We start from the raw sequence: 48,417 nt of genomic DNA, 5'->3' as shown, positions 1-48,417 counted from the left end.
CACGGATCGCGGATGCCAATACGCAAGTGAGACCTATCGACGGGCGCTCGATGCCGCTGGTCTACAGGGTTCCATGAGCGCCGTCGGCAACCCTTATCATAATGCGCAGGCAGAGAGCTTCATGAAGACCTTGAAAGTGGAAGATATCTACCCCGCTGGCTACGAGACCTTCGCGGACGTGGCTGACCGCTTGCCCAGGTTCATCGAGGAGATCTACAATGCCAGGCGGTTGCACTCAGCCCTTGGCTATCGATCGCCAGCAGAATTTGAAACCCAACTCGCCCAGCAGGCGGCTTAGTTTGACGCGCATCGCTGGTCCAGCCCCAGGGGTTCACTCCACTTCTAGGTTACACCTTGAGGAAAGACAACAATACCTTAAGAAGTTTCGGCTAGTTATTGCAGCGGACGCAATCGGTAAAGAAGCTCTTCCATGCATTCATTCCAACCGGCGCAAGCGATGCGGTCAAATCAATTCGCAGGTAATGCCCTTCGCGGCGATCAGAGGACCTTTCAGCGGGTCCCGATCAACATGCAGGGCCGTCTGATGCTGGCAAATTATGAAGAGTTCGAGTGCCTGGTAACGGAAATGTCGCCTGGCGACATGTATGTCATCTGCGTGGGACGTCCCCGTGCCGATGAACGCGTCATCGCCTATATAGACCATCTTGGCCGCGTCGAGGGCCATGTCGTTGCCGTTGACGGACGCGGCTTCAGCATGTCGATCAACGCGACCGAACGGAAGCGCGAAAAGCTTGCAGCGCAGCTCACCTGGCTTGCCAACAAGCATGAACTCGGCCTGCCGGAAGATCGTCGCCACGATCGCCTGACGCCGCGCAGCACCCGTAGTGACCTCACCCTTGACGACGGCACGGTATATAGCTGCCGCATCATGGATCTTTCGCTTTCAGGAGCTGCCGTCGACGTTGAAGTACGTCCGCCTCTCGGCACTTCCGTGCGCCTCGGCAATATGCGCGGTCGCGTCGTGCGCCATTTCATGGAAGGCGTGGCGATCGAGTTCCTTTCCCTGCAGTCGCGCGAGACCTTGCGCGAATTTCTCTGACCCGTCATTCGCCTGTCACGCAACGTCTGGAAATAGCGACGTTTGTCCTTGTCTTCGATGCGTGGCCGCGAGATGCTTTATCCCGACATAACTCCTTTCGACGAGGGCCTGCTGGATGTCGGCGACAGCCAGCGGATATTCTGGATGCAATCCGGCAATCCCGCAGGCATACCGGTCCTCATCCTGCATGGCGGTCCCGGATCTGGGAGTTCCGCGGGAACGCGACGCTGATCGTCGTTCCCAACGCAGCCCATTCGCCCGCGCTATCGGAAATGGCCGCTTCCATCGTCCGCGCCGCGGACGCATTGCGCACGCTCGACCTGCAATAAAAATCAAAAAAATATTTTTCGGCCGTTTTTCCCAGAATGGCACAGGATGGAGCGGATCTGCCGATTTCGCCGGCTCCGCCATGCGCCGGCGCAGCTTCTCTGTTTCACTATGGGACGATTTTTGGCCGCAAGCGCTGCTTCGCCGTTAAGAATCCGATTGGCGGGAAGCCATTTAAAAGCAGTAGTTCTCTCTGTTTTCGCGCCCAGGAACTCATACCGGAAACATTCAAATTTTAATCGAATTCGCCGAAAAATTGAGTCAAGTTTTCTGCGTGTTTGATGAAAGTTTGATCCAGATTTGATTCAACTAAGCCATTAATTTGACTGTGCAATTTTGCGCCAGATAAAAGCATGCGTGTCATTCTGATCCCAACAAAATAAGCAGGGACAGGGACATGAACTTTCAATTCGTACTTCGCGGCTGCGCCGCGCTGGCACTCTTCACTCTCGGCTTCTTCGGCCCCGCTCAGGCCGCACCTGCCAACATGACGATCACCGGCGACGCCGCTCCTCCCATCGGTCACTACGAGTTCTGCAAGGAAAATCCGCGCGAGTGCGCTTTTGCCGGTGGCGATGCCGGTCCGATCATCCTGACTCAGGATAGCTGGAAGACGATCCTGAAGATCAACTACACGGTCAACACGACGATCAAGCCGATGACCGACATGGAGCTTTACGGCGTCGAGGAGAAGTGGGCGATCCCGACCACTGCCGGCGACTGCGAAGATTTCGCGCTGCTGAAGCGCAAGGAATTGATCGATGCGGGCTTTTCGCCCTCCGACCTCCTTATGACCGTCGTCCTGCAGCCGAACGGTGATGGCCACGCGGTTCTCACGGTTCGCACCGACCGCGGCGATTTCGTCCTCGACAACATGCGCGACAAGGTGAAGCTCTGGTCCGAGACCGAATATACCTTCCTCAAGCGTCAGTCCGTCGAGCACCCGGCCCGCTGGGTCAAGATACAGGACGGCCGTGCCGTCGCAGTCGGAAGCTTGAAGTAGACACGCAATAAAGGATCGTCGGTGGCCTAGCGCCGGCGATCAAGATCAGAGGCCGGTCTAGTCCCCTGATTTCTGTCCAGGCCGGTGCTTCTGAGCCGTTCCCACTGTCCCGGGAACGGCTCTTTTCGTTGTTACCGGATCCATTCCGAAGCGAGCAGGCGGAAGTTTCGGGAACGAAACGGCAATAGAATGGCTGCCGACGCATTTTTAAAGCTTCATTAACCATCATGGCGCCAATCATTTTTTTGACAAGACTCATCGAAAGTCTGACGCCTCTGCCGATCCACCGTCGATCCTCCTCACGATGGCGTCCAGGGCGGAAGGAAATGAAGGCAAGGGCATGGTTTCTCCTCCGTTATCCGCCTCAATGATCGACGAACGGCCGCTGATATCGAGTGGTCTAGTCTATCGGATCACATCAGGCATAGCCGTTCTGGCCGCCCTCACCGTCGCTATCTCCCTCGGCGGCCATTGGCTCGGCGAACGGATTTCACTGGGCGGCCATACGACGGATACCAAGCCCGTTTCCGTGACGATCGGCGAAGACACGCTGCGCCTGGCAGCAAATACCATCCGCTTTCCGAGCGAACGCGTCGATAGTGCGGCCGAGCGTGTCGATCTCTATCTCACATGGCCGCAGATGCAGGGGTTCAGCGAAGCCGATCGCCTGCGCTTTGACGATGTCTCGCAGTCTTCCTCGCTGATTTTCCTGCAGCTCAGCCAAAGCACGATGTCGCGCGACATGTCGGGCAGGCTGGAGCCCATCTATTCTCATATCATGGATGGCGCCCCCTATGCCGGCCCTTATGGCCTGACGGCACATCGCTTGCGCGCCGATGCCGGATACAACAACGAGATTCTTCTGACCGCGCCGCGCTCGGGTGAGCCTGACTACGTTGTGCGCTGCATCCTGCCTGCTTCATCGGCTTCGGCCACCAGCGGCGACTGTCAGAGGGATGTCAAAGTCGGCAAGGATTTGAGCGTCCTCTACCGCTTTTCCAGCAATCAGCTTAGGGACTGGCAAACCATGGATGCCGCCGTCCAAGGTTTTGTCGGCGCGCACCTCGTGAATGTCTCAGGCGCTTCTACACCGATAGCCGAAGGTCGCTAAAATGGCACGGAAACCTGAAACCAACCGTTCATCATAAACCGATTGGTAACGCTAAGCCTTTAGTCTCGAGCGCAACGGGCGTTCGTGGAAGGCGGCGACCGGATCATCGAGAATGTAAATGCAAGCAGAGAGTGATTTAGTGTCCAGATCAACCCTTCCCGTATCGTCGTCTCAATCCGGTAAGATTCTGGCGAAAATGTTTTTTGGTTTCTCGGTCGCGACGGCTTCGATCACGGTGGTTGCCGTGGATGCTTCTGCCGCCGGCCCGAAATATGCCGGCATCGTCATCGATGCCAATACGGGCAACGTTCTCTATAGCGAAAACGCCGACACGCTTCACTATCCCGCCTCGCTGACCAAGATGATGACGGTTTACCTGACCTTCGAAGCGCTTGAGGCTGGACGCATCACTCTCGACACGCCAGTCGTCTTCTCCAGGAATGCCGCCATGCAGGCGCCGACGAAGCTCGGCATCGGTACCGGCCACTCCGTCACGGTTCGCGAGGCGATCCTTGGTATTGTCACCAAATCGGCCAACGATGCCGCCATGGCGCTTGGCGAAACGCTCGGCGGCTCCGAGGAAGGCTTCGCGCGCCTGATGAACGACAAGGCGCGCGCGCTCGGCATGACGCGGACCACCTATCGCAATCCGAACGGCCTGCCGAATACGGCACAGATGACGACGGCGCGCGATCAGGCGCGCCTCGGCATCGCCCTTCGCGAGCATTTCCCGCAATATTACGGCTTCTTTTCCGAGACGAGCTTCCGGCTCGGCAGCAGGGTTATCTTCGGTCACAACCGTCTCATTGGCGCCGTGCGCGGTGTGGACGGCATCAAGACCGGCTATACGCGCGCTGCGGGATACAATCTCGCGACATCGGTGAAGGTCGAAGGGCGCTCTATCGTCGGCGTCGTTCTCGGGGGCGCTTCGACCCCTGCCCGCGATAACCAGATGCGCAAGCTGATCGCGGCCTATCTGCCGCAAGCGTCGACACGCCATATTGCTTCCGATGTCATCGCCCACGCGCCGGCCGCAACGCCAGACGTTCAGGCAGCCAGCGCCCGCTTTGCCGATGTCAGCCACGGAAAGATCAAGAACGATGAGACGGCAGAAGCGGCCGAGGTCCGGCAACCGTCCAGCGCTGCAGCTTTTGCAGCCGTAGCGCCGAAATCCGCCAATCCTTTGCTCGCGGTCAAGCCCACTCAGCAGCGCTCTGCTTCAGAAGATGTCGCGGCCGCTGTTCCTTCCGATGACCGTGACGAGGACGAAATCGATACCGTCACCACGGCCTCGACCTCCAAAGCCGATACGAAGATCGTCAAGCTGCAACGGGCAGAGAAGGCTGAAAAGACGGAGAAGGTCGCAAAGGCAAGCAAGACCGAACGTGATCCTGCCGGTTGGGTCGTTCAGATCGGAGTGTCTTCCAGCAAGGACGGCGCTAGCGACCTCCTCGACGCGGCTAGGAGCAAGGGCGGCAAGGCATTGCGCTCGGCCAAGTCTTATACCGTCGCCTTCGACGGCGGCTATCGCGCCCGTTTCGGCGGATTCGAAGATCAAGGCGAAGCACTCAATGCCTGCAAGGCTCTCAAGCGTGCCGGCGTGAAGTGCTGGGCGAGCATGGAATAGAATGGCGGCACAATGTGTTTCGTGCCGCTTAGTTTGAAGATCGGTCGGGCTTCTCTTGCTGATGCCTGGCCCTCCGGTTCCGGATGTCTGTCGGACCGGCCCTGAGTTTGTAACGTGTACGGGGATTTGAAATGGCAATGAACGAGAACTTTCCCGGATTCTCGCTCGATGGCGGGGGCAAGGTGAAACAGAAGAGCTTTGCTCTTCATCCGCTACATGAGGCAGCGATGCGGCTCGCGGATCTGGGTCTCAGCCGTTCGCGCTCGCGCAGCAAGACGAAAGATCTGATCGGCGTTCTGCTTTGCCATGGCGCCCGCGCCTGGCGCTATTCGCAGCCGGACGCGCATATCCACCTGCATATCACAGCCCCGAGCGGCCGAGCGCCGGTCATGATGCGGCTGCGCTAAAACCATGAAATGGAGCGGCTCGGAGATTCCGTGAAAATCTGAACCGCTCTCGGAGGCTGCTCTAAAGCAGTCCGAGTTCGGAAAGTTCCCGCCGTAGATCGGCGGGCAATTCGGCCGCATCGCCGAGACTGTCGAGATCGCGTGGCACGTCATCCTGCGGCAGATAGCGCCAGCCTTGAAAAGGCCGCCGCGGCTGCCCGGTCGTTTCAACGACGCTAGGATCGAGGATAAGCCGGCAACGCTGAATACCTTCCGCATCGGTGAAGGTCTCGATGCCAAGCAGCTTCTGCCTTGCCTGCACCTGCCCCTTGATCACCCAGTAAAGCGAGCCGCCATCCAGCAGCTCTTCGATCCGTTTCGGCACCATCCGTGTCGTATGGGTCGTATGCGGCTCCAGCCCGGCTGCGATGGCATTCATCGCCCGCTCGGAAACCCACTCGCGCAGATCATCGAGCGAATCCGCGCCCACGCACAATTTGATGAGATGCAAAGCCATAGATGCCGTTGAAGTCCTTTTGGCGAAAGGCGTCAAGCTTTTAGATCAGGCATCCACACTCAGCACTCAACCACATTCACAGCAAGGCCACCTGTCGAGGTTTCCTTGTACTTCTCGCTCATGTCGTAGCCGGTCTGACGCATGGTTTCGATGCAGGCGTCGAGCGGCACGAAATGCTGGCCGTCGCCCTTGATGGCGAGCGAGGCGGCGGTAACTGCCTTGACGGCACCAAGTGCGTTTCGCTCGATGCACGGCACCTGAACGAGGCCGGCGATCGGATCGCAGGTCATGCCGAGATGATGTTCCAGCGCGATTTCCGCGGCATTCTCGATCTGCTCCGGCGTCGCACCCATGACGGCGGCAAGTCCTGCGGCTGCCATCGCGGCTGCCGAACCCACCTCGCCCTGACAGCCGACTTCGGCGCCGGAAATCGAAGCGTTATGCTTGATGATGCCGCCGACTGCGGCCGCGGTCAGCAGGTAATTGTGAATACCTTCCCGATCCCAATCCTCGTGGAAGTGCTGGTAGTAACGGATTGTCGCCGGAATGACGCCGGCTGCGCCATTGGTCGGTGCGGTCACCACGCGTCCGCCGGCCGCATTCTCTTCATTGACGGCCATGGCGTAGACGCTGAGCCAATCATTGGCGAGCAGCGGATTGATACGGTTGCTGCGCCATTCCTCCTGCAGTTTATCGTGAATGGCGCGGGCACGCCGGCGCACCTTCAGCCCGCCGGGCATGATGCCGTCGACCTTGAGGCCGCGATCGATACAGCTGCTCATGGCAGCCCAGATGCGGTCGAGGCCGGCATCCAGCTCTTCGGCGCTCATCCGCGTCTCTTCATTGGCGCGCTTCATCTGCGCGATCGTAAGACCGGAGCGCTCGGACATTTCGAGCATCTGCTTGGCGCTGGCAAAGGGGAACGGAACACGTTCGCCAGCCGCAGCCGGCTTCTTCTTGTCGGCCCGCATCTGCTCCAGCTCGGTATCGGTAACGACGAAGCCGCCACCGATCGAATAATAGATGCGCTTCACCAGCAGGCGATCGTCCTTGTCGAAGGCGGAGAAGCTCATGCCATTGGCATGGCCTGGCAGAGGAACCTTCTTGTCGAAGATGAGATCGGTCTTGGGCTGGAACTGATAGCCCGGATGGCCGGGCGGCGTGACGCGCGCGCTGCGCTCGACCTCGTCGATGATGGCGTCCATCCGGTCCGGATCGACCGTATCAGGCCGCTCGCCCATCAGGCCGAGAATGACGGCCCTGCCCGTGCCATGGCCGATGCCGGTATGGGCGAGAGAGCCATGCAGGCTGACCTTGATCGAGGCTACATGCACGTTCGAAGACGGGCGAGGCCATTCGTTTGAAAGCAGCAAGTCCAGGAAGCGATTCGCAGCGGACATTGGCCCCATGGTGTGCGAGCTGGACGGTCCCACACCGATCTTGAAAACATCGAAAACTGAAAGAAACATGGACCTTTATTGCCTCCTCGGCAAATCGACTGTGGGCAAGGCTACGCTATCGGGGCAAGCTTGCACGGCGATCGACCGACATCGGATTTCATGGCAGCGACATTACATGTAGGCATTCGGCGAGGCAAACAGAAGGGCATTGCGCCCGGCCGGAGCTGAGCTACAGTCTACATCGGAATGTTCCTGGGGAATCTGCTTTTATGACGACTGCCGACTATGTCGCCCTCGCCCTGTTCATCTTTCTCTGGGTTGCGCTGAACTGGATCACCAGCAGCGCCCGATTCTTCAATCGCACCAGCCTGACGCTGGCGATGAACGAGCGCCGGCGCGAATGGATCTATAATTCGTTGCGCCGCGATCTGAAGATGATCGACACGCAAATCCTCTCCGGCCTGCAGAACGGCACGGGCTTTTTTGCCTCCACCTCGATTTTCGCCATCGGCAGCTGCTTTGCGCTGCTCGGCGCCACCGACAAGGTCAATGCGTTTTTCTCCGACCTGCCGTTCATACTCAATGGCGGCCGCGCCGCTTTCGAGATCAAGGTGGCGGGGCTGGCTTGCCTGTTCGGCTATGCCTTCTTCAAATTCGGCTGGGCCTACCGCCTGTTCAACTATTGCACCATTCTCTTCGGTTCCCTGCCGATGCTCGAAGATGCCATCCGCGATCCGGTGCGCGCCGAACGCGCCGCCGAGCGGGTTATTCGCATGAACATCATCGCCGCCCGCAATTTCAACGCCGGCCTCCGCGCCATCTTCCTGTCCATCGGCTATCTCGGTTGGTTCCTCAGCCCCTATGTCTTCATGGGCACGACGATGTTCATCATCATCGTGCTGATCCGCAGACAGTTTTTTTCCGATGCCCGTCTGGCCATTATGGATAGCGATGTGCCATGAGAGGCTCGCGTTCGCTCGAACCGAGCGCATATGTTTAAGTCCATGCCTGGAAGGACCCTGTAATGGCCGCTATCGCCGAGAGCGCCGATGCACCGCAAAAGACGCCCCGCATCGGCTTTCTTGATACGGCGCGCGGCGTCGCGCTTCTGGCGATGGCAAGCTACCACTGCACCTGGGATTTCGAGTTTTTCGGTTATCTCGATGCGGGTACGGCGGAAACCGGCTGGCTGAAAGTCTATGCCCGCCTCATCGCCAGCACCTTCCTGTTTCTGGCCGGCTTCAGTCTCGTGCTTGCCAACACGCCGGAGATTCGCTGGCGCTCCTATGGGCGCCGTCTCGGAATGATCGTGGTCGCCGCGCTGGCGATCTCCATCGTGACGAAATTGTTTATCGGCCCTGGATGGATCTATTTCGGAATCCTCCATGCAATCGCGGCCTCCAGCATCATAGGCCTGCTTTTCCTGCGATTGCCGGCTTTCGCCACCTTGCTCATTGCTGCCTTGCTGGCGGCCGGCATTGTCGTCGACAACGTTATTGCGCCCTTCTCCCTGCATTCTGCTGCTTTCGACACGCCGTGGCTTTGGTGGGTCGGCCTGTCGGAGACGCCGCAGCAATCGAACGACTATGTGCCGCTCTTTCCCTGGCTGACACCTTTTCTGTTCGGCCTCGGCACGGCGCGACTGGCAATGTCCTTCGGCTGGCTGGAGCGGCTGGCGAAATTCGGTCCGGGCCGCAATCTGATCGCTCGTGCCGGCCGTCACAGCCTCGCCTTCTACCTCGTTCATCAGCCGGTGCTGTTCAGCCTCGTCTATCTTCTGTCGCTGGTCGCTCCGGCGCCACAGCAGGATCCGGCGGTCGGCTACATCAAGCAATGCGTAGCGTCCTGCACGCGCTCCGGCAGCGAAGCCATGTGTCGCAGCTTCTGCCAGTGCACGCTCGACAAGTTGCAGGCACAAAATCTCTTTAAAGCCCTGGAATCAGGCGCGATCAAAGCAGATAGCGATGAACGTGTGAGCCGAATCGCGATACAATGCACGGATGAAGCGCAATGACAGGGTTATTCCATGAATGCCTATCGTTCGAAGTCGCTGAGTTTTCCGTGGCCGCCGCTACTCTATAGCATCGCCGTCGTTATCGCGCTCTCTCTGCAGCGGTACTATCCATTGCCACTACCGCTTCTCTGGTCGATCGTCGCATGGGCGGTCGGGTCCGTTCTGACCGCATTTGCGGTGACGCTGAACGTCTGGGCCGTCAAGACATTGATAGAGAGCCGAACGACGGTGCTGACGCAGCGCTGCACCGCCTATCTGGTGACCACAGGCCCGTTTCGTTTCACTCGCAATCCCACCTATCTCGGCTATACGCTGCTAACGGCCGGGCTCGGCCTGCTAATCGGCAATCTCTGGTTCGTGGCGATGGCGGCTATGGCAGCCGCGCTGACCACGCTGCTCGTCATCCGTTGCGAGGAGATGCATCTCCTCTCACGCTTCGGCTGTGAATTCGAATTCTACTGCAAACATACGCGTCGCTGGATTTGAGACCGAAGGAGCGTGAAAGATCGCTCAACGAAATGATGCAGTCATTTCCTACTGGTTTCCGAAGAGAAAAAGAATCTGACCGATCCCCATCCTCGTGCGATAGACCAGATCCTTCGTGATTGCAGCATCTTTGCCAGCACAGAGCTTGAATTGACGAGATCTTTCTCGGCCTGCTGCTCCCTCCAGCTTGGCAGATGCGCTCCCACTTGAGAAGGAGCAATCGAGTTCGCCGCACCGAATGCTGACTTCGCCCGATAGACGTTGCGTGGACTCGATCGTCACGCTCAGCTGAACGTGAGTATCCTGATTGTCGATAAGCTGACAAGGAGCATGAATGTGGCAAACAAGCTGGCCATAGACCGCATCCTTGCCGTCAAGCAAGAGGCCATAAGCGACCGGAATATCCGACCGTACGACTTCGGCCGCATGGCTGCGGTCTGAGTTCGCGACAATAACGGCGGCGAGCATAGCAAGGGCGAACGAGATTTTTGATACCACGCCACCAACTCCCCAAGAACGCTTCGCTTTTAGAAAGCGTTCTTGCCGGAACTATGGCGGCAAAATTGTCCGCTCAAACCGCAACGGGAGCGATCAGGTCCCGACGCCGATATCGGCGAGGCGTCCGAGGCAGGCTTCCTCGACATTGTCGAGTTCGCTCAATGTGTCGTCGATGTCCTTGCGCTTCTGGCGCAGTTCATCTCGCTTTTCGTCGACACGCTTCATCAGCAGTTTCAGCTGGCCAATTTCGCCCGGGGGCTCCTTGTAGACCTGAATGATCTCGCGGATTTCGGCGATGGTGAAGCCAATGCGGCGGCCGCGGAGGATTTCTGAAATGAGGCGCCGGTCGGCCGGCCGGAACAGGCGCGTACGCCCCCTGCGCTCGGGTTGAATGAGGCCCTCGTCCTCATAGAACCTCAAGGTCCGGGTCGAAACGCCGAATTCCCGCGTGAGCTCCGTTATGCTATAGTATCCGTCTACCAAGAATCCGCCCCTATCTGTCGCGGACTATAATATTGACTTTTACGTAATAGTCAATTTCCGCACGGTACACGATCGCTCTTGCCGCGCGCAGATCATCGCGTCGCGAAACCTCGAAACGCGATATGGTCCATTTCAAGCAATGCTTCGAAGCGGATACAGCTCTCTTCAACATCAATTGAAAAATATTTATTAACAAATAGATAGGCGGAATTCCTCATATCTCCTATCTTTTCATCGGGCGATGGCGTCACAATCCGTCCGGCCCTATTCTCGCGCCTTCAACTCATACCGCTTTATCAACGGAGAATCCCGTGCCGGTCCGCACCATTATCCGCTTCCCCAATCCATTGCTGCAAACGGCCTGCACCCAAGTCACCAGCTTCGACGACGACTTGCATGGATTAGTGGCTGATCTGCTGGATACGATGCGCGCGGCGCCCGGTGTCGGCATCACTGGTCCGCACATCGGCGTGCTCAAGCGCGTCGTCGTGATCGAGCTCAGCCGGGAAGACGACGTACGCACCTACATTAATCCGCAGATCCTGTGGTCGTCTGGAGAAACCATGCGGCATATGGAAGGCAGCGTTTCCATGCCAGGCATCACCGAAGAGATCGTCAGGCCGAAAGCCATTCGCTTTTCCTATCAGGATATTCATGGCGCAATGCACGAGGAACAAGCCGAAGACTTTCTCGCGATCTGCATTCAGCATGAGATCGACCAGCTCGACGGCATATTCTGGCTACAGCGCATTTCGAAGCTCAAGCGCGATCGCCTGACGAAGAAATGGGAAAAGATCCGGCGCTGATCCATTCAAAACGAAACGGGCGCCATGAAGGCGCCCGTTCGTTCATCCAATCAGACTGAAATCAGCCCTTGAGCCTAGAGTTGCAGAGGCTGTAGTAGCCGCCGCCCTTCTGGATCCACTTCAGCCCGCCGAGCGAATTCTTGGCCTTGTTGGCATTGTAGGCATCGACGCAGGTGTGGAAACGGCTCTTGCCCGGGGTCTCGCTGGCATACTTGGCATCGACCTTGGCCGGGAAGGTCACGCCGGCCGGAGCGACCGTCGTCGGCTTTGCCGGTTCGGCTGCCGGCGGCTTGGTGGCGTCGGGCTCGCTGGCATCAACCTTGGCAGCTGCAGTTGTCTTCGCCGTTTTGGAAGGCGTTGTGGCAGCCGGTGCGGTCGCTGCCGGTGCAGTCGCTGCAGGGGCAGCTGCTGCTGGTGCAGTTGTCGCAGCGCCTGCATCGGCAGCGCACTGCGTGGCGCGGAAGTCATTCCACTTCTGGCCGTTCAGAGTGCCAGCGGTTTTCGCTGCCTGATATTTGGCGCTGCACTCTTTCATGGTTAGCGCAGAAGCCGAAGAAGCGAGGCCCATCGAGCCTACAACTGTGAGAGACGCAAGGGACATCAACAGAATGGCACGACTAGTCATTGGCATTTCCTCCGCTCTATGACGAATGTCGAAACTATTAATCGTGTCGTCCCTAGTCCTTGTCAATCGAGACGCGATTTCGGGGCGACGGATGACACCATATGCGGACGAATATGAACGTAGACTGTACGAAAACAGCTATCATAGAGCGTAGTTCAACCTTGATGGCAATCACTGATGGCAGTTCATTGCAGCCACTGATTCAGCCGAAAATGAAGAGGATTGTCGTGCCGATACGGCACAATGGCCGCCTTCATCTTGCTGCCCGCAGATCGCCGTTTCGCGAGACAAAGGAGCAACTGTAAGCGCAATGCAACCTATCGTGAGAACCGGCCCTTGAAGTGTAGGGGCATCGCCCTATTCTTTTGAGGCAGTTCCCCTCTCTATGCCCTGGATGCTCTCCCTTCCAGGGCATTTTTCTTGGAGGAAAAGCAATCACAGCGTGCGATTCCTTGCCATCGACTGCCGGCTGTCCGAAATGATTCGCCACAGTCCCTCGATGGGCGTAGGCAGAAGCTATCGTCGGCTACCCGAACCCGTAGGCGCCAACGGCTGAGAGAGGCAACGCACTCTCGCCTGCAGAGGTCAAGGAGCTACCTGCATGACTTCGCACGACAATCGAGACAATATTCTCAGCGACCAGAAGCTGCACGATCTTCTCAAGTCGGAAGACGAGTTCGAGCGCTTGCTAAGAAGGAAGCGCGACAAGCCGGCCGAGACCGGTTTACTTCCCGAAGAAAACGCAGACGAATCGCTCCTGTGAACGCACGGTGTGTCGGGGCAATCGGTCGCGATTGCGAGATAGCATCCGCGGCCGTTCGGTCGTTGCCACGCAAGCCGAAGTACTAGAGCAATTCCAGCAAAAGTGCGAAGCGGTTTTGCGTCCGGAATTACGTGAAAACAAAGAGATGGAGCATTTCCGTGACTCCGTTTAAAACGGAAATACTCTAACCGTCGTTGACGGTTTGTCCGAAGACCTGCTCGAAAGCGTCGCGGAGGCGGATATCGACATCCGCCATCATGACCGGCAGGCCGAGATCCACAAGGCTGGTGACACCATAGGCCGAGATTCCGCAGGGAACGATGCCGGTGAAATGGCCGAGATCGGGATCGACGTTCAGCGACAGACCGTGAAACGTCACCCATTTGCGCACGCGGATACCGAGGGCCGCAATTTTGTCTTCGGCGACGGTTCCGTCCGGCGGTACCGGCTTTTCGGGACGCCTCACCCAAACGCCCACCCGATCCTCGCGCCGTTCGCCGCGCACATTCATCGAATCGAGTGTGCGGATGATGACTTCTTCAAGCGCGCCGACAAAGGCGCGGATATCCTGCCGACGACACTTCAGGTCCAGCATAACATAGGCCACGCGCTGGCCAGGTCCGTGATAGGTATATTCGCCGCCGCGTCCGGTCGCGAACACCGGAAATCGCTCCGGCTCGATGAGATCGGCTGCATCGGCGCTGGTGCCTGCCGTATAGAGCGGCGGATGCTCGACCAGCCAGACCAGCTCCGGCGCCCGGCCTTCGGCGATCGCCGCAGCCTCCGCCTCCATCGTGGCAACGGCCTCTTCATAGGGCACAAGACCATCGCTGATCCGCCAGCGAACAGGCGGCGTGCCATGAGCGGGAAACATTTGATGAGAAAGTTCTGTGCGAAGCATTTGGCAGTCCTTTGCGCGCCGCAGGTCGCATTTGTGGAAATCCTGCGCGCCAACGGGTTATCCACATATGGCGCTATTCCGGCGGAAATTCAAACATCTACGGCACTTCCCCAGCAATCGGACGGGCGCGATCGGAGGAGCTGTGAAGGAATTTAAAAAAACTGACACATCGCTCTTGTGCCCCCCGAATGCTTTTGCTACATGCAGCCGCGCCGGAGCAATTCGGCGCCTACCACGATGCGGTCGTGGCGGAATTGGTAGACGCGCAGCGTTGAGGTCGCTGTGGGGCAACCCGTGGAAGTTCGAGTCTTCTCGACCGCACCAAGAACCCGGCTTAGGCCGGGTTTTTTGTTTTTAGAACAGGGCTTTAGGTGCTGCTGGATTTCACGATGAAGAATAGCGTGGGACACTATGGATATCTCACCGGCTGTTGATCGCTTGATCTGCTGAAATCAGCTTTTGTCGATACCGGCTACCCCCGACACCTTCAGCTCCCCCGGACATCGGTTAATTCACCCGATAGAGACCACCAAGCTGATTCCTCTCGGAGGATGACAGTGGAGCAGCGTTTTAATGCCCTATGGCGGCTAGATTCAGCCGGCGTTCCCCAGCCTCACTCACCTCTACATCATATACGGCGCTCATATTGCCACTTCGCCTTGATCATCAAGAGCCATTGGATCTCCATGATCACTTGACTTCGCGCGTCCCTCTGGCACCGTGAAGTTTCTTCGGAAGTGGGAGGATGCATGACGCCAGAACGCTTTTCAGAATGCCTTTTGCATATACGCTGGACTCCGATCAATCTGGCGAGCGCCCTGCAATGCGACCTATCATGGGTGGAGGCGTTGGAAGCTGGAAATGCCGAAGTACCGGCTGGATTGGCGACGTGGCTGGAAACTCTCGCGCAATGCCATGAGGAGGCCGGCGTTCCAACCACCTATCGAGGACGTGGGCACGAGTGAGATCGACTGAGGTGAGCCTGAAAAACGAAGGCAGTCCGGAAACGGCGGTTAATTCACTCCAAACGGAGGGATTTGAGATGAATGATGATTTTCGCTTGAAGCTTATCAAAATTAGAGGCGAAAAGATCGCCCATCGCAACGAACTGCTGGCGATGAAAATTCAGGGCGCAAGCGCAAAAGGGGTTAGCGAGGCTATCGATCTTGACGGCATGATCGCCCGCGAACAACTCGCGATCGACAATCTGGACGACACGATTGCCCGCCTAAGCTAGACGTGCCCTACGGAACGGATCGATTAAAACCCCTATTCGCTATGAACATCGAAGGGTGCCGCGCTCAATGCGCGACGTCCTTGCTGACATTGCGCAGCCGAATCTGATGGTCGAGCCGTTCGATCTGGCGAGTCGTTGCTTCGATCAGCCGGCCGATCTCCTGATGCGCCGTCTGCAGTCGTAGGAACTCGTTCCTGACGGCATCCAGCGCGCGCTGGTCGCTATCCTCGTCCGGACCATCGCCCGCCCCGGTCATCAGCCAAACAGGAGATACGCCGAAGAGAGCCGACATCGTCACCAGAGCGGATGGCTTGGGCTCGGAGCGGTCCGATTCCCACGCGAGCATCGTTTCCTCGCTGACGCCCAGCTCGCTCGCCAGCGTTTCCAAGCTGATGCCGGCGGCGTCGCGAGCCATCGACAGACGTCCGCCCAGGGTATCGCCGCCCTCGTCCGAAAAAACGGTCGTCTCTTGTTCGGGCTTGAACATCGGTGCGATCCTTTTCTTGGCTGCGCCGGCAATTTATGCGGCGCATGTATGTTTTAGCCGTTTCCGAAAGTAGAGATAGGTCTAGGGGCGTCATCTCGCCACCACGATCTGTCCCAAATGGAAAAGTGCGACATCTTGCACCGTCAGCCCGCGGCTTTTGGTGGCGCATCCGATCGCTTCTTGATTGCATGCTGCTCCTGTGTTTGATGTCTCTTCATGTCCGTATCTTCCGCCGTTTCCACACAGCAGAATCCGCTCAGAGGCATGACGATCATGGCAAGCGCCATGATCCTGCTGCCGACGATGGATGCCATCGCCAAATACATGGCGAGCTTCGAAGGCATGTCGCCCGGCCAGGTGACGTTCTATCGCTTCTTCTTTCAGCTCGTCTGCATGCTGCCGCTGCTGGCGACCGTCTCGGGTCGTGCGGCATTTTCCGCAAAACGTCCCTGGATGAACCTGCTGCGCGGCGCGCTGCATGGTGCCGCCAGTCTGCTCTTCTTCGCAGCGGTCAAATACATGCCCCTCGCCGATGTCTTCGCGATCTATTTCGTCGAGCCATTCATGCTGACGGCACTTTCAGCCCTGTTTCTCGGCGACAAGGTCGGCTGGAGGCGCTGGCTGGCGATCGTCATCGGCTTCGTCGGCGCAATGATCGTCATCCAGCCGAGTTTCGAGATTTTCGGGCTAAAGGCGCTGCTGCCCGTTGCCTGCGCCTTCCTCTTTGCACTCTATCTGTTCATGAACCGCGCCGTCGGCGAGGCGGATTCGCCGATGACAATGCAGGTGATGGCCGGCGTAGGCGGCACACTGTTCATGTCGATTACCGTTTTGGCGGGAGCATCCGCAGGCATCGCGGATTTCGAGCCTTCCCTGCCCGCCTCTATGCTCGGGCTCGTCCTTTTGCTGATTCTGGGCTCGATATCGGGCTACGCGCATATGCTTGTCGTCAGAGCCTTCCGCCTGGCGCCGCTCTCGCTGCTTGCCCCGTTCCAATATTTCGAGATCATTTCCGCCACCGTTCTCGGCTATGCGATCTTCGGCGATTTTCCCAATCTTTCCAAATGGATCGGCATCGCCATCATCGTCAGCTCCGGCCTCTTCATCATCTGGCGGGAGCGCGTTCAGTCAAGATTGCGGAAAACGGCGTAAGCGCAGACATCTTGCGCATGGACCGACAGCGCAATTTGTGGCTAAAACACTGACTGAATAGGGTATTTGGGCGGAGATTGCATGTTCAAGAAAATCCTGATCGCCAATCGCGGCGAGATCGCCTGCCGCGTGATCAAGACCGCGCGCCGGATGGGTATCCTGACGGTCGCCGTCTATTCCGATGCCGATCGGGATGCATTGCACGTCGAAATGGCCGACGAGGCCGTGCATATCGGCCCGGCTCCTGCTGCTGAGAGCTATCTCGTCGTCGACAAGATCATCGCCGCCTGCAAGCAGACGGGCGCGGAAGCGGTTCATCCGGGCTATGGCTTCCTCTCCGAGCGCGCCTCCTTCTGCGCCGCGCTGGAGAAGGAAGGTATCGTCTTCATCGGCCCGAAGCCGAAGGCGATCGAAGCCATGGGCGACAAGATCGAATCGAAGAAGTTCGCCAATGCCGCCAAGGTTTCCACGGTTCCCGGCTACCTCGGCATCATCGATGACGCCGATCACGCCGAAAGGATCGCGGGCGAGATCGGTTATCCCGTCATGATCAAGGCGTCTGCGGGCGGCGGCGGCAAGGGTATGCGTATCGTCTGGAGCAAGGACGAGGTGCGCGACGGATTCGAGCGTGCCCGCTCGGAAGCGAAAAGCTCCTTCGGTGACGACCGCGCTTTCATCGAGAAATTCGTCGTCGACCCCAGGCATATCGAAATCCAGGTGCTGGCCGATGCGCATGGCAACGTCGTCTATCTCGGCGAGCGCGAATGCTCCATTCAGCGGCGGAACCAGAAGGTCGTGGAAGAGGCGCCCTCGCCCTTCCTCGATGAAGCGACGCGCAAGGCCATGGGCGAGCAGTCGGTGGCGCTGGCGAAAGCCGTGGATTACCAAAGCGCCGGCACGGTCGAATTCATCGTCGATCGCGACAGGAATTTCTATTTCCTCGAAATGAACACCCGCCTGCAGGTCGAGCATCCGGTGACGGAGCTCGTCACCGGCATCGATCTCGTCGAGCAGATGATCCGCGTCGCCGCTGGCGAAAAGCTGCCGTTCAAGCAGGCGGATGTCATGCTCAATGGCTGGGCAATCGAAAGCCGTCTCTATGCGGAAGACCCCTACCGCAACTTCCTGCCCTCGATCGGCCGTCTGACGCGCTATCGTCCGCCGCGCGAAGGCAAGACGGAAAAATCGGTCGTCCGCAATGACACCGGAGTCTTCGAAGGCGCCGAGATCTCGATGTATTACGATCCTATGATCGCCAAACTCTGCACCTGGGCACCGAACCGGTTGGCAGCGATCGAAGCGATGGGGGAAGCCTTGGATGGCTTTGTCGTTGACGGCATCGAGCACAACATGCCGTTCCTCTCCGCGCTGATGAAGCATTCGCGTTGGCGCGAAGGCCGTCTCTCCACCGGCTTCATCGCCGAGGAATATCCGGAAGGCTTTGCGCCCGTCACGCCGGATGAGGAACAGACTGCCCTGCTCGCTGCAGTCGCCCTTTCATGCAGCCTGGCCGAAGCCAATCGCCGCGAGCGCTATGGTGACCGATTGCGTCCCGCAGCCGGGCCGCTACGGGAAAGCTGGATCGTCAAGCTCGGCACGGATTATCTGCCCGTGACGCTGCTCGAGGGCGTGGTGACCATTCCTTTCGAGATGGACATGCAGATAGGCGGCAAGACCGTGACTGTCGCAACCGACTGGCGTCCCGGCGATGCCGTCTGGGTCGGCGCCGTGGGCGCCCGCAAGCTGACGGCCCAGATCCGCACGGTGTTGAACGGCCTGCGCATCGATTGGCAAGGGCTCTCCGTCAGGGCCAAGGTGTTCACGCCACGCCAGGCGGAGCTCGACAAGCTCATGCCGATCAAATTGCCGCCCGACACGTCGAAGCTGCTGCTCTGCCCTATGCCCGGCCTCGTCGTGTCGATCGCCGTCGCCGAGGGCCAGGAGGTCAAGGCAGGCGAGACGCTGGCCATCGTCGAGGCGATGAAGATGGAGAATGTCCTGCGCGCCGAACGCGATCTTATCGTTGGCAAGATCAATGCGAAACCCGGTGAAAGCCTCGCCGTCGATGCCGTGATCATGGAATTTGCCTGATTAAAATACAGGCGGCCGAGCATTTCCGGAAAAGTGCGCAGCGCCTGTTCGGGTGAAACCCGACGATTGCGACGCTGAGTGTCTGATTTTGGCTTGAGCCGCAACGCGCGCCCATGGCAATGTCGCACGAACCAAATCATAGCAGGAAGGGATGAAACCATGGACGTAAGAGCAGCCGTAGCGATGCGGGCCGGCAAGCCGCTTGAGGTGATGATGGTTCAGCTTGAGGGACCGAGAGCCGGCGAAGTGCTGATCGAGGTCAAGGCGACCGGCATCTGCCATACCGACGATTTCACCCTGTCGGGGGCCGACCCCGAAGGCCTGTTCCCGGCCATCCTCGGCCATGAGGGTGCGGGTATCGTCGTCGATGTCGGACCGGGGGTGACGTCGGTGAAGAAGGGCGATCACGTCATCCCGCTCTATACGCCCGAATGCCGCGAATGCCCGTCGTGCCTCAGCCGCAAGACCAATCTGTGCACGGCGATCCGCTCGACCCAGGGTCAGGGCCTGATGCCGGACGGCACCTCGCGCTTCTCGATCGGCAAGGACAAGATCCATCACTATATGGGCTGCTCGACCTTCGCCAATTACACCGTGCTGCCGGAGATTGCCGTTGCCAAGGTCAATCCGGACGCTCCTTTCGACAAGATCTGCTATATCGGCTGCGGCGTCACCACCGGCATCGGTGCGGTCATCAACACCGCCAAGGTGGAGATGGGGGCAACGGCGATCGTCTTCGGTCTCGGCGGCATCGGCCTCACCGTCATCCAGGGTCTGCGGCTTGCCGGCGCCGACATGATCATCGGCGTCGATCTCAACAACGACAAGAAGGAATGGGGCGAGCGCTTCGGCATGACGCATTTCGTCAATCCGAAGGAGGTTGGCGACGACATCGTTCCCTATCTCGTCAACATGACGAAGCGCGGTGCCGACCAGATCGGCGGCGCCGATTATACCTTCGACTGCACCGGCAACACCAAGGTGATGCGCCAGGCGCTGGAAGCCTCGCATCGCGGCTGGGGCAAGTCGGTGGTCATCGGCGTTGCCGGCGCCGGCCAGGAGATCTCGACGCGACCGTTCCAGCTGGTGACGGGCCGCTCGTGGATGGGGACGGCCTTCGGCGGCGCGCGCGGCCGCACCGATGTGCCGAAGATCGTCGACTGGTACATGGAAGGCAAGATCCAGATCGATCCGATGATCACCCACACCATGCCGCTCGAAGACATCAACAAGGGCTTCGAGCTCATGCATTCCGGAAAGAGTGTCAGGGGCGTCGTCATCTACTGACGCTCCAAGCCACAGGAAAGAAATATATGCGGCGCTTGAGAAATGCGCCGCATATAGCTGAAAAGATTGAGTTTCATGATTTATGTCGATGCCGATGCCTGCCCGGTCAAACCGGAGATCCTGAAAGTTGCCGAACGCCACGGCATCGAGGTCACCTTCGTCGCCAACTCGGGGCTGCGGCCATCGCGGGATCCGATGGTGCACAACGTCATCGTCTCCAACGCCTTCGATGCTGCCGACAACTGGATCGCCGAACATGCGGTTGCCGGTGATATCGTCGTTACTGCCGACGTGCCGCTCGCTGGGCGCTGCGTTGCAGCCAGAGCATTCGTGACGGGCCCAACTGGCCGCATCTTCGACAAGACGAATATCGGCATGGCCACAGCCATGCGCGATCTCGGCGCACATCTTCGCGAAACCGGTGAAAGCAAGGGGTACAATGCCGCCTTCTCGCCGCGTGACCGCTCCGCCTTCCTCGAAACCTTCGACCGGCTTTGCCGGTGGGCAAAAGCCCATCAAACGCCTGGAGACCAGCCGTGAACATCATTTCCCAGAACACCGCCTTCGGCGGCATGCAGGGTGTCTTTTCGCATGAATCCGAAGCTTGCAAAGGCGAGATGACCTTTGCAGTCTTTGTGCCGCCGCAGGCGATCACAGAGCCTCGGCCGGTCCTCTGGTATCTTTCCGGCCTCACCTGCACTCACGCCAATGTCATGGAAAAGGGCGAGTATCGCCGCATGGCCGCCGAGCTCGGCCTGATCATCATCTGCCCGGACACCAGTCCGCGCGGCAACGACGTGCCCGACGAGCTGACCAATTGGCAGATGGGCAAAGGCGCCGGCTTCTATCTCGATGCTGCCGAGGCGCCCTGGGCCGAAAACTATCGGATGTATACCTACATCACGGAGGAGCTGCCCGCACTCGTCGCAAAGCAATTCCGCGTCGATATGAGCCGGCAAGGTATCTTCGGCCATTCCATGGGCGGCCACGGCGCCATGACGATCGCGCTGAAGAACCCCGATCGCTTCAAGAGCTGCTCCGCCTTCGCACCCATTGTCCAGCCGTCGACGGCCGATTGGTCCGCACCCGCCTTCGAAAAGTATCTCGGCAGCAACAAGGCCGCTTGGAGACGATATGACGCCTGCTCGCTCGTCGAGGATGGCGCCCGCTTCCCCGAATTCCTGATCGACCAGGGCAAGGCCGACAGTTTCCTCGAAAACGGTCTACGCCCATGGCTGTTCGAAGAGGCGATCAAAGGCACCGGCATCGGTCTGACGCTGCGCATGCATGAGCGCTACGACCACTCCTACTACTTTATCTCCACCTTCATGGACGATCACCTGAAGTGGCATGCCGAACGGCTGGGAAAGTAAAGGTGGCATGACCGCCGCCTTGAAATGTGCCTGCGGTAAAGGCATATAGAAAACGCGCAGACGACTGCGGCGGCCGGTACTTATAGCCGGCCGTAGACATCGCGGGGACGGCCTCGCTCTTAACAATGGAGCGTAACATGGCTTGGTTCCTGCTTTTCCTTGCAGGCTTGTTTGAAATCGGCTGGGCAGTCGGCCTGAAATATACTGACGGCTTCACACGGCCGATGCCGACGGCTCTCACGGTCATTTCTATGGTGATCAGCGTCGTGCTGCTAGGTCTCGCGGTAAAAACGCTGCCGATGGGCACCGCCTATGCGGTCTGGACCGGTATCGGCACGGTCGGCACCGTTCTGCTCGGGATTTGGTTGCTCGGCGATCCCGCAACCTTCGTTCGGCTGCTCTGCATAAGCCTGATCGTGGCAGGCATCGCCGGCCTCAAGCTCGCCGCCTGACGGACCTCACAGTCAAGGGCTCTGGCGATTGTCCAGTGCCCACGCCCCTGGGCCGGCAAATACCATAAACAAAAAGACGAAGCAGAACATTATCGGACCGTCGCCCTGGTTATTGGCCGGGAAGAAGTCGATCTGCGTGTGCACCATGAAATAGGCAATCGCCATTTCGCCGCTGAGGAGAAAGGCGGCGGGCCGGGTGAAGAGCCCGAACAGAATGAGAATGCCGCCGACAAGCTCAATTATGCCCGCGACGAAGAACAACGTCGTGACCTCGAAAGGCGCTGGCGGAAAGCCGAAGAGCTTTTGCGTGCCATGTTCGATGAACAACACGGAAGTCACTATTCGCAAAATTGCGAGTGCTGCGGGCTGGTAAGGCGATAAGCGCTCGGCAAGTGACATGAAGATCTCCGTGCGAACTTGGAATGCGAACGGGATACTGTCGAAAAGACTCTCCCGTTTCGTCGATACAGAATCAACACGCGGGAGACGAAATTATTCACCGGGCCTGAAGATCATCAGGCCCGGTTTCGATATGACTTACTTCTTGCGGCCGTCGATCGCCAGAAGACCCGGACCCGCGAAGATCAGGAACAGGAAAGCGAAGCAATACAGAATGGCCGCATCGCCCTGGTTGTTCACCGGGAAGAAATTCTGCGGCATGTGCGCCATGAAATATGCGACCGCCATGTTGCCGCAAAGAATGAAGGCTACGGGGCGTGTAAACAGACCCAAAACGATTGCCAGACCGCCGAATGCTTCAAGAACACCCTGAAACAGCATCAAGGGCGGCAGAGAGCCGGTGAAGTGACCGCCGGCCGGAAAGCCGAAAAGCTTCTGCGTGCCGTGTTCGATGAACAACAGGCCAATAACGATACGCAGTACAGTAAGAGCATAGGGCTGATATTGATTCAGCCGTTCGGAAAGCGCCATTTTTGAACTCCAGTTTCGATTCCCCCTGCAGGAAGCAATAGAGCGGCCTGCCTTGAACGGGAAAACAAGGATTCTGACGTCCAATCAATTTTCCGTGTGTAATCCGTGGCTTGTTGTCACAGATTACAGAGGGATGTTGTCGTGTTTTTTCCAAGGGTTGGTCAGATCCTTGTTGCGCAGCATCCGGAGCCCCTGCGCGAGGCGCCGCCGGGTCGAGCGTGGCATGATCACTTCGTCGATATAACCGCGCTCGGCCGCAACGAACGGCGACAGGAAGCGATCCTCATACATCTTGGTATGCGCTGCGATCTTCTCCGGCTCGGCAATGTCCTTGCGGAAGATGATCTCGACCGCGCCCTTGGCGCCCATGACGGCAATCTGCGCCGTCGGCCAAGCATAATTAAGGTCTCCGCGCAGGTGCTTCGAGGCCATAACGTCATAAGCGCCGCCGAAAGCCTTGCGGGTGATGACGGTCAGTTTCGGCACGGTCGCCTCGGCATAGGCGAAAAGCAATTTCGCACCGTGCTTGATCAAGCCGCCATATTCCTGCGCCGTCCCCGGCAGGAAGCCAGGTACATCGACGAAGGTGACGATCGGGATATTGAAGCAATCGCAGAAGCGCACGAAGCGCGCGGCTTTCCGCGACGCATCGCTGTCAAGCACGCCTGCCAGCACCATCGGCTGATTGGCGACGAAGCCGACCGTGGCTCCCTCGATGCGGCCGAAACCACAGACTATATTCTTGGCGAAGCTTTCCTGGATCTCGAAGAAGTCGCCCTCGTCCGCCACCTTCAGGATCAGTTCCTTGATGTCGTAGGGCTTGTTGGCGTTAGCCGGGATCAGCGTATCGAGCGAGCTATCCGGCTCGGTGACGGATTGATAGCACTCGATCTCGGGCAGAGCCGCCGTATTCGACTGCGGCAGGAAATCGATGAGGCGGCGCACTTGCAGCAGCGTATCGATATCATTGTCGTAGGCAGCGTCGGCAATGGAAGATTTCGTCGTATGCACCGAAGCGCCGCCGAGCTGCTCGGAGGTCACGGTCTCATTGGTGACCGTCTTCACCACATCCGGCCCGGTCACGAACATGTAGGAGGTATCGCGGACCATGAAGATGAAATCGGTCATCGCGGGCGAATAGACGTCGCCGCCCGCACAGGGCCCCATGATGACGGAAATCTGCGGAATGACGCCGGAGGCCAGCACGTTGCGCTGGAACACCTCGGCATAGCCGCCGAGTGCGGCCACACCTTCCTGAATGCGGGCGCCGCCGGCATCATAGATCCCGATGATCGGCGCCCGGTTTTTCAGCGCCATATCCTGAACCTTGGTGATCTTCTCCGCATGTGCTTCTGAAAGAGAGCCACCGAAGACTGTGAAATCCTTGGCAAAAATGAAAACGGTACGTCCGTTGACGGTGCCCCAGCCGGTCACGACGCCATCACCGGCGATCTTGCTCTTTTCCATGCCGAAATCGGTCGAACGGTGCTCGACGAACATGTCGAATTCCTCAAAGGAACCTTCGTCCAGGAAGATGTCGATGCGCTCTCGGGCCGTCAGCTTGCCGCGCGCATGCTGCGCATCGATCCGCGCCTGCCCGCCGCCAAGTCTTGCGACTTCACGACGACGCTCCAGTTCCAAAAGGATTTCCTTCATGCGGCCCTCTCTCCTTCGCTGCTCGGGCTTAGCACGGCGCGAGCCTCCTTTGAAGCTATCGGCTCAGTTTGCCAACCGCGGCGTGTTCAGCGAGAAGATGGAGCGGATGCGGGCGGCAATGTCTTCCGCCATCAGCTCATCGGCCGTTGCATGATCGGGCGCGGTTGTCGCCATATCGAACGATGCCATGGCAATCACCGCGCCACCATCCAGCGACGCAGCGTCGATATTGACCTTGGCACTGTTGCGATCCTGGTTGAAACTGCGCCCCTTGCGCACGTCTGACAGGCGGACAGTCAGCGTAACCTGCGGCAGCGCCGTATTGTGGTTCGTGGCCGCGATCGCTGCATTCACTCGATCGTTGACGGCTTCGATCAGCACCGGCGAAACCGGCGGCAAAGCATGATCGGCAACAACCGTTGCACTGCGAACATCATAGGTCGGCGGAGGAGGATCGACGGACCAGTTCGCGCACGCCGTCAGTGCTAAACATCCCACGAGCGCCGATGCGACACCCGACCTCAACAACAACATGATACCTGTCCCGACTTCCGAACCCGCAAGATACGAAGACCACTATAAAGGACTGGAAATCAACAATATTCAACTGTGAAGAGCAGAGAAAACGTCGGTTGCCGCCTGAAATTCCTCGAAACGCTGCGCGCGACGCTGCTCCGCTTCCTCATCGCTGCCCCAGTGTTCGATCGTCCAGTCTTCGTCGAGATGGGCGAGCGACCAGACTTCGGCAAGCGGCAGCTGGCCGGAGGCGAAAGCAAGCGCCAGGATCGCAGAGCCCGTCAGCGTCGTGATCGTATGCAGGCTGGCGAGCTCCATCGGCGTGTCGTATTTGCCCAGGGCCGCGGCGAAGGCGGCGATGGCCTCTTGCGGCTGCTCCTGATGCATGACGCCTTCGGCGAGAATGAAACGGGCTCCGACGTCGCGGGCTGCCCATTCGATCACCGGATTCCATCGCGCCGACTGCCGCTCAACCAGGCGTTCCGGGCCATCGGCGCGATAGCAGAGCAGGTCGCTGCCGGAGAAGCGCACGATTTCGTCGAACACAGCTCCACTTTCGGCTGTCACGCCATCGATAGCACTGTTCACCAGGCGGGTTACGGGCATGGTTGCTGGATCGATGACCTTGGTCTGTCGCCCCCATTCGCCAGCCACGAGCTTGGCGAGCGCTTCGGTCGGCAGAGAGAGGGAATGGCGCGCCGGCGTCTTGACCACCTTGCCGTCGAGCGCGATGGCGTGACCACCCTCGTCCTTGCTGATCGTCACATCCTTGTAGAAGCGCTTGGGCAGCGGCTTCTTCATCTGGATCTGCGCACGGCGGATCGGATCGGGATGGCTCAGGCCTTCGGAAAGATCGTTCAACAGGTCGCGCATGGCGTCACCTCAGAGAATATGGCTCAACAAATCGTTCGGATGATGCGCAATCGCATCGGCGCCGGCTACCAGAAGCTCTTCCACGGACGCATAACCCCAAGATACGCCGATCGCCGTCGCACCCGCTGCCTTCGCCATCTGCATGTCGTAGATCGCGTCGCCGATGACGATGGTGTCGTGCGGGTCCGTGCCGGTTTCGGCACAGCATTCCGTCACCATGGCCGGATGCGGCTTCGACGGACAATCGTCGGCGGTGCGCGAAACCACGAAGTAAGGCGTGAAGCCGTTGACTTCAAGAATATGGGTCAGGCCACGGCGGGATTTGCCCGTCACGGCACCGAGCAGAAGCTCTTCGCGGCCTATAAGCGTCTCGATCAGTGGCTTGATGCCGTCGAAGAGCGGCGTCTGCATATCCGCCTCGTCGCGCACGCCTGGGAAGATAGACTTGTAGTGGGCCGTCATTGCGATCGCTTCGTCATCGACATGCGGTTTGCCCTGCATCCGGGCAATGGCGATATCGAGCGAGAGGCCGATGATGGATTTTGTGGCCGAAACATCCGGGCGCTTGTAACCGAAGTCAACGAAAGTCCGCGCCATGACCTCATGGATCAGCCGCACACTATCGACCAGCGTGCCGTCGCAATCGAAAAGTACCAGCCTCATTCGTCGTCCGGCTCCCCTGCCGATGCCTCGTCAAAACCGAGGAGATTCCAAGTCTGCACCATATGCGGCGGCAGAGGAGCGGTCACGCGCAGGCGTCCGCCGCTCGGATGTGGGATGTCGATGTGGCGCGCGTGCAGATGCAGGCGCTTCTGGACTCCGCCCGGGAAATCCCAGTTCGGATCGTCATCGAAATATTTGGGGTCGCCGATGATCGGGTGGCCCATGTGCAGGGCATGGATGCGCAGCTGGTGCGTACGGCCGGTATAGGGCTCCATCTCGAGCCAGGCGAGGCTCTGCGCAGCTGTTTCAAGCACGCGATAATAGGAGATTGCGTGATCGGCACCCTCTTCCCCATGCTTGGCGATGCGCATACGGTCGCCATCGGCCGTTGCCTCTTTCACCAGCCAGGTCGAAATCTTGTCTTCATGCTTGCGCGGCACACCCTTGACCAGCGACCAATAGGTCTTCTTGGTGTCGCGCTCGCGGAAGGCGGCGGTCAGCTTCTGCGCCGCGCCGCGCGTGCGGGCAATTACCAGCACGCCCGAGGTGTCGCGGTCGAGGCGATGCACCAGGCGCGGTTTTTCGCCCTTCTTGCTCGTCCATGCCTCCAGCATCTGGTCGATATGGCGGGTAAGGCCGGAGCCGCCCTGTACCGCAAGCCCAGCCGGCTTGTTGAGCACAAAGATCTTGTCGTCTTCATGCAGCAACATCCGCGCAAGAAGCTCGGCATCACCGGAATGCTTGAGGTCCTTGCTGGCGATCGGGCCGCTCTTCGGGCCTTTGGCATCGACATCAAGAGGCGGCACGCGCACCATCTGCCCCGGCTGCACGCGCGCATCCGTCTTGACGCGGCCCCCATCGACGCGCACCTGGCCGGAGCGCATCAGCTTCTGCAGTTGACCGAACCCAAGCCCGGGGAAATGCACCTTGAACCAGCGGTCGAGGCGCATGCCGGCTTCGTCAGGCTCGACCTGTATATGCTCAATCCCGGCCATTCTTCTTCTTTCAAACGCCGCAGCATGTTCCGACAAATGCCAAACGCGCGTTGGACGGGATCATGCCAATTCAAACAACAGGACAAGTAGTCCCGCGGCCGGATATAACCGGCCTTTGGACGTGGCTTTAGAGCATTTCGAGGAAAAGTGGAAACTGGAATTATCCGGGCCGGATATTTTTCTGGCTTAGTTTCCCTTGGCCGACACGACAGGAAGGGTGAGATCGATCATCCCCGCCTTCTCGAACATCAGCATCACAGGCACCGCGCCACCCTTTTTGAAGGGAGTCTTTACCTGCTTGAACATCATATGCATCGTGTTCGGCGCGAGCGTCACGGTCGCACCGGCAGGAATGGCGATCCCATCCTTGATTTCGCGCATCTTCATGATCTCGCCGTCCATCTTCATCTCGTGCAGCTCCACCTTGCCCGCAGCCGATGAGGTGACGGAGGTCAGCTTGTCGGCGGCCTTGCCGCTATTGTGGATGGTGATGTAGCCGCCGCCGACCGGCTGACCGGGGAGCATGGCGCGGACATAACCGCCGCTGATATCGAGATCGCCGAGCTTGCCGGTGGCAGAATCCGAGGGCGCGGCCTCCGGGCCCATGTGCATTCCAGGCATACTCTTCATGTCGCTGCTCTGCTGCGCCAGAGCGCTACCTGTCAAAAGCGAAACTGTTGCTGCCGAAAGCAGCAGCACTGCGACGTGATAACGATTCATCATTCTCTCCTGCCCGGCTCCTCTATCGGCCCGAAGGGATAGCCTTTCGCAACGTCGTTGCAAAGCCCTGCAACCGCTGCTCGATATATCTTCGAACCGCGCGACAAAAATTTGTTCGACGGCGACATTTGCCCCTTGCCATCTTCAGTGACTGCCAGATAATGACAGCGACCTTGTTGGGAGAATCCGGCGCGAGCCGGTGCCGAAGGAGCAACCGCCCCGGAAACTCTCAGGCCAAAGGACCAGCAAGGGGCAGACGGAACTCTGGAGAGAAGCGCGAAAGCGTTCGCCGAAGGGATAACAATCTCAGGCAAAGCAGACAGAGGGGGCTCATCGTCAGGCGCAACCGCGCCGAAATTGTGAGCTCTGCGCTTCAGGACAAGCGCGAAACCCGGAGGCGTCATTTGGACGAGACCGCTGCCCTCAAGAAAACACCGCTTCACGACCTGCATGTATCGCTCGGCGCCCGCATGGTGCCGTTTGCCGGTTACGACATGCCCGTGCAGTATCCTGCCGGCGTCATGAAGGAGCATCTTTGGACCCGCGCTTCGGCCGGCTTGTTCGACGTCTCCCATATGGGCCAGGTGACGATCCGCGCCCGCTCCGGCAAATATGAGGATGCGGCACTCGCGCTGGAAAGTCTCGTGCCGGTCGATATCCTCGGTCTCGCGGAGGATCGCCAGCGCTACGGCTTCTTTACCGACGGCAATGGCGGCATCCTGGACGACCTGATGATCACCCACACGGACGGTTATCTCTTCGTCGTCGTGAACGCCGCCTGCAAGGAGCAGGATCTCAAGCATCTTCAAGATCATATCGGCGATAGTTGCGAAGTTATCTTGCTTGATCGCGCCCTCATTGCGCTGCAAGGACCGCGCGCCGTCGACGTTCTTGCCGAGCTCTGGGCTGACATCGCCTACATGAAGTTCATGGATGTGCGCCATTGTCGCCTCCACGATGTCTCCTGCCTGGTGTCGCGCTCCGGCTATAGCGGCGAAGACGGCTTCGAAATCTCCGTACCATCAGACAAGGCCGACGATATCGCCAAGCGACTACTGGAGCACCCGGACGTACAGCCGATCGGCCTCGGCGCGCGTGACTCTCTCCGCCTTGAAGCCGGTCTCTGCCTCTATGGCAACGACATCGACCAGACGACGACGCCGATCGAAGGCGCACTCGAATGGGCTATCCAAAAGGCCCGCAAGACCGGTGGCGCACGCGCAGGCGGTTTCCCCGGTGCAACCCGCATTCTCGGCGAACTCGATGGCGGCACGTCGCGTCGCCGCGTCGGCCTGAAGCCCGAGGGCAAGGCGCCAGTGCGCAGCCACGCCAAGCTCTATGCCGATGCCGAAGGCAAGACCGAAATCGGCGAAGTCACCTCAGGCGGCTTCGGCCCGAGCGTCGAGTCTCCGGTCGCCATGGGCTATGTGCCGACCGAACTCACTTCGCCCGGTACCACGGTTTATGCCGAGGTGCGTGGCAAATACTTGGCCGTCACCGTCAGCGCCCTGCCTTTCATCAAGCCTACCTACAAACGTTGAACGTCTTTTCCAGAGAGGATTATCCATGCTGAAATTCACCGAAGAACACGAGTGGCTGAACATCGAAGGCGGCGTCGCAACGGTCGGCATCACGGCACATGCCGCCGAACAGCTCGGCGATCTCGTTTTCGTGGAATTGCCCGAAGTCGGCGCCAGCTTCTCCAAGGGTGACGACGCGGCAACCGTCGAATCCGTCAAGGCGGCCTCCGAAGTCTATTGTCCGCTTGACGGGGAAATCACCGAAGTCAACGAAGCCATCACAGCCGATCCGGCGCTCGTCAACTCCGACCCGATGGGTGCAGGCTGGTTCTTCAAGCTCAAACTGAAGAATGTGAGCGATGTCGATGGTCTTCTTGATGAATCCGGTTACAAGGAGCTGATCGGATAATGACGACGCCTACGGAATTCACGTTCACCGACTACCAGCCATACGATTTCGCCAATCGCCGCCATATCGGCCCGTCTCCATCGGAGATGGCCGATATGCTGAAGGTGATCGGCTACAACAGCCTCGATGGCCTGATCGACGCGACGCTGCCGCCGGCCATCCGCCAGAAGACGCCGCTCTCCTGGGGCGCTCCGATGACGGAGCGCGAGGCGCTCGACAGGCTGCGCGAGACCGCTAACAAGAACAAGGTTCTCGTCTCGCTCATCGGTCAGGGCTATTACGGCACGATCACGCCTCCAGTCATCCAGCGCAACATTCTGGAAAACCCGGCCTGGTACACTGCCTATACGCCCTACCAGCCGGAAATCAGCCAGGGCCGTCTCGAGGCGCTGCTGAACTATCAGACGATGATCAGCGACCTCACCGGTCTCGACGTCGCCAACGCCTCGCTGCTCGATGAAGCGACGGCCGCAGCCGAAGGCATGGCGATGGCGGAACGCGTCGCCAAGTCCAAGGCGAAGGCCTTCTTCGTCGATGCCGCCTGCCACCCGCAGACCATCGCGCTGATCAGGACCCGCGCCGAGCCGCTCGGCTGGACCGTCATCGTCGGCAATCCCTTCACCGATCTGGATCCTGTCGATGTCTTCGGCGCGATCTTCCAGTATCCGGGCACGCACGGCCACATCAATGATTTCAGCGGCCTGATCGCCCGCCTGCACCAGACGGGCGCGATCGCCATCATGGCGGCCGATCTGCTGGCGCTGACGCTGCTGAAATCTCCGGGCGAGATGGGCGCGGACATCGCCATCGGCTCCTCGCAGCGCTTCGGCGTTCCTGTGGGCTACGGCGGTCCGCATGCGGCCTATATGGCCGTCAAGGATGAGTACAAGCGCTCCATGCCTGGCCGTCTCGTCGGCGTTTCGGTCGATGCGCGCGGCAATCGCGCCTATCGCCTGTCGCTGCAGACCCGCGAACAGCATATCCGCCGCGAAAAGGCGACGTCGAACATCTGCACCGCGCAGGTGCTGCTCGCCGTCATGGCCTCCATGTACGCGGTGTTCCACGGTCCTCAGGGCCTTAAGGCGATCGCACAACAGGTCCACCAGAAGGCCGTTCTGATGGCCAAGGGCCTGGAGAAACTCGGCTATACCATCGAGCCGGAAACCTTCTTCGACACGATCACCGTCGAGGTCGGCCACATGCAAGGCCTCGTCCTGCGCGCGGCCGTCGCCGAAGGCGTGAACCTGCGCAAGGTCGGTGAAACGAAGATCGGCATCAGCCTCGACGAGCGCACCCGTCCGGCAACGGTGGAAGCCGTCTGGCGTGCATTCGGCGGCGATTTCCGCATTGCCGATTTCGAACCGTCCTATCGGCTGCCGAAGGCCCTGCTGCGCACCAGCGAATATCTGACGCATCCGATCTTCCACATGAACCGTGCCGAAAGCGAGATGACCCGGTATATCCGCCGCCTCTCCGATCGCGACCTGGCGCTCGACCGTTCGATGATTCCGCTCGGCTCCTGTACCATGAAGCTCAATGCCACAGCGGAAATGCTGCCGATCACCTGGCCGGAATTCTCCGACATCCATCCTTTCGTGCCGGCCGATCAGGCGCTCGGCTACCGCGAAATGATCGATGATCTGACGGAGAAGCTTTGCTCGGTGACCGGCTATGATGCCTTCTCCATGCAGCCGAACTCCGGCGCGCAGGGCGAATATGCCGGCCTCCTGACCATCCGCAACTACCATATTGCCAATGGCCAGGGTCATCGTGACATCTGCCTCATTCCGACCTCCGCGCACGGCACCAATCCGGCCTCCGCGCAGATGGCGGGCATGAAGGTCGTCGTCGTCAAGGTTAGCGACAACGGCGATATCGATATGGCCGATTTCCGCGCCAAGACCGAGCAATATGCCGACAACCTCTCCTGCTGCATGATCACCTATCCTTCGACGCACGGCGTTTTCGAAGAGACGGTGAAGGAGATCTGCGATCTCGTGCACAAGCATGGCGGTCAGGTCTATCTCGATGGCGCCAACATGAACGCCATGGTCGGCCTCTCGCGTCCCGGCGACATCGGTTCCGACGTCAGCCACCTCAACCTGCACAAGACCTTCTGCATTCCGCATGGCGGCGGCGGCCCCGGCATGGGTCCGATCGGCGTCAAGGCACATCTGGCGCCTCACCTGCCCGGCCATCCGGAAACGGACGGTCGCAGCGGTGCGGTATCGGCAGCAGCCTTCGGTTCGGCCTCCATCCTGCCGATCTCCTGGAGCTACTGCCTGATGATGGGCGGCGAAGGCCTGACGCAGGCGACGAAAGTGGCGATCCTCAACGCCAACTACATCGCCGCCCGGCTCAAGGGCGCCTATGACGTGCTCTACAAGTCCGAGGCCGGACGCGTCGCGCATGAATGCATCATCGACACCCGTCCACTGGTCGCAAGCGCCGGCGTCACGGTCGACGACGTCGCCAAGCGCCTCATCGATTGCGGCTTCCACGCCCCGACCATGAGCTGGCCGGTTGCCGGCACGCTGATGATCGAGCCGACAGAATCGGAAACGAAAGCCGAGATCGATCGTTTCTGCGAGGCAATGCTGGCGATCCGCGAGGAAGCCCGTGACATCGAAGAAGGCCGGATGGACAAGGCCAATAACCCGCTGAAAAACGCACCGCATACGGTGGAAGACCTCGTCGGCGAATGGGATCGTCCCTATTCCCGCGAACAGGCCTGCTACCCGCCCGGCGCCTTCCGCGTGGACAAATACTGGTCGCCGGTCAATCGCGTCGACAATGTCTATGGCGACAGGAACCTGATTTGCTCCTGCCCGCCGGTCGAATCCTACGCCGAAGCCGCCGAATAGGATCTTCGCGAAAAAGCGAAGCGGTTCAGTCGCTTCGTCTGCAATAGACATAAATCTATTGCGAAACTTGGCTAAGAAAACGCCGCGCGTCTTAACGGACGCGCGGCGTTTTTCATGACGCGGCAACGGGGCCCTGGAATTCAGATTTATGCCGGAACAACCGGAATTTCATTTCGTCACCGAGCGGCGAGCGGACGTTGCGTCGTCGCCGCTGCTTCTGCTGCATGGCAGCGGCATGGATGAAACTTCCCTTATCCCGCTTGCGGATGCCATCGGACCGCAGCGCTCCTATATGGCTCTGCGTGGTGGGATCGAATGGGAAGAAGGATTCGCCTTCTTTCGCCGCAATCCGGACCGCAGCCTGGATCATGCAGACCTAGACAGGCAGACGGAGCGGCTCCGTCGTTTCATCGAAATGGCAGTGGAGCGAAGGCTGCTCGTTCGGCCGCCTGTTCTATTTGGCTTCTCCAACGGAGCGATCATAGCCGCATCGATCCTTCGGCAGATGCCCTCGATCGCTTCAGCCGCCGTTCTGCTGCGCCCTCTTTCGCCGGCCCCCGATGCGGATTTCCCGTCAATGCCCGGGCTGCCGGTCCTGATCATCTCAGGCGAGCATGATCGACGCCGGGAGCCCGCCGACGCAGATTTCGTCAGCCAACAATTTGCAAAGGCCGGGGCTGAAGTCAGCGCCCATCGACTGCCCATCGGCCACGACCTCCATCCGGACGAACCCAAGATCGTCCGCGACTGGCTTATACGGAAAGGCATATGACAATGAACGAGGAGAATTCCTTCGACGTGGACAATCCAGACAGCTACATCGCAGCCGCCTTCGAAACGGACGATCCGGCGTCGATCGCCAAGGCACTGGGCGAAGTGGCGCGCACCCGCAACATGAGCAAGCTTGCCAAGGATGTCGGCATGAACCGCTCGGCGCTCTATCGTGCGCTCAGCGGTGACGGAAATCCGGAATTCGCGACGATCCTGAAGGTTGTCAGGGCGCTCGGCCTCAAGCTGACGCCTGTTTCGGTCGCAAATTAGGAATCGCAGTCCCGCTTCCCGGGCTTTACTAACCGATCGCTTCCTCGAGCAGAAGCAGCACGAGAAAGCCGGCGAAAAACATCGCCGTCACCCAGGGACGGTCGGGGGTTTCATGCGCTTCGACCAGCAATTCCTCGGTGACGAGATAGAGAAGCGCGATCAGCCCGAACGCGAAGAAGCCTGTCAGAATGGGGTCGGGCAGCAAAGCAATTGGCGCCCCGAGCAAAGCGCCGATCGGCAGCAGGAGCGCAAGCGCCGCCGTAACCGCGACAACCCTGGCGCGGGAGCGGACGCTCTCCCCAAGCTCGTTCGCCACCGTCAAGCCAAGGAACAGCACCTCAATCGTCAAGGCGATCGTCAACAGCAGGCCGACCTTTGGGCCGGCTGCAAAGCCGATGCCAAGCACGAGGCCGTCGATGAGGATGTCGATGCCGATGGCCGCGAGTAGACCCACCGGTCCCTTGGCCCAATTTTCCAGTTGTTTGACCAGCAGCATGACGGCTACGCCAATCGCGCCGCCGATGACTGTTGCCAAGGGAGATCCACGATGCATGACATCGGGCAGGATTTCGCCGGCCGCAGCTGCGAACACAACACCGGCGGCAAAATGCTGGATGGCGCTGACAAGATTAGGCCCCGGCCGCGTGTTCACCGCGACTGCAGCGCCCGCAATGGCGGCCGTTGCCGGGATCAATGTGTAAACCCATGCCGAAGCCGCCATAAAGTTCCCCGCAGCCGCCTCTCGACGTTATCCGGCGGAGCCGGTAGCCAAGGAGGCGGCGGAAAAACCGAGGCGTGCGCCGATCAAAGCACGAAACGCACCATGGTGAAATACGGAGGAACCTGTTTTAAGCAGGTTGCGCTGCCTGACGTTGAGCTGCCAAGGCGGCGAGATCGGCGGGCTTCAGCTCGACGGATTCGCCGCAGCCGCAGGCTGACGTCTGGTTTGGATTGGTGAAGGTAAAGCCCGAACGCAAGCTGGTAGTTTCGAAACCCATCTCGGTACCAAGCAAGTACAGCACGGCCGACGGCTCGACCCAAACACTGGCTCCGTCATGCTCGATCAGATCGTCCTTCGCGTTCGGCTCGGTCACTAGATCGATGGTGTATTCCATCCCAGCACAGCCGCCCTTCTTGATGCCGACGCGAACGCCCTTAGCATCGAGGCCAGAATTCCCGACGATCACTTTGACGCGGTTGGCTGCCGCATCCGTCATACTCATGACTGCAAAGCCCATGGGCTCATTCTCCTTCCACAACCGGGGTCAAGATCCGGTGCTTCGAGTCTTAATGTAAAGCCGGCGGCTTAAAGCTTCAATACCAGCCGACCGCGACCTGCGCTTCTTCCGACATGCGATCCGGCGTCCACGGCGGATCGAAGGTCATGCTGACGTCGACGCCGGAAACACCTTCGACGGCGCCGACAGCGTTCTCGACCCAGCCAGGCATTTCGCCAGCCACCGGGCAGCCGGGCGCTGTCAGCGTCATGACGATCTTCACCATGCGGTCGTCTTCGATGTCGATCTTGTAGACCAGGCCAAGTTCGAAAATGTCCGCCGGAATTTCTGGGTCGTAGACCGTTTTCAGTGCAGAGATGATGTCGTCACTGAGGCGCGCCAGCTCATCCTCGAGAATGCTGGAATGCACGATCCCTTCGCGTACGTCGATCTTCTGTTCGCTTTCGTCGAGTGACATCGCTTGCCTCCTTAGGCAAAGAATTTCCGCGCATATTCCAGCGCATCCGCCAAAGCATCCACCTCGGCGCGCGTATTGTACAGGCCGAACGATGCACGGCATGTGGATGTGACGCCGAAGCGTTTCAAGAGCGGCTGGGCGCAATGGGTTCCGGCGCGAACCGCCACACCCTGGCGGTCGATCACCATCGAGACGTCGTGGGAATGGATACCCGCGAGCTCGAAGGAGAAAATGCCACCCTTGCCCGGCGCAGTGCCGATCACGCGCAGCGAATTGATATCCCGCAGCCGTTCGGCCGCATAAGTGGCGAGATCGGCTTCGTGGCGCGCGATCGCCTCACGGCCGATGCTGTCCATGTAGTCAAGCGCGTAGCCAAGGCCGATGGCCTGCACGATCGGCGGCGTTCCCGCCTCGAAGCGATGCGGCGGCTCGTTGTAGGTAACGTTTTCCTCGGTGACGTCGAAGATCATCTCGCCGCCGCCCTGGAAAGGACGCATCTCGGCAAGCCGCTCCTTCTTGCCGTAGAGCACGCCGATACCCGATGGCCCATAGAGCTTGTGACCGGTCATGACATACCAGTCGCAATCGATATCCTGCACGTCGACAGGCATATGCACCGCGCCCTGCGAGCCGTCGATCAGGACGGGAATGCCGCGCTCATGGGCGATGCGGCAGACTTCCTTCACCGGGACGACGGTTCCGAGCGCATTCGACATATGGGTGATGGCGACGAGCTTGGTGCGCTCCGTCAGGCTCTTCTCGAAATCTTCGATATGGAACGCGCCTTCATCGTCGACCGGCACCCAGACGAGCTTGGCGCCCTGCCGCTCCCGGATGAAATGCCAGGGAACGATGTTGGAGTGATGCTCCATGATCGACACGACGATTTCGTCGCCCTCGCCGATCTTCGGCATGCCCCAACCGTAAGCGACTGTGTTGATCGCTTCCGTCGAGTTCTTGGTGAAGACGATATCGTCGACTGACGGCACGTTCAGGAAGCGGCGCACCTTTTCGCGAGCCGCCTCATAGGCTTCCGTGGCCGCATTGGACAGAAAGTGCAGACCGCGATGCACATTCGCATATTCGTTGGAATAGGCATGCGAGATGGCATCGATGACGACCTGCGGCTTCTGCGCGGATGCGCCGTTGTCGAGATAGACCAGTGGCTTCCCATGCACCGTTTTCGCCAGGATCGGGAAATCCCGGCGAATGGCTTCGACGTCATAGGCCGTTGCCGGCACGATCTTGTCCACGAGCTTTGCCTCCAATCAGGCGTGCTTTTCCAGCCAGGCGGAGATAACGCCTTCCAGCGCCTCGACCAGGGCTTCGTCTTCCAGTTCCTCGACGATCTCGGCCACGAAGGCGTTGACCAGCATGGCGCGGGCCTTGTTCTCCGGAACGCCGCGGGCCATCAGATAGAAGAGATGGTTGCGGTCGATATCGGCGACAGTGGCGCCATGGCCGCACTGCACGTCGTCAGCGAAGATTTCGAGCTCGGGCTTCACCGAGAACTCTGCATCGTCGGACATCAGCAGCGTGTTGCAGGCCATCTTGGCATCGGTCTTCTGCGCATCCGGCGCGACCCGGATCATGCCCTGGAAGACACCACGGGCGCGGTCGAACACCACGTTGCGGATAATTTCCGTGGAGCCGGTGTGCGGAACGTCATGACCAAGTACCATCGTCACGTCGGTATGCGTATCGCCACCGAGCAGATTGATGCCGCGCAGCGTCAGATCGGCGCCCTCGCCTGTCACTTTGATGTACAGCTCCTGGCGCACTAGCTTGCCGCCTGCATTGATAACGAACAACCTCAGCTTGGCATCCGCGCCGAGATCGATGCGGAGCTGACCGAGATGCGTATCCTCGCTGCCCTGCTCCTGCAGGATGATCCAGGTGATTTCAGAGCCTTTGCCGATCGTGACTTCGCTGACTGAGGAGATCAGCGCGGCAGCGCCTTCGACAGCCTGATGACGCTCGATGAAAGTCGCCTTGACATCAGCACCGAAGGTGACTGGAAGACGGCTGTGGATCTGCCCACCGGCATGAACGAACTGTACTTCCAGCGGCGCATCGAATTCGGTGCCATCGGGAAAGTCGATGAGATAACCGTCGCGCACGAAGCTGGCATTGATGCGCCCGATCGCGTCATCCTTGTCGATCGCTTCGAGACCGGCGGCGGCTGTGCCGCTGATCAGGCTATCGGCATAGCGGCCGATTGTCAGACCCTTGACGGCAACCTTCTCGCTCGCCTTGCCCTGGAGAACGGAAAGAACCGGAGATCCTTCGACCGTCGGCGGCAGAGCCTCCACCAGGCCCTTGCCGATATCGCTCGGCACCAGCCGCAGCAGGTTCTTGAAATCGGTGTAATGCCAAGCCTCGACGCGGCGCGTCGGCAGGCCGGCGGTCTTCAGGTCGTCCAACAGGCGATCGCGGACGGCAAAAACTTCGCCGTCACCCGGCAGATCGCCCAGCTGGTCGTTATACGCCTCGATCAGCGCCGTTTCCGCGGCGGTCAGGCGGTTCGTCGTCTGAATGTTCATCGACGTATCCTTTCCGCCCCGATCAGGCTGCAGCTCCGATGATGTCGGCATAGCCGTTGGCTTCGAGCTCATGCGCCAGCGTCTTGTCGCCGGACTTGATCACCTGGCCCTTGTAGAGGACGTGAACGGTGTCCGGAACGATATAGTCGAGCAGGCGCTGGTAGTGGGTGATGACGATCACGGCGCGATCCGGAGAGCGCAGCGCATTGACGCCATCGGCAACGATCTTCAGCGCATCGATGTCGAGGCCGGAATCGGTTTCGTCAAGCACGCAAAGCTGCGGCTCCAGCAGCGCCATCTGCAGGATTTCGGCGCGCTTCTTCTCGCCGCCGGAGAAGCCGACGTTGAGCGGGCGCTTCAACATCTCCATGTTGATCTGCAGTTTGCCGGCAGCATCCTTGACGCGGCGGATGAAATCCGGGGTCGTCAGTTCGTCTTCGCCGCGTGCCTTGCGCTGCTCGTTCAGGGCCACCTTCAGGAACTGCATTGTCGCAACGCCTGGAATTTCGACCGGATACTGGAAGGCCAGGAAGATGCCCTTGGCGGCGCGCTCGGCTGCGTCGAGTTCCAGGATGCTCTCGCCGTTATAGAGAATGTCACCCTCGGTGACTTCATAGTCGTCACGGCCGGCGAGAATGTAGGAAAGCGTCGACTTGCCGGAGCCGTTCGGGCCCATGATGGCGGCAACTTCACCGGCCTTCACGGTCAGGTTCAGGCCACGGATGATCTCGGTGCCGTCTTCGGCGATACGGGCATGCAGGTTCTTGATTTCAAGCATTGTATAATCCTAACAAAGGAATGGACGTGCGGCGCGCCTGGCGCGCCAAAACTAATTCTCTATGCGAGCGTCAGCCGACGCTGCCCTCGAGCGAGATGCTGATCAGCTTCTGCGCTTCAACGGCAAATTCCATCGGCAATTCCTGCAGGACTTCCTTGACGAAGCCGTTGACGATCAGCGCGATCGCCGCTTCGGTCGGGATACCACGCTGCAGGCAGTAGAACAGCTGGTCCTCGGAGATCTTTGACGTCGTGGCTTCATGCTCGAATTGCGCCGTCGAATTCTTGGCTTCGATGTAAGGCACGGTATGCGCGCCGCACTTGTCGCCGATGAGCAGCGAATCGCACTGTGTGAAGTTACGCGCGTTCGACGCCTTGCGGTGAGCCGAGACCTGGCCGCGATAGGTGTTCTGCGAGACGCCGGCGGCGATGCCCTTCGATACGATGCGGCTCGACGTGTTCTTGCCCAGATGGATCATCTTGGTGCCGCTGTCGATCTGCTGGTGGCCGTTGGAAACGGCGATCGAATAGAATTCGCCGCGACTATCGTCGCCGCGCAGAATGCAGGACGGGTATTTCCAGGTAATTGCCGAGCCGGTTTCAACCTGAGTCCAGGAAATTTTCGAACGGTCGCCGCGGCAATCGCCGCGCTTGGTGACAAAATTGAAGATGCCGCCCTTGCCGTCCTTGTCGCCCGGATACCAGTTCTGGACGGTGGAATACTTGATTTCGGCGTCATCCAAAGCGACGAGCTCGACGACGGCAGCGTGCAGCTGGTTTTCGTCACGCTGCGGCGCGGTGCAGCCTTCGAGATAGGAGACATAAGCTCCCTCTTCGGCGATGATCAGCGTGCGTTCGAACTGGCCCGTGTTCTTCTCGTTGATACGGAAGTAGGTCGACAGCTCCATCGGGCAGCGAACGCCCTTCGGCACAAAGACGAACGATCCGTCGGTGAAGACGGCCGAATTCAGTGTGGCGTAATAGTTATCGGAGGTCGGGACGACCGAGCCGAGATATTTGCGCACGAGTTCGGGATGTTCGCGGATCGCTTCCGAGATCGACATGAAGATCACGCCGGCCTTCTTCAGCTCTTCCTTGAAGGTGGTGACCACCGAGACGGAATCGAACACCGCATCCACCGCGATCCGCGGCTTTTCGACGCCGGCCAGCAGTTCCTGCTCGCGCAGGGGAATGCCGAGCTTCTCATAGACCTTCAGCAGCTCCGGATCGACCTCGTCCAACGATTTCGGCCCTGGCGTGCTCTTCGGCGCGGCATAGTAATAGATGTCGTTGAAATCGATCTTCGGATAATCGACGCGGGCCCAGGTGGGCTCTTGCAAAGTCAGCCAGCGGCGATAAGCCTCCAGACGCCATTCCAGCATCCAGTCGGGCTCCTGCTTCTTGGCGGAAATGAAGCGAATAATATCCTCCGACAGGCCCTTGGGAGCCTTGTCGACTTCGATGGTGGTTTCAAAACCATATTTATACTGGTCCACATCGATCAGACGGACCTGATCGATCGTCTCTTGGACGGCAGCCATGTCGTTCTCCAATCTCGCCGGATCCAAGGTCCGGCAGCTTGTCAACGTTACAGCAGACTTATGTCTGCCCTCTATGTAGTCGGCCAAAAGGGACTTTTCACCCCGCTTGGCAAGCGGAAATTTCCATTTCCGCAAATTTGTGGCCCTCAGGCCGCGGCACCCGCCAGCTTGCGGCGACCGGCGATGCGGGCGAAAGCCGCAACGGCGCGATCTATATCCGGCTCGCTCGTGGTGGCGCCCAGCGAAATGCGAAGCGCTCCGAGCTTCGGATCGCATCCCATCGCCATGAGCACATGGCTCTCGCCGACTTTGCCGGAGGAGCAGGCGGACCCGGCCGAGATAGCAACGCCTTCAAGATCGAAAGCGATCTGTCCGGTCTCGGATTTCAATCCGGGCAAGGTGAAGAAACTGGTGTTCGGCACGCGGGCGCCGCCCTTGCCATGAATGATGACATCAGGCGCGGCAAGCCGCATACCGTCTTCCAGCCGATCGCGCAGCGCCGCAATCCCGGCATTGCGATCATCAAGGTCCGCGAGGGCGGCTCCTGCTGCGGCGCCGAAGCCAATAATGGCCAGGGTGTTTTCCGTGCCGGAACGATGGCCCTTTTCCTGGCCGCCGCCATGAACCAGCGGCTTCGGCATCAGCACCTCGCCGCGCGACACAAGCGCTCCAGCTCCCTTGGGGCCTCCAAGCTTATGCGAGGATACGATGAGGAAATCCGCACCGATCGCGTCGATATCGAGTGGCACCCGGCCGGCAGCTTGAACCGCATCGACGACGAACAGGCCGCCCACGGCATGAACGATCTTCGCCGCCTCGGCGACAGGCTGCAGAATGCCAGTCTCGTTGTTGGCGAGCATGATCGCAACCATCGGTAATCCGGCTGCCTTGTCATGGGCCGACAGCATCGCTTCTAGAGCGGCGAGATCGACCACGCCGTCCGATGTCACCGGTATCTCGCTGATTCCGTCCTTCGCAAACCGGCCGCCTTCGCGCACGGCCGGATGCTCGATTGCCGATATATACAGATGGCTGACGGCAAGCGGCGTCCGCCCCATGCGAAACTCAGGCGTCAACACCATGTTGGCGGCCTCGGTGGCGCCGCTGGTAAAAACGACGTGAGCCGGTTCTGCGCCCGTCAGGCTCGCAATCTGCCGGCGCGCGGCTTCGACGGCAGCGCGAGCCGCCCTACCTTCCGCATGAACAGAATTCGGGTTGCCGTGGATATCCATCGCACGTAGCATCGCATCCCGCGCAGCCGGGTGAAGTGGCGCGGTGGCATTCCAGTCGAGATAAAGGCGCGTTGCCGCCATGATCTTCTTCCTGCCTAAACGTTGCTTTTCTGCGCCTGGCTCATTTTCCTTGAAATCTCAGCCGGGCATGCCTTATGACACGTTCCACAAAGCGTTGAACGAACAACGCGAGAAACACAGCATCAAGTTTCGAATTGTTCTAAACTGCGTTCTAGAAAAGTTGAGCGCATTCGTCAAGTCAACTTGCTGCGTGCCGTTGGGTTTGAACGCAGAAAAAGAAGAGCCGGAGTATCGATGCCCGAAGTTATTTTCAACGGCCCCGCAGGCCGCCTTGAAGGCCGCTATCAGCCCTCTAAGGAAAAAAGCGCCCCGATCGCGATCATTCTTCATCCGCACCCGCAATTTGGTGGCACGATGAACAATCAGGTGGTCTACCAGCTCTTCTACATGTTCCAAAAGCGCGGCTTCACCACGCTCCGCTTCAATTTCCGCGGCATCGGCCGCAGCCAGGGCGAATTCGATCACGGCGCCGGCGAACTTTCCGATGCAGCATCGGCGCTCGACTGGGTCCAGAGCCTTCATCCCGATTCCAAAAGCTGCTGGGTTGCCGGCTATTCCTTCGGTGCTTGGATCGGCATGCAGCTCCTGATGCGCCGCCCCGAGATCGAAGGTTTCATGTCGATCGCGCCACAGCCGAATATCTACGACTTCTCCTTCCTCGCCCCCTGCCCGTCGTCCGGCCTGATCATCAACGGCGACGCGGATAAGGTCGCTCCGGAAAAGGACGTCAACGGCCTAGTCGAAAAGCTGAAGACCCAGAAGGGCATCCTGATCACCCACAAGGTCGTGCCGGGCGCCAACCACTTCTTCAACGGTCAGGTCGATACGCTCCTTGGCGAATGCGAGGACTACCTCGATCGTCGCCTGAACGGCGAATTGGTGCCAGAACCGGCCGCCAAGCGCATCCGCTAACGCATGTCGCGCAAAACTGTGCAGCTGTTTTGCGATAGCTGCACGCGCAAAATTAAAGACCTAGAGCGCAAGAAGCGAATCTGAAAGATCGCGACGCGCTTTAGGGAAAACGGCCCTTATCGGGCCATTCTAAACGTTGGACATGAAATCCCGTCGATGGTCATCGGCGGGTGATCCTGCATACCGATCTTTCGCAAAACTCGTTGCGATGCAGAATTTTCCGGGTGTGTGAAAGCGATGAACTGCTTGGCAAAGCCACGCGCAAAGAACCATTGCGCAAGCGCACTGGCAATTTCCGTCGCATAGCCGTTGCCCCAGGCGTCCTGCCGAATCGAATAGCCAAGCTCGAAGTCGCCCCGACCACTCTCCTGAAAACGCGAAAAGCCCGCACGGCCGATAAAGCGGCCGTCGTCACGCCGCAGCATCTTGTATTTGGTCGTGCCGTCGCGAGCCTGCTCCCTAAACCAGCTCCCGAGCCGCTCCTCGGCCTTCTCCAAAGTCCACGGGGCCGCGCCGGAGAGATAGCGCGTCGTGGCGATCGTCGAATGCAGTTGCCGAATCAGCTCGGCATCGCCCTTGTTCCACATCGTCAAAACGAACCTTGGGGTTTCGAGGATGACGGTGTCGCTCATCTGCCTGCCCTGTTTTCGCGGTGGTTTTGCAGCCTGCCATAACGTGCACGACCGCCTCGACTAGAAACTGTCCGATCAGTGCTAAACGCACGGCATGGTTTCAACAAGGCGATCAAGCGACAATTCTGAATCCGAAGGCCCGCCGAAGCGGGCCTTCAAAGCATTGTCAGGCATTACCGCTCAGGGACATGCAGGCAGGCCCGGAGCACCGCATGTCTTCTTTGCCGGAGGCTTCTGCGGCGCAGGCGGAGGCGCCTTCACCTGCGGCTGCGCGATCTTCGGCTGAGGCTGGGGTTGCGCAATCTTCGGCTGCGGCTGCGGCTGCGGTCTGGGTTGAGCCTGCACTTTCGGAGCGGGCGGCACGGGCCTCGGCTGAGACGCGACCGGGTTGACTTGCCGCGGCGGTGCGGTCACGACGCGAGGCTGGTTGCTGACCGGCGGCCGAGCGTTGTTGACCACATTGGGCTTCACTGGAGGCTTGGCGACAACGGCGGGCGCTGCCGGCTTCATCGCCTGAACATGAGCATTGGGTTTTGGCGCGGCGACAACAGCATTCGGCTTCGCGCTCGGAGCCGCCTGGGGTGGCGGGGTCTTGGCAATCTGATTTTGACCCTTCACGGCAGGCGTCTTGCCGGCCGGCGGCAAGGGCTGCCCCTTGGCACCGGGAAGCGCAAGTGTGTTGGCATTCGTGCCCGGTTGGGCAGGTTGGGTGGCAACGGCCGGGTTATGCGTGGCATTCGGCGCTGTCTGAGGCTGTTGGGCCTGCTTCGTCGGCGCCGCACCCGGAACCTTCGGCAGATTGCCGGTTGCCGGCAGGGGCTGGCCGTTAGCGCCGGGAAGTGCGTGTGCGTTGGTATTCGTGCCCGGCTGGGCAGGCTGAGTGGCGATGGCCGGATTACGCGTAGCGTTTGGAGCCGCCTGTGGCTGCTGAGCCTGATTCGTCGGAGCTACGCCCGGAGTGGCCGGTGCCTTACCGGTCGCCGGCAGAGGCTGGCCATTGGCACCCGGAAGCGCGTGTACGGCGTTTCCTGTCTGCGGCTGTGCTTGCGGCTGGGCCGAAGGTGCAACCGCCGGAGCGGCTCCAGTCGGGGTTTTGATCACCGCGGCCGGATTCTGCTGTTGTTGAACGGCAGCTTTCTTCTGCACGGAGGGCGGCAAGGCAACATGCAGTGCCGCAGCACCCGCGCCGGCAAGGACGGCTGCGCCGGCGATTTTCTGTCCGGTCGTCAATCCCGGAACTGCCGGTGCCGCTCCATTCTCGGTAGTAGTCGTCGTGTTGTTGCTGACGACCGTATTGTTCACGACCGTATTGTGGATGTTGTTGAAGATGACATTGTTTTCCGGCGGCGCGACATCGCGTGGCGGCTGGACCCATTCAGGCACCGGAACGTAGACCGGCTCCGGCAACACGTAGAGATCGACCGAAGGCTCCGGCGGCACCAGCACCACGAAATCCGGCGGCGGCGGTGCCAGGAAGACGACGGGCGGCGGCGGTGCATAACCGAAGTCGGCATCATCGAAATATAGGATGGGACGGTCGATATAGACGATTTCCGGCGGTGGCGGCGGCGGTACATCATACTCGATCACGGTAAACGACGACGGCGGCTCGAGCGCTGCCTCGAAATGCTCGAGACGACGACGGGCATCCCACACATGGGGACCGCGCGGATAACGTCTCAGATAGGACCAGTAGGCCTCCGGCGTATCGGCACGCCAGGTCTGGCGCCAGGTGATCGCCTCGCGACGGGCGGCGATGATGGCGCGCACGCGCTTTGCCATGGCGTCGTGCGGATAGGCCGCCAGGAAATCCTCGTAGCCTTGCATCGTGTCGCGATCGAGCGCAGCGAAATAGGCATCCCGCTCGTCGAAATCGCGGATCGCCTTCGTCCGGATCGCAGCGTTGTTATAGCTGGAAACCTGAGCGGCTGGCGCATCGGGGCCGCGATCGAAGAAGGTGAAAGCATTCTTGAACTTGGACGCATCCCAGGAAATCTGCGCGCCCTTGGTCAGATCGCTGACCCGCAACCGTGTGCGATCAAACACATCGTCAAGCGGCAGACCGCCGACGCGGATCATCTCCGCCAATGCATGTGCATAGGAACCGTACGGACCGGCCTCCTGCGGCGCGACCGTACCGGGCGCCGCATTGAAGGCGATCAGCTGATTGGCGTCTGCATCGACCAGCGCAAGACCGCCGGCGAGTGGCTGATTGGACTGCACGAACGGATTGGCTCTCGCCGCATCGAGTACGACGATGCTGCCGCGATTGTTGAGCGATGCCAGCGACTTGGTGAAATCGGTAATCCTCAGCGCCTCAACGGGAACATCCGTGGCATTGGCCATTTGAGCATCCACAGGCACGAAATAATTATCGCCCTGATACTGCACCCCGTAGCCCGCCATATAGACGAACACGACGGTATTGGGGCCTGACGCATTCGCTTTCGTCAGAAAATCCCTCATCGCGTCGCGCAACCCATTCTGATCGAGGTCGCGAGCGCCGATCACGTCGAAACCGGCTGCTTGCAGCGTTTGCGCGATCAGGCCAGCATCATTGGCCGGCGTCGGCAGGGCGCCCGCCTTGTAGGCGGCGTTGCCCACGACAAACGCTATTCTCTTTTCAGGGGAACCTTGCGCCTGGGCGGGGCTCACGGCAGCAATGCTGCCTATAACCAACATCAGGGCGAAGAATGCACAGATCGTCTTTTTGAACGACAATCCCATCATCGAAAGCAAAGCTGACATACCGGTTTCTTTCACGAAATATGCGCTGCACGCGGGACGAACAACAAAATATTAGGATTCGATTCGGGCGAATACGCGGCATATTCCGGGCGGCTTCGGGGTCGTGTCACGATCCGTTCACATTGGGAGGCGTTGGTTTACAAACCCAGCCCGGTTCACGGCGCCGCCGAAACTTGATGTCGGATCCACCAAACTGGTGACGCGCCGGCAAATCGATGCTAAACGCGCCCGGCGACATTTAACAACAGCGACTTCGCCGCATCCTCCGTCGACGCGGCTTCGAGAGACCAAGATCATGGCTGAGTTCAAATCCGATTTCCTGCGCACCCTGCAAGAGCGTGGCTTCATTCATCAGATTTCCGATGAAGCTGGCCTCGACGACCTTTTCGCCAAGGAAACCGTGACGGCCTATATCGGCTTCGATCCGACGGCGTCGAGCCTACATGCTGGCTCGCTGATCCAGATCATGATGCTGCACTGGATGCAGGCAACGGGCCACCGCGCCATCTCGCTGATGGGCGGCGGCACCGGCATGGTCGGCGACCCCTCCTTCAAGGACGAGGCTCGCCAGCTCATGACCGTCGATACGATCGAGAGCAACATCGCTTCGATCAAGCGCTGCTTCTCGAACTACCTCACCTATGGCGACGGCCCCAAGGACGCGTTGATGATCAACAACGCCGAGTGGCTGCGCTCGCTCAACTACCTGGAATTCCTGCGCGATGTCGGCCGTCATTTCTCGGTCAACCGCATGCTGTCCTTCGATAGTGTCAAGACGAGACTTGACCGCGAGCAGTCGCTGTCGTTCCTCGAATTCAACTACATGATCCTCCAGGCCTACGATTTCGTTGAGCTGGCGAAGCGCTACGATTGCCGCCTGCAGATGGGCGGTTCGGACCAGTGGGGCAATATCGTCAACGGCATCGATCTCGGTCACCGCATGGGGACGAAGCAGCTCTTCGCCTTGACCTCACCGCTGCTGACGACGGCGTCGGGCGCAAAGATGGGCAAGTCTGCCACCGGCGCGGTCTGGCTGAATGCCGACCTGCTCTCTGCCTACGATTTCTGGCAGTACTGGCGCAACACGGAAGATGCTGACGTTTCCCGCTTCCTGAAGCTCTATACGACGCTGCCGATGGACGAGATCGCCCGCCTCTCCGCGCTTGCCGGTTCGGAGATCAACGAGGTCAAGAAGATCCTCGCAACCGAGGTCACCGCAATTCTGCACGGCCGCGCAGCAGCCGAGCAGGCAGCCGAGACCGCGCGCAAGACATTCGAGGAAGGCGGCTTGTCCGAAAACCTGCCGACCGTCGATGTCCCCGCCTCTGAGCTGGACGCCGGTATCGGGCTCCTGTCGCTCATCGTTCGCGCCGGTCTTGCCGGTTCGAACGGCGAAGCTCGCCGTCACGTTCAGGGCGGCGCGGTACGTATCAACGACGAGGCTGTCAGCGACGAACGCAGAATCATCGGCGGCGGCGAAATCACCGCCGATGGCGTTATCAAGCTGTCGCTCGGCAAGAAGAAGCACATCCTGATCCGTCCGGCCGCTTGAGCGGCCTAACTGCCTGATAACGAACAAAGCCGGCGATCCGCCGGCTTTTTTGTTATATTCATGAATAAACCTCCACCTACGGTGGAGGACTGGACGAGTTCTACACGGTAGTTGAGAGACCTCCTGCTTGAACCGCTGGGTTGGCCCAGACTTCGAACAAGGAGGTTCTATGGATGAACAACCGCTCTCGCATGCGACGTGGGACTGCAAGTATCACGTTGTTTTTGGCAGCAAATACCGCACGAAAAGACTGTACGGGGACGTACGGCGTGAATTGGGAGAACTCTTACGTCGGCTGGCACAGCAGAAAGGTTGCCAGATCGAAGAGGGTCATTTGATGCCCGACCATGTGCATATGTTGATATCGATCCCGCCGAAATACTCGGTTGCGCATATTGTCGGCTTTTTGAAGGGCAAGACAGCCCTTTACG

At 59.6% G+C, this 48,417-nt stretch carries 52 protein-coding genes, 1 tRNA gene, 1 pseudogene and 1 riboswitch; of the genes and pseudogenes, 29 read left to right on the top strand and 25 right to left on the bottom strand.

The window, feature by feature from the left end; translation table 11 throughout:
* The 7 genes and pseudogenes from GA0061102_RS27035 to GA0061102_RS27010 form a co-directional block, all read left to right on the top strand.
* On the top strand, window positions 1-298 hold a 298-nt coding region (locus tag GA0061102_RS27035; RefSeq protein ID WP_139115110.1), incomplete at its 5' end, for an integrase core domain-containing protein.
* A gap of 132 nt (window positions 299-430) precedes the next feature.
* Complete coding sequence (locus tag GA0061102_RS27030; protein ID WP_092854961.1) at window positions 431-1,060, top strand: PilZ domain-containing protein; 630 nt, start codon at window positions 431-433, stop codon at window positions 1,058-1,060.
* 72 nt (window positions 1,061-1,132) lie between these two features.
* Window positions 1,133-1,288 (top strand): annotated as a pseudogene (locus tag GA0061102_RS32720) (prolyl aminopeptidase); the annotation flags it as partial.
* Between the two features lie 496 nt (window positions 1,289-1,784).
* Window positions 1,785-2,390, top strand: coding sequence for a transglutaminase-like cysteine peptidase (locus GA0061102_RS27025; protein WP_004123299.1), 606 nt, complete (start codon window positions 1,785-1,787; stop codon window positions 2,388-2,390).
* A gap of 340 nt (window positions 2,391-2,730) precedes the next feature.
* Entirely contained in the window at window positions 2,731-3,501 is a 771-nt protein-coding gene (locus tag GA0061102_RS27020) for a hypothetical protein (RefSeq protein ID WP_092854959.1), read from the top strand.
* Between the two features lie 118 nt (window positions 3,502-3,619).
* Window positions 3,620-5,128, top strand: coding sequence for an SPOR domain-containing protein (locus GA0061102_RS27015; RefSeq protein ID WP_092854957.1), 1,509 nt, complete (start codon window positions 3,620-3,622; stop codon window positions 5,126-5,128).
* 131 nt (window positions 5,129-5,259) lie between these two features.
* Window positions 5,260-5,535 carry a hypothetical protein gene (locus tag GA0061102_RS27010; RefSeq protein ID WP_092854955.1) on the top strand — a complete coding sequence of 92 codons (276 nt, stop codon included), beginning with the start codon at window positions 5,260-5,262 and terminating at the stop codon, window positions 5,533-5,535.
* 61 nt (window positions 5,536-5,596) lie between these two features.
* Here the strand turns inward: GA0061102_RS27010 and GA0061102_RS27005 are convergent, their stop codons facing one another.
* Window positions 5,597-6,031, bottom strand: a complete 435-nt coding sequence (locus tag GA0061102_RS27005; protein ID WP_004123313.1) for a DUF1489 family protein — start codon at window positions 6,029-6,031, stop codon at window positions 5,597-5,599.
* A 59-nt stretch (window positions 6,032-6,090) separates the two neighbouring features.
* Window positions 6,091-7,500 carry an L-serine ammonia-lyase gene (locus GA0061102_RS27000; RefSeq protein ID WP_092854953.1) on the bottom strand — a complete coding sequence of 470 codons (1,410 nt, stop codon included), beginning with the start codon at window positions 7,498-7,500 and terminating at the stop codon, window positions 6,091-6,093.
* 200 nt (window positions 7,501-7,700) lie between these two features.
* Here GA0061102_RS27000 and GA0061102_RS26995 point away from each other — a divergent pair, with 200 nt between their 5' ends.
* The 3 genes from GA0061102_RS26995 to GA0061102_RS26985 all read left to right on the top strand — a co-directional run bounded on the left by GA0061102_RS26995 (window position 7,701) and on the right by GA0061102_RS26985 (window position 9,931).
* Window positions 7,701-8,393, top strand: a complete 693-nt coding sequence (locus GA0061102_RS26995) for a DUF599 domain-containing protein (protein ID WP_092854951.1) — start codon at window positions 7,701-7,703, stop codon at window positions 8,391-8,393.
* A gap of 62 nt (window positions 8,394-8,455) precedes the next feature.
* Complete coding sequence (locus GA0061102_RS26990) at window positions 8,456-9,445, top strand: acetyltransferase domain-containing protein (RefSeq protein WP_092854949.1); 990 nt, start codon at window positions 8,456-8,458, stop codon at window positions 9,443-9,445.
* Window positions 9,446-9,457: 12 nt separating this feature from the next.
* The gene (locus tag GA0061102_RS26985) at window positions 9,458-9,931 is read left to right on the top strand and encodes a methyltransferase family protein (protein ID WP_092854947.1); all 474 of its coding nucleotides are present in this window, start codon (window positions 9,458-9,460) and stop codon (window positions 9,929-9,931) included.
* Between the two features lie 48 nt (window positions 9,932-9,979).
* On the opposite strand, the gene GA0061102_RS26980 is transcribed toward GA0061102_RS26985, so the two are convergent.
* The gene (locus GA0061102_RS26980) at window positions 9,980-10,429 is read right to left on the bottom strand and encodes a hypothetical protein (RefSeq protein ID WP_139115109.1); all 450 of its coding nucleotides are present in this window, start codon (window positions 10,427-10,429) and stop codon (window positions 9,980-9,982) included.
* 93 nt (window positions 10,430-10,522) lie between these two features.
* Window positions 10,523-10,912: a MerR family transcriptional regulator gene (locus GA0061102_RS26975; protein WP_092854943.1), complete on the bottom strand. Its 390-nt coding sequence runs from the start codon at window positions 10,910-10,912 to the stop codon at window positions 10,523-10,525.
* A gap of 311 nt (window positions 10,913-11,223) precedes the next feature.
* Here GA0061102_RS26975 and GA0061102_RS26970 point away from each other — a divergent pair, with 311 nt between their 5' ends.
* Entirely contained in the window at window positions 11,224-11,718 is a 495-nt protein-coding gene (locus GA0061102_RS26970) for a peptide deformylase (protein WP_092854941.1), read from the top strand.
* Window positions 11,719-11,779: 61 nt separating this feature from the next.
* Here GA0061102_RS26970 and GA0061102_RS26965 read toward each other — a convergent pair whose 3' ends face one another.
* Window positions 11,780-12,343: a hypothetical protein gene (locus tag GA0061102_RS26965; protein WP_092854939.1), complete on the bottom strand. Its 564-nt coding sequence runs from the start codon at window positions 12,341-12,343 to the stop codon at window positions 11,780-11,782.
* A gap of 601 nt (window positions 12,344-12,944) precedes the next feature.
* On the opposite strand from GA0061102_RS26965, the gene GA0061102_RS33040 reads away from it, so the two are divergent.
* On the top strand, window positions 12,945-13,106 hold the full coding sequence (locus GA0061102_RS33040; RefSeq protein ID WP_159432213.1) for a hypothetical protein: 162 nt from the start codon (window positions 12,945-12,947) through the stop codon (window positions 13,104-13,106).
* Between the two features lie 184 nt (window positions 13,107-13,290).
* On the opposite strand, the gene lipB is transcribed toward GA0061102_RS33040, so the two are convergent.
* Complete coding sequence (gene lipB, locus GA0061102_RS26960) at window positions 13,291-14,007, bottom strand: lipoyl(octanoyl) transferase LipB (protein ID WP_092854937.1); 717 nt, start codon at window positions 14,005-14,007, stop codon at window positions 13,291-13,293.
* Window positions 14,008-14,246: 239 nt separating this feature from the next.
* Between lipB and GA0061102_RS26955 the strand changes: the two genes are divergently transcribed.
* From GA0061102_RS26955 to GA0061102_RS26945, 3 genes are all read left to right on the top strand, one after another.
* Window positions 14,247-14,331 (top strand) — tRNA-Leu (locus GA0061102_RS26955).
* A 425-nt stretch (window positions 14,332-14,756) separates the two neighbouring features.
* Window positions 14,757-14,972 (top strand): hypothetical protein, encoded by a 216-nt coding sequence (locus tag GA0061102_RS26950; protein ID WP_092854935.1) that lies wholly within the window; start codon window positions 14,757-14,759, stop codon window positions 14,970-14,972.
* An 11-nt stretch (window positions 14,973-14,983) separates the two neighbouring features.
* A complete protein-coding gene (locus GA0061102_RS26945; protein WP_139115108.1) occupies window positions 14,984-15,244 on the top strand; it encodes a hypothetical protein in 261 nt (86 codons plus the stop codon).
* Window positions 15,245-15,308: 64 nt separating this feature from the next.
* Here GA0061102_RS26945 and GA0061102_RS26940 read toward each other — a convergent pair whose 3' ends face one another.
* Window positions 15,309-15,731, bottom strand: a complete 423-nt coding sequence (locus GA0061102_RS26940; protein WP_092854931.1) for a helix-turn-helix domain-containing protein — start codon at window positions 15,729-15,731, stop codon at window positions 15,309-15,311.
* 216 nt (window positions 15,732-15,947) lie between these two features.
* Here GA0061102_RS26940 and GA0061102_RS26935 point away from each other — a divergent pair, with 216 nt between their 5' ends.
* The 6 genes from GA0061102_RS26935 (at window position 15,948) to sugE (ending at window position 22,086) form a co-directional block, all read left to right on the top strand.
* The gene (locus tag GA0061102_RS26935; RefSeq protein ID WP_092854929.1) at window positions 15,948-16,883 is read left to right on the top strand and encodes a DMT family transporter; all 936 of its coding nucleotides are present in this window, start codon (window positions 15,948-15,950) and stop codon (window positions 16,881-16,883) included.
* 81 nt (window positions 16,884-16,964) lie between these two features.
* Window positions 16,965-18,974 carry an acetyl-CoA carboxylase biotin carboxylase subunit gene (locus tag GA0061102_RS26930; protein WP_092854927.1) on the top strand — a complete coding sequence of 670 codons (2,010 nt, stop codon included), beginning with the start codon at window positions 16,965-16,967 and terminating at the stop codon, window positions 18,972-18,974.
* Between the two features lie 159 nt (window positions 18,975-19,133).
* A complete protein-coding gene (locus GA0061102_RS26925) occupies window positions 19,134-20,261 on the top strand; it encodes an S-(hydroxymethyl)glutathione dehydrogenase/class III alcohol dehydrogenase (RefSeq protein WP_092854925.1) in 1,128 nt (375 codons plus the stop codon).
* Between the two features lie 75 nt (window positions 20,262-20,336).
* Window positions 20,337-20,801 carry a YaiI/YqxD family protein gene (locus GA0061102_RS26920; RefSeq protein WP_092854923.1) on the top strand — a complete coding sequence of 155 codons (465 nt, stop codon included), beginning with the start codon at window positions 20,337-20,339 and terminating at the stop codon, window positions 20,799-20,801.
* Window positions 20,798-21,634 (top strand): S-formylglutathione hydrolase, encoded by an 837-nt coding sequence (gene fghA, locus GA0061102_RS26915; protein ID WP_092854921.1) that lies wholly within the window; start codon window positions 20,798-20,800, stop codon window positions 21,632-21,634. Before GA0061102_RS26920 ends, fghA begins: the two co-directional genes overlap by 4 nt.
* 137 nt (window positions 21,635-21,771) lie before the next feature.
* A complete protein-coding gene (gene sugE, locus GA0061102_RS26910; RefSeq protein WP_092854919.1) occupies window positions 21,772-22,086 on the top strand; it encodes a quaternary ammonium compound efflux SMR transporter SugE in 315 nt (104 codons plus the stop codon).
* A 12-nt stretch (window positions 22,087-22,098) separates the two neighbouring features.
* Here sugE and GA0061102_RS26905 read toward each other — a convergent pair whose 3' ends face one another.
* The 8 genes from GA0061102_RS26905 to GA0061102_RS26870 all read right to left on the bottom strand — a co-directional run bounded on the left by GA0061102_RS26905 (window position 22,099) and on the right by GA0061102_RS26870 (window position 28,442).
* Window positions 22,099-22,485: a DoxX family protein gene (locus GA0061102_RS26905; RefSeq protein ID WP_092854917.1), complete on the bottom strand. Its 387-nt coding sequence runs from the start codon at window positions 22,483-22,485 to the stop codon at window positions 22,099-22,101.
* Between the two features lie 138 nt (window positions 22,486-22,623).
* On the bottom strand, window positions 22,624-23,016 hold the full coding sequence (locus tag GA0061102_RS26900) for a DoxX family protein (RefSeq protein ID WP_092854915.1): 393 nt from the start codon (window positions 23,014-23,016) through the stop codon (window positions 22,624-22,626).
* Between the two features lie 123 nt (window positions 23,017-23,139).
* Window positions 23,140-24,672, bottom strand: coding sequence for an acyl-CoA carboxylase subunit beta (locus tag GA0061102_RS26895; RefSeq protein ID WP_092854913.1), 1,533 nt, complete (start codon window positions 24,670-24,672; stop codon window positions 23,140-23,142).
* A gap of 63 nt (window positions 24,673-24,735) precedes the next feature.
* Window positions 24,736-25,206 (bottom strand): hypothetical protein, encoded by a 471-nt coding sequence (locus GA0061102_RS26890; protein ID WP_092854911.1) that lies wholly within the window; start codon window positions 25,204-25,206, stop codon window positions 24,736-24,738.
* A 69-nt stretch (window positions 25,207-25,275) separates the two neighbouring features.
* A complete protein-coding gene (locus GA0061102_RS26885; RefSeq protein ID WP_092854909.1) occupies window positions 25,276-26,061 on the bottom strand; it encodes an ATP12 family chaperone protein in 786 nt (261 codons plus the stop codon).
* Between the two features lie 9 nt (window positions 26,062-26,070).
* A complete protein-coding gene (locus GA0061102_RS26880) occupies window positions 26,071-26,724 on the bottom strand; it encodes an HAD-IA family hydrolase (protein ID WP_092854907.1) in 654 nt (217 codons plus the stop codon).
* Window positions 26,721-27,719: an RluA family pseudouridine synthase gene (locus GA0061102_RS26875; protein WP_092854905.1), complete on the bottom strand. Its 999-nt coding sequence runs from the start codon at window positions 27,717-27,719 to the stop codon at window positions 26,721-26,723. The genes GA0061102_RS26880 and GA0061102_RS26875 overlap by 4 nt, the downstream gene beginning before the upstream one ends.
* 186 nt (window positions 27,720-27,905) lie before the next feature.
* Window positions 27,906-28,442, bottom strand: a complete 537-nt coding sequence (locus GA0061102_RS26870; protein ID WP_245298152.1) for a copper chaperone PCu(A)C — start codon at window positions 28,440-28,442, stop codon at window positions 27,906-27,908.
* Between the two features lie 164 nt (window positions 28,443-28,606).
* Window positions 28,607-28,694, top strand: a riboswitch (glycine riboswitch).
* Between the two features lie 149 nt (window positions 28,695-28,843).
* Between GA0061102_RS26870 and gcvT the strand changes: the two genes are divergently transcribed.
* From gcvT to GA0061102_RS26845, 5 genes are all read left to right on the top strand, one after another.
* Window positions 28,844-29,980: a glycine cleavage system aminomethyltransferase GcvT gene (gene gcvT, locus GA0061102_RS26865; protein ID WP_092854967.1), complete on the top strand. Its 1,137-nt coding sequence runs from the start codon at window positions 28,844-28,846 to the stop codon at window positions 29,978-29,980.
* Between the two features lie 25 nt (window positions 29,981-30,005).
* On the top strand, window positions 30,006-30,368 hold the full coding sequence (gene gcvH, locus GA0061102_RS26860; RefSeq protein ID WP_092854901.1) for a glycine cleavage system protein GcvH: 363 nt from the start codon (window positions 30,006-30,008) through the stop codon (window positions 30,366-30,368).
* Complete coding sequence (gene gcvP / locus GA0061102_RS26855; RefSeq protein WP_092854900.1) at window positions 30,368-33,232, top strand: aminomethyl-transferring glycine dehydrogenase; 2,865 nt, start codon at window positions 30,368-30,370, stop codon at window positions 33,230-33,232. The genes gcvH and gcvP overlap by 1 nt, the downstream gene beginning before the upstream one ends.
* Before the next feature lie 148 nt (window positions 33,233-33,380).
* Window positions 33,381-34,004 (top strand): alpha/beta hydrolase, encoded by a 624-nt coding sequence (locus GA0061102_RS26850; RefSeq protein WP_092854898.1) that lies wholly within the window; start codon window positions 33,381-33,383, stop codon window positions 34,002-34,004.
* A 2-nt stretch (window positions 34,005-34,006) separates the two neighbouring features.
* The gene (locus tag GA0061102_RS26845) at window positions 34,007-34,273 is read left to right on the top strand and encodes an addiction module antidote protein (RefSeq protein ID WP_092854965.1); all 267 of its coding nucleotides are present in this window, start codon (window positions 34,007-34,009) and stop codon (window positions 34,271-34,273) included.
* A 28-nt stretch (window positions 34,274-34,301) separates the two neighbouring features.
* Here the strand turns inward: GA0061102_RS26845 and GA0061102_RS26840 are convergent, their stop codons facing one another.
* The 8 genes from GA0061102_RS26840 to GA0061102_RS26805 all read right to left on the bottom strand — a co-directional run bounded on the left by GA0061102_RS26840 (window position 34,302) and on the right by GA0061102_RS26805 (window position 42,142).
* Window positions 34,302-34,994 carry a ZIP family metal transporter gene (locus GA0061102_RS26840; protein WP_092854896.1) on the bottom strand — a complete coding sequence of 231 codons (693 nt, stop codon included), beginning with the start codon at window positions 34,992-34,994 and terminating at the stop codon, window positions 34,302-34,304.
* A gap of 127 nt (window positions 34,995-35,121) precedes the next feature.
* Window positions 35,122-35,511, bottom strand: coding sequence for a Fe-S cluster assembly scaffold SufA (gene sufA / locus GA0061102_RS26835; protein WP_092854894.1), 390 nt, complete (start codon window positions 35,509-35,511; stop codon window positions 35,122-35,124).
* Between the two features lie 76 nt (window positions 35,512-35,587).
* On the bottom strand, window positions 35,588-35,968 hold the full coding sequence (locus tag GA0061102_RS26830; protein ID WP_092854892.1) for an SUF system Fe-S cluster assembly protein: 381 nt from the start codon (window positions 35,966-35,968) through the stop codon (window positions 35,588-35,590).
* 11 nt (window positions 35,969-35,979) lie between these two features.
* Window positions 35,980-37,221, bottom strand: coding sequence for a cysteine desulfurase (locus tag GA0061102_RS26825; protein ID WP_092854963.1), 1,242 nt, complete (start codon window positions 37,219-37,221; stop codon window positions 35,980-35,982).
* Window positions 37,222-37,236: 15 nt separating this feature from the next.
* Window positions 37,237-38,511, bottom strand: coding sequence for a Fe-S cluster assembly protein SufD (sufD, locus tag GA0061102_RS26820; protein ID WP_092854890.1), 1,275 nt, complete (start codon window positions 38,509-38,511; stop codon window positions 37,237-37,239).
* Window positions 38,512-38,533: 22 nt separating this feature from the next.
* On the bottom strand, window positions 38,534-39,289 hold the full coding sequence (gene sufC / locus GA0061102_RS26815) for a Fe-S cluster assembly ATPase SufC (RefSeq protein ID WP_092854888.1): 756 nt from the start codon (window positions 39,287-39,289) through the stop codon (window positions 38,534-38,536).
* Between the two features lie 70 nt (window positions 39,290-39,359).
* Window positions 39,360-40,829: a Fe-S cluster assembly protein SufB gene (gene sufB, locus GA0061102_RS26810; protein WP_092854886.1), complete on the bottom strand. Its 1,470-nt coding sequence runs from the start codon at window positions 40,827-40,829 to the stop codon at window positions 39,360-39,362.
* Window positions 40,830-40,975: 146 nt separating this feature from the next.
* On the bottom strand, window positions 40,976-42,142 hold the full coding sequence (locus GA0061102_RS26805) for a cysteine desulfurase family protein (RefSeq protein ID WP_092854884.1): 1,167 nt from the start codon (window positions 42,140-42,142) through the stop codon (window positions 40,976-40,978).
* Window positions 42,143-42,376: 234 nt separating this feature from the next.
* Between GA0061102_RS26805 and GA0061102_RS26800 the strand changes: the two genes are divergently transcribed.
* A complete protein-coding gene (locus tag GA0061102_RS26800; protein ID WP_092854882.1) occupies window positions 42,377-43,054 on the top strand; it encodes an alpha/beta hydrolase in 678 nt (225 codons plus the stop codon).
* 116 nt (window positions 43,055-43,170) lie between these two features.
* Here GA0061102_RS26800 and GA0061102_RS26795 read toward each other — a convergent pair whose 3' ends face one another.
* Both GA0061102_RS26795 and GA0061102_RS26790 read right to left on the bottom strand, forming a co-directional pair.
* Window positions 43,171-43,686 (bottom strand): GNAT family N-acetyltransferase, encoded by a 516-nt coding sequence (locus GA0061102_RS26795; protein WP_092854880.1) that lies wholly within the window; start codon window positions 43,684-43,686, stop codon window positions 43,171-43,173.
* Window positions 43,687-43,866: 180 nt separating this feature from the next.
* Complete coding sequence (locus GA0061102_RS26790; protein ID WP_092854878.1) at window positions 43,867-46,434, bottom strand: caspase family protein; 2,568 nt, start codon at window positions 46,432-46,434, stop codon at window positions 43,867-43,869.
* Between the two features lie 295 nt (window positions 46,435-46,729).
* Between GA0061102_RS26790 and tyrS the strand changes: the two genes are divergently transcribed.
* Window positions 46,730-47,986 carry a tyrosine--tRNA ligase gene (tyrS, locus tag GA0061102_RS26785; protein ID WP_092854876.1) on the top strand — a complete coding sequence of 419 codons (1,257 nt, stop codon included), beginning with the start codon at window positions 46,730-46,732 and terminating at the stop codon, window positions 47,984-47,986.
* A gap of 169 nt (window positions 47,987-48,155) precedes the next feature.
* A partial coding sequence (tnpA, locus tag GA0061102_RS26780) for an IS200/IS605 family transposase (RefSeq protein ID WP_139115052.1) occupies window positions 48,156-48,417 on the top strand: 262 nt, incomplete at its 3' end.

Source organism: Martinezella miluonensis, assembly GCF_900094545.1.
Lineage (GTDB): Bacteria > Pseudomonadota > Alphaproteobacteria > Rhizobiales > Rhizobiaceae > Rhizobium > Rhizobium miluonense.
The sequence above is the reverse complement of the archived record's forward strand: the minus strand, read 5'-3'. Positions and strand labels throughout refer to the sequence as shown.

Excerpts from the sequence above, each read along its gene's own strand:
- GA0061102_RS27030 (WP_092854961.1), top strand. The coding sequence starts at position 431 with ATGCATTCATTCCAACCGGCGCAAGCGATGCGGTCAAATCAATTCGCA.
- GA0061102_RS27025 (WP_004123299.1), top strand. The coding sequence starts at position 1,785 with ATGAACTTTCAATTCGTACTTCGCGGCTGCGCCGCGCTGGCACTCTTC.
- GA0061102_RS27020 (WP_092854959.1), top strand. The coding sequence starts at position 2,731 with ATGGTTTCTCCTCCGTTATCCGCCTCAATGATCGACGAACGGCCGCTG.
- GA0061102_RS27015 (WP_092854957.1), top strand. The coding sequence starts at position 3,620 with ATGCAAGCAGAGAGTGATTTAGTGTCCAGATCAACCCTTCCCGTATCG.
- GA0061102_RS27010 (WP_092854955.1), top strand. The coding sequence starts at position 5,260 with ATGGCAATGAACGAGAACTTTCCCGGATTCTCGCTCGATGGCGGGGGC.
- GA0061102_RS27005 (WP_004123313.1), bottom strand. The coding sequence starts at position 6,031 with ATGGCTTTGCATCTCATCAAATTGTGCGTGGGCGCGGATTCGCTCGAT.
- GA0061102_RS27000 (WP_092854953.1), bottom strand. The coding sequence starts at position 7,500 with ATGTTTCTTTCAGTTTTCGATGTTTTCAAGATCGGTGTGGGACCGTCC.
- GA0061102_RS26995 (WP_092854951.1), top strand. The coding sequence starts at position 7,701 with ATGACGACTGCCGACTATGTCGCCCTCGCCCTGTTCATCTTTCTCTGG.
- GA0061102_RS26990 (WP_092854949.1), top strand. The coding sequence starts at position 8,456 with ATGGCCGCTATCGCCGAGAGCGCCGATGCACCGCAAAAGACGCCCCGC.
- GA0061102_RS26985 (WP_092854947.1), top strand. The coding sequence starts at position 9,458 with ATGAATGCCTATCGTTCGAAGTCGCTGAGTTTTCCGTGGCCGCCGCTA.
- GA0061102_RS26965 (WP_092854939.1), bottom strand. The coding sequence starts at position 12,343 with ATGACTAGTCGTGCCATTCTGTTGATGTCCCTTGCGTCTCTCACAGTT.
- GA0061102_RS33040 (WP_159432213.1), top strand. The coding sequence starts at position 12,945 with ATGACTTCGCACGACAATCGAGACAATATTCTCAGCGACCAGAAGCTG.
- lipB (WP_092854937.1), bottom strand. The coding sequence starts at position 14,007 with ATGCTTCGCACAGAACTTTCTCATCAAATGTTTCCCGCTCATGGCACG.
- GA0061102_RS26950 (WP_092854935.1), top strand. The coding sequence starts at position 14,757 with ATGACGCCAGAACGCTTTTCAGAATGCCTTTTGCATATACGCTGGACT.
- GA0061102_RS26940 (WP_092854931.1), bottom strand. The coding sequence starts at position 15,731 with ATGTTCAAGCCCGAACAAGAGACGACCGTTTTTTCGGACGAGGGCGGC.
- GA0061102_RS26935 (WP_092854929.1), top strand. The coding sequence starts at position 15,948 with ATGTCCGTATCTTCCGCCGTTTCCACACAGCAGAATCCGCTCAGAGGC.
- GA0061102_RS26930 (WP_092854927.1), top strand. The coding sequence starts at position 16,965 with ATGTTCAAGAAAATCCTGATCGCCAATCGCGGCGAGATCGCCTGCCGC.
- GA0061102_RS26925 (WP_092854925.1), top strand. The coding sequence starts at position 19,134 with ATGGACGTAAGAGCAGCCGTAGCGATGCGGGCCGGCAAGCCGCTTGAG.
- GA0061102_RS26920 (WP_092854923.1), top strand. The coding sequence starts at position 20,337 with ATGATTTATGTCGATGCCGATGCCTGCCCGGTCAAACCGGAGATCCTG.
- sugE (WP_092854919.1), top strand. The coding sequence starts at position 21,772 with ATGGCTTGGTTCCTGCTTTTCCTTGCAGGCTTGTTTGAAATCGGCTGG.
- GA0061102_RS26905 (WP_092854917.1), bottom strand. The coding sequence starts at position 22,485 with ATGTCACTTGCCGAGCGCTTATCGCCTTACCAGCCCGCAGCACTCGCA.
- GA0061102_RS26900 (WP_092854915.1), bottom strand. The coding sequence starts at position 23,016 with ATGGCGCTTTCCGAACGGCTGAATCAATATCAGCCCTATGCTCTTACT.
- GA0061102_RS26895 (WP_092854913.1), bottom strand. The coding sequence starts at position 24,672 with ATGAAGGAAATCCTTTTGGAACTGGAGCGTCGTCGTGAAGTCGCAAGA.
- GA0061102_RS26890 (WP_092854911.1), bottom strand. The coding sequence starts at position 25,206 with ATGTTGTTGTTGAGGTCGGGTGTCGCATCGGCGCTCGTGGGATGTTTA.
- GA0061102_RS26885 (WP_092854909.1), bottom strand. The coding sequence starts at position 26,061 with ATGCGCGACCTGTTGAACGATCTTTCCGAAGGCCTGAGCCATCCCGAT.
- GA0061102_RS26880 (WP_092854907.1), bottom strand. The coding sequence starts at position 26,724 with ATGAGGCTGGTACTTTTCGATTGCGACGGCACGCTGGTCGATAGTGTG.
- GA0061102_RS26875 (WP_092854905.1), bottom strand. The coding sequence starts at position 27,719 with ATGGCCGGGATTGAGCATATACAGGTCGAGCCTGACGAAGCCGGCATG.
- GA0061102_RS26870 (WP_245298152.1), bottom strand. The coding sequence starts at position 28,442 with ATGATGAATCGTTATCACGTCGCAGTGCTGCTGCTTTCGGCAGCAACA.
- gcvH (WP_092854901.1), top strand. The coding sequence starts at position 30,006 with ATGCTGAAATTCACCGAAGAACACGAGTGGCTGAACATCGAAGGCGGC.
- gcvP (WP_092854900.1), top strand. The coding sequence starts at position 30,368 with ATGACGACGCCTACGGAATTCACGTTCACCGACTACCAGCCATACGAT.
- GA0061102_RS26850 (WP_092854898.1), top strand. The coding sequence starts at position 33,381 with ATGCCGGAACAACCGGAATTTCATTTCGTCACCGAGCGGCGAGCGGAC.
- GA0061102_RS26845 (WP_092854965.1), top strand. The coding sequence starts at position 34,007 with ATGAACGAGGAGAATTCCTTCGACGTGGACAATCCAGACAGCTACATC.
- GA0061102_RS26840 (WP_092854896.1), bottom strand. The coding sequence starts at position 34,994 with ATGGCGGCTTCGGCATGGGTTTACACATTGATCCCGGCAACGGCCGCC.
- sufA (WP_092854894.1), bottom strand. The coding sequence starts at position 35,511 with ATGGGCTTTGCAGTCATGAGTATGACGGATGCGGCAGCCAACCGCGTC.
- GA0061102_RS26830 (WP_092854892.1), bottom strand. The coding sequence starts at position 35,968 with ATGTCACTCGACGAAAGCGAACAGAAGATCGACGTACGCGAAGGGATC.
- sufD (WP_092854890.1), bottom strand. The coding sequence starts at position 38,511 with ATGAACATTCAGACGACGAACCGCCTGACCGCCGCGGAAACGGCGCTG.
- sufC (WP_092854888.1), bottom strand. The coding sequence starts at position 39,289 with ATGCTTGAAATCAAGAACCTGCATGCCCGTATCGCCGAAGACGGCACC.
- sufB (WP_092854886.1), bottom strand. The coding sequence starts at position 40,829 with ATGGCTGCCGTCCAAGAGACGATCGATCAGGTCCGTCTGATCGATGTG.
- GA0061102_RS26805 (WP_092854884.1), bottom strand. The coding sequence starts at position 42,142 with ATGGCGGCAACGCGCCTTTATCTCGACTGGAATGCCACCGCGCCACTT.
- GA0061102_RS26800 (WP_092854882.1), top strand. The coding sequence starts at position 42,377 with ATGCCCGAAGTTATTTTCAACGGCCCCGCAGGCCGCCTTGAAGGCCGC.
- GA0061102_RS26795 (WP_092854880.1), bottom strand. The coding sequence starts at position 43,686 with ATGAGCGACACCGTCATCCTCGAAACCCCAAGGTTCGTTTTGACGATG.
- GA0061102_RS26790 (WP_092854878.1), bottom strand. The coding sequence starts at position 46,434 with ATGTCAGCTTTGCTTTCGATGATGGGATTGTCGTTCAAAAAGACGATC.
- tyrS (WP_092854876.1), top strand. The coding sequence starts at position 46,730 with ATGGCTGAGTTCAAATCCGATTTCCTGCGCACCCTGCAAGAGCGTGGC.